Origin of the sequence: Fibrella rubiginis (assembly GCF_017353185.1) — a bacterium.
GTDB lineage: Bacteria > Bacteroidota > Bacteroidia > Cytophagales > Spirosomataceae > Fibrella > Fibrella rubiginis.
The window spans coordinates 1-57671 of record NZ_JAFMYV010000003.1 but is presented as its reverse complement, the minus strand read 5'-3'; the positions used below and the strand labels follow the sequence as shown (position 1 = coordinate 57671).

At 53.0% G+C, this 57671-nt stretch carries 53 protein-coding genes (1 of these 53 running past the window's edge); 29 read left to right on the top strand and 24 right to left on the bottom strand.

The window, feature by feature from the left end; all coding sequences use genetic code 11:
- Nucleotides 1-1098, bottom strand: the 5' end (the start) of a protein-coding gene (locus tag J2I47_RS07090; protein WP_207363877.1) for a TonB-dependent receptor. Its footprint begins 1323 nt before the window's first position; the window shows 1098 of its 2421 coding nt (coding positions 1-1098); it begins with the start codon at nucleotides 1096-1098; its stop codon lies beyond the left edge, outside the window.
- A 125-nt stretch (nucleotides 1099-1223) separates the two neighbouring features.
- Nucleotides 1224-2336, bottom strand: a complete 1113-nt coding sequence (gene recF / locus J2I47_RS07085; protein WP_207363876.1) for a DNA replication/repair protein RecF — start codon at nucleotides 2334-2336, stop codon at nucleotides 1224-1226.
- A gap of 216 nt (nucleotides 2337-2552) precedes the next feature.
- Between recF and pdhA the strand changes: the two genes are divergently transcribed.
- The 7 genes from pdhA (at nucleotide 2553) to serS (ending at nucleotide 8490) form a co-directional block, all read left to right on the top strand.
- On the top strand, nucleotides 2553-3620 hold the full coding sequence (gene pdhA / locus J2I47_RS07080) for a pyruvate dehydrogenase (acetyl-transferring) E1 component subunit alpha (RefSeq protein ID WP_207363875.1): 1068 nt from the start codon (nucleotides 2553-2555) through the stop codon (nucleotides 3618-3620).
- A 45-nt stretch (nucleotides 3621-3665) separates the two neighbouring features.
- The gene (locus J2I47_RS07075) at nucleotides 3666-4358 is read left to right on the top strand and encodes a tetratricopeptide repeat protein (RefSeq protein WP_207363874.1); all 693 of its coding nucleotides are present in this window, start codon (nucleotides 3666-3668) and stop codon (nucleotides 4356-4358) included.
- A 171-nt stretch (nucleotides 4359-4529) separates the two neighbouring features.
- Nucleotides 4530-5051: a 6,7-dimethyl-8-ribityllumazine synthase gene (gene ribH, locus J2I47_RS07070; protein ID WP_207363873.1), complete on the top strand. Its 522-nt coding sequence runs from the start codon at nucleotides 4530-4532 to the stop codon at nucleotides 5049-5051.
- 107 nt (nucleotides 5052-5158) lie between these two features.
- Nucleotides 5159-6493: an aspartate kinase gene (locus J2I47_RS07065; protein WP_207363872.1), complete on the top strand. Its 1335-nt coding sequence runs from the start codon at nucleotides 5159-5161 to the stop codon at nucleotides 6491-6493.
- Nucleotides 6494-6503: 10 nt separating this feature from the next.
- On the top strand, nucleotides 6504-6812 hold the full coding sequence (locus tag J2I47_RS07060; protein WP_207363871.1) for a nucleotidyltransferase domain-containing protein: 309 nt from the start codon (nucleotides 6504-6506) through the stop codon (nucleotides 6810-6812).
- On the top strand, nucleotides 6803-7201 hold the full coding sequence (locus tag J2I47_RS07055; protein ID WP_207363870.1) for a HEPN domain-containing protein: 399 nt from the start codon (nucleotides 6803-6805) through the stop codon (nucleotides 7199-7201). Before J2I47_RS07060 ends, J2I47_RS07055 begins: the two co-directional genes overlap by 10 nt.
- A complete protein-coding gene (serS, locus tag J2I47_RS07050) occupies nucleotides 7201-8490 on the top strand; it encodes a serine--tRNA ligase (protein ID WP_207363869.1) in 1290 nt (429 codons plus the stop codon). Before J2I47_RS07055 ends, serS begins: the two co-directional genes overlap by 1 nt.
- 93 nt (nucleotides 8491-8583) lie before the next feature.
- Here serS and J2I47_RS07045 read toward each other — a convergent pair whose 3' ends face one another.
- Nucleotides 8584-8835 (bottom strand): hypothetical protein, encoded by a 252-nt coding sequence (locus tag J2I47_RS07045; protein WP_207363868.1) that lies wholly within the window; start codon nucleotides 8833-8835, stop codon nucleotides 8584-8586.
- 174 nt (nucleotides 8836-9009) lie between these two features.
- Nucleotides 9010-10290 (bottom strand): DUF349 domain-containing protein, encoded by a 1281-nt coding sequence (locus J2I47_RS07040; RefSeq protein ID WP_207363867.1) that lies wholly within the window; start codon nucleotides 10288-10290, stop codon nucleotides 9010-9012.
- A gap of 68 nt (nucleotides 10291-10358) precedes the next feature.
- Here J2I47_RS07040 and ettA point away from each other — a divergent pair, with 68 nt between their 5' ends.
- Together ettA and J2I47_RS07030 are read left to right on the top strand one after the other, a co-directional pair.
- Nucleotides 10359-12026 (top strand): energy-dependent translational throttle protein EttA, encoded by a 1668-nt coding sequence (gene ettA / locus J2I47_RS07035; protein WP_207363866.1) that lies wholly within the window; start codon nucleotides 10359-10361, stop codon nucleotides 12024-12026.
- Nucleotides 12027-12388: 362 nt separating this feature from the next.
- The gene (locus J2I47_RS07030; RefSeq protein ID WP_207363865.1) at nucleotides 12389-12739 is read left to right on the top strand and encodes a helix-turn-helix domain-containing protein; all 351 of its coding nucleotides are present in this window, start codon (nucleotides 12389-12391) and stop codon (nucleotides 12737-12739) included.
- 60 nt (nucleotides 12740-12799) lie between these two features.
- Here J2I47_RS07030 and J2I47_RS07025 read toward each other — a convergent pair whose 3' ends face one another.
- The 6 genes from J2I47_RS07025 to lolA1 all read right to left on the bottom strand — a co-directional run bounded on the left by J2I47_RS07025 (nucleotide 12800) and on the right by lolA1 (nucleotide 19913).
- Nucleotides 12800-13183 (bottom strand): hypothetical protein, encoded by a 384-nt coding sequence (locus J2I47_RS07025; RefSeq protein ID WP_207363864.1) that lies wholly within the window; start codon nucleotides 13181-13183, stop codon nucleotides 12800-12802.
- A 5-nt stretch (nucleotides 13184-13188) separates the two neighbouring features.
- On the bottom strand, nucleotides 13189-13806 hold the full coding sequence (locus J2I47_RS07020) for a Uma2 family endonuclease (protein WP_207363863.1): 618 nt from the start codon (nucleotides 13804-13806) through the stop codon (nucleotides 13189-13191).
- Between the two features lie 125 nt (nucleotides 13807-13931).
- Nucleotides 13932-17762 (bottom strand): RICIN domain-containing protein, encoded by a 3831-nt coding sequence (locus J2I47_RS07015; protein WP_207363862.1) that lies wholly within the window; start codon nucleotides 17760-17762, stop codon nucleotides 13932-13934.
- A 192-nt stretch (nucleotides 17763-17954) separates the two neighbouring features.
- On the bottom strand, nucleotides 17955-18461 hold the full coding sequence (locus J2I47_RS07010; RefSeq protein ID WP_207363861.1) for a DUF5606 family protein: 507 nt from the start codon (nucleotides 18459-18461) through the stop codon (nucleotides 17955-17957).
- A gap of 52 nt (nucleotides 18462-18513) precedes the next feature.
- The gene (yihA, locus tag J2I47_RS07005; protein WP_207363860.1) at nucleotides 18514-19152 is read right to left on the bottom strand and encodes a ribosome biogenesis GTP-binding protein YihA/YsxC; all 639 of its coding nucleotides are present in this window, start codon (nucleotides 19150-19152) and stop codon (nucleotides 18514-18516) included.
- A 131-nt stretch (nucleotides 19153-19283) separates the two neighbouring features.
- Complete coding sequence (lolA1, locus tag J2I47_RS07000; RefSeq protein ID WP_207363859.1) at nucleotides 19284-19913, bottom strand: outer membrane lipoprotein periplasmic chaperone LolA1; 630 nt, start codon at nucleotides 19911-19913, stop codon at nucleotides 19284-19286.
- A 276-nt stretch (nucleotides 19914-20189) separates the two neighbouring features.
- Here lolA1 and J2I47_RS06995 point away from each other — a divergent pair, with 276 nt between their 5' ends.
- Complete coding sequence (locus tag J2I47_RS06995; RefSeq protein ID WP_207363858.1) at nucleotides 20190-20591, top strand: response regulator; 402 nt, start codon at nucleotides 20190-20192, stop codon at nucleotides 20589-20591.
- 69 nt (nucleotides 20592-20660) lie between these two features.
- Here J2I47_RS06995 and J2I47_RS06990 read toward each other — a convergent pair whose 3' ends face one another.
- On the bottom strand, nucleotides 20661-23234 hold the full coding sequence (locus tag J2I47_RS06990; RefSeq protein WP_207363857.1) for an FtsK/SpoIIIE family DNA translocase: 2574 nt from the start codon (nucleotides 23232-23234) through the stop codon (nucleotides 20661-20663).
- Between the two features lie 263 nt (nucleotides 23235-23497).
- Here J2I47_RS06990 and J2I47_RS06985 point away from each other — a divergent pair, with 263 nt between their 5' ends.
- The 8 genes from J2I47_RS06985 (at nucleotide 23498) to J2I47_RS06950 (ending at nucleotide 35161) form a co-directional block, all read left to right on the top strand.
- On the top strand, nucleotides 23498-26494 hold the full coding sequence (locus tag J2I47_RS06985; protein WP_207363856.1) for a SusC/RagA family TonB-linked outer membrane protein: 2997 nt from the start codon (nucleotides 23498-23500) through the stop codon (nucleotides 26492-26494).
- Nucleotides 26495-26510: 16 nt separating this feature from the next.
- Nucleotides 26511-27884, top strand: a complete 1374-nt coding sequence (locus J2I47_RS06980; RefSeq protein ID WP_207363855.1) for a RagB/SusD family nutrient uptake outer membrane protein — start codon at nucleotides 26511-26513, stop codon at nucleotides 27882-27884.
- Nucleotides 27885-28283: 399 nt separating this feature from the next.
- Entirely contained in the window at nucleotides 28284-29462 is a 1179-nt protein-coding gene (locus J2I47_RS06975) for a glycosyltransferase family 4 protein (protein WP_207363854.1), read from the top strand.
- Nucleotides 29459-30433, top strand: coding sequence for an NAD-dependent epimerase/dehydratase family protein (locus tag J2I47_RS06970; protein WP_207363853.1), 975 nt, complete (start codon nucleotides 29459-29461; stop codon nucleotides 30431-30433). Before J2I47_RS06975 ends, J2I47_RS06970 begins: the two co-directional genes overlap by 4 nt.
- 27 nt (nucleotides 30434-30460) lie before the next feature.
- Nucleotides 30461-31618, top strand: coding sequence for a LegC family aminotransferase (locus J2I47_RS06965; protein WP_207363852.1), 1158 nt, complete (start codon nucleotides 30461-30463; stop codon nucleotides 31616-31618).
- A 21-nt stretch (nucleotides 31619-31639) separates the two neighbouring features.
- A complete protein-coding gene (locus J2I47_RS06960) occupies nucleotides 31640-32380 on the top strand; it encodes a sugar phosphate nucleotidyltransferase (protein ID WP_207363851.1) in 741 nt (246 codons plus the stop codon).
- Between the two features lie 139 nt (nucleotides 32381-32519).
- A complete protein-coding gene (locus J2I47_RS06955) occupies nucleotides 32520-33578 on the top strand; it encodes a sialidase family protein (protein WP_229374377.1) in 1059 nt (352 codons plus the stop codon).
- Between the two features lie 32 nt (nucleotides 33579-33610).
- The gene (locus tag J2I47_RS06950; RefSeq protein ID WP_207363850.1) at nucleotides 33611-35161 is read left to right on the top strand and encodes a T9SS type B sorting domain-containing protein; all 1551 of its coding nucleotides are present in this window, start codon (nucleotides 33611-33613) and stop codon (nucleotides 35159-35161) included.
- A gap of 15 nt (nucleotides 35162-35176) precedes the next feature.
- On the opposite strand, the gene J2I47_RS06945 is transcribed toward J2I47_RS06950, so the two are convergent.
- From J2I47_RS06945 to J2I47_RS06935, 3 genes are all read right to left on the bottom strand, one after another.
- Nucleotides 35177-35587, bottom strand: a complete 411-nt coding sequence (locus J2I47_RS06945) for an HNH endonuclease (RefSeq protein ID WP_207363849.1) — start codon at nucleotides 35585-35587, stop codon at nucleotides 35177-35179.
- A gap of 316 nt (nucleotides 35588-35903) precedes the next feature.
- The gene (locus J2I47_RS06940) at nucleotides 35904-37676 is read right to left on the bottom strand and encodes an ABC transporter ATP-binding protein (RefSeq protein WP_207363848.1); all 1773 of its coding nucleotides are present in this window, start codon (nucleotides 37674-37676) and stop codon (nucleotides 35904-35906) included.
- Between the two features lie 179 nt (nucleotides 37677-37855).
- Nucleotides 37856-38428 carry a hypothetical protein gene (locus tag J2I47_RS06935; RefSeq protein WP_207363847.1) on the bottom strand — a complete coding sequence of 191 codons (573 nt, stop codon included), beginning with the start codon at nucleotides 38426-38428 and terminating at the stop codon, nucleotides 37856-37858.
- A 127-nt stretch (nucleotides 38429-38555) separates the two neighbouring features.
- On the opposite strand from J2I47_RS06935, the gene J2I47_RS06930 reads away from it, so the two are divergent.
- Complete coding sequence (locus J2I47_RS06930) at nucleotides 38556-38945, top strand: MerC domain-containing protein (protein WP_207363846.1); 390 nt, start codon at nucleotides 38556-38558, stop codon at nucleotides 38943-38945.
- Between the two features lie 35 nt (nucleotides 38946-38980).
- On the opposite strand, the gene J2I47_RS06925 is transcribed toward J2I47_RS06930, so the two are convergent.
- The 10 genes from J2I47_RS06925 to J2I47_RS06880 form a co-directional block, all read right to left on the bottom strand.
- Nucleotides 38981-39220: a CBU_0592 family membrane protein gene (locus J2I47_RS06925; protein ID WP_207363845.1), complete on the bottom strand. Its 240-nt coding sequence runs from the start codon at nucleotides 39218-39220 to the stop codon at nucleotides 38981-38983.
- Nucleotides 39221-39227: 7 nt separating this feature from the next.
- Complete coding sequence (locus J2I47_RS06920; RefSeq protein ID WP_207363844.1) at nucleotides 39228-40703, bottom strand: NADH-quinone oxidoreductase subunit N; 1476 nt, start codon at nucleotides 40701-40703, stop codon at nucleotides 39228-39230.
- A 150-nt stretch (nucleotides 40704-40853) separates the two neighbouring features.
- Entirely contained in the window at nucleotides 40854-41675 is an 822-nt protein-coding gene (locus tag J2I47_RS06915) for a TerC family protein (protein ID WP_207363843.1), read from the bottom strand.
- A 185-nt stretch (nucleotides 41676-41860) separates the two neighbouring features.
- Nucleotides 41861-42154, bottom strand: coding sequence for a 50S ribosomal protein L27 (gene rpmA, locus J2I47_RS06910; RefSeq protein WP_207363842.1), 294 nt, complete (start codon nucleotides 42152-42154; stop codon nucleotides 41861-41863).
- A gap of 14 nt (nucleotides 42155-42168) precedes the next feature.
- Nucleotides 42169-42486, bottom strand: coding sequence for a 50S ribosomal protein L21 (gene rplU, locus J2I47_RS06905; RefSeq protein WP_207338654.1), 318 nt, complete (start codon nucleotides 42484-42486; stop codon nucleotides 42169-42171).
- Between the two features lie 117 nt (nucleotides 42487-42603).
- Nucleotides 42604-44937: a PAS domain-containing sensor histidine kinase gene (locus J2I47_RS06900; protein WP_207363841.1), complete on the bottom strand. Its 2334-nt coding sequence runs from the start codon at nucleotides 44935-44937 to the stop codon at nucleotides 42604-42606.
- 103 nt (nucleotides 44938-45040) lie between these two features.
- Nucleotides 45041-45619 (bottom strand): biliverdin-producing heme oxygenase, encoded by a 579-nt coding sequence (locus tag J2I47_RS06895; RefSeq protein ID WP_207363840.1) that lies wholly within the window; start codon nucleotides 45617-45619, stop codon nucleotides 45041-45043.
- Entirely contained in the window at nucleotides 45616-46041 is a 426-nt protein-coding gene (locus tag J2I47_RS06890) for a response regulator (protein ID WP_207363839.1), read from the bottom strand. Before J2I47_RS06890 ends, J2I47_RS06895 begins: the two co-directional genes overlap by 4 nt.
- A gap of 77 nt (nucleotides 46042-46118) precedes the next feature.
- Nucleotides 46119-48404 (bottom strand): ATP-binding protein, encoded by a 2286-nt coding sequence (locus J2I47_RS06885; RefSeq protein ID WP_207363838.1) that lies wholly within the window; start codon nucleotides 48402-48404, stop codon nucleotides 46119-46121.
- 315 nt (nucleotides 48405-48719) lie between these two features.
- Nucleotides 48720-49157, bottom strand: coding sequence for a PaaI family thioesterase (locus J2I47_RS06880; RefSeq protein ID WP_207363837.1), 438 nt, complete (start codon nucleotides 49155-49157; stop codon nucleotides 48720-48722).
- Nucleotides 49158-49285: 128 nt separating this feature from the next.
- On the opposite strand from J2I47_RS06880, the gene J2I47_RS06875 reads away from it, so the two are divergent.
- From J2I47_RS06875 to J2I47_RS06830, 10 genes are all read left to right on the top strand, one after another.
- Complete coding sequence (locus J2I47_RS06875; RefSeq protein ID WP_207363836.1) at nucleotides 49286-50047, top strand: phosphosulfolactate synthase; 762 nt, start codon at nucleotides 49286-49288, stop codon at nucleotides 50045-50047.
- 120 nt (nucleotides 50048-50167) lie between these two features.
- On the top strand, nucleotides 50168-50818 hold the full coding sequence (locus J2I47_RS06870) for a DedA family protein (protein ID WP_207363835.1): 651 nt from the start codon (nucleotides 50168-50170) through the stop codon (nucleotides 50816-50818).
- Between the two features lie 140 nt (nucleotides 50819-50958).
- Entirely contained in the window at nucleotides 50959-51510 is a 552-nt protein-coding gene (locus J2I47_RS06865) for a YceD family protein (RefSeq protein WP_207363834.1), read from the top strand.
- A gap of 91 nt (nucleotides 51511-51601) precedes the next feature.
- A complete protein-coding gene (gene rpmF, locus J2I47_RS06860; protein ID WP_207363833.1) occupies nucleotides 51602-51796 on the top strand; it encodes a 50S ribosomal protein L32 in 195 nt (64 codons plus the stop codon).
- 231 nt (nucleotides 51797-52027) lie between these two features.
- Complete coding sequence (gene plsX, locus J2I47_RS06855; protein ID WP_207364287.1) at nucleotides 52028-52972, top strand: phosphate acyltransferase PlsX; 945 nt, start codon at nucleotides 52028-52030, stop codon at nucleotides 52970-52972.
- Between the two features lie 19 nt (nucleotides 52973-52991).
- Nucleotides 52992-53975 (top strand): beta-ketoacyl-ACP synthase III, encoded by a 984-nt coding sequence (locus J2I47_RS06850; RefSeq protein ID WP_207363832.1) that lies wholly within the window; start codon nucleotides 52992-52994, stop codon nucleotides 53973-53975.
- Nucleotides 53976-54103: 128 nt separating this feature from the next.
- Nucleotides 54104-54667 carry an elongation factor P gene (efp, locus tag J2I47_RS06845; protein WP_207338671.1) on the top strand — a complete coding sequence of 188 codons (564 nt, stop codon included), beginning with the start codon at nucleotides 54104-54106 and terminating at the stop codon, nucleotides 54665-54667.
- A 98-nt stretch (nucleotides 54668-54765) separates the two neighbouring features.
- Nucleotides 54766-55254: an acetyl-CoA carboxylase biotin carboxyl carrier protein gene (gene accB, locus J2I47_RS06840; protein ID WP_207363831.1), complete on the top strand. Its 489-nt coding sequence runs from the start codon at nucleotides 54766-54768 to the stop codon at nucleotides 55252-55254.
- A gap of 96 nt (nucleotides 55255-55350) precedes the next feature.
- The gene (gene accC / locus J2I47_RS06835; protein WP_207363830.1) at nucleotides 55351-56694 is read left to right on the top strand and encodes an acetyl-CoA carboxylase biotin carboxylase subunit; all 1344 of its coding nucleotides are present in this window, start codon (nucleotides 55351-55353) and stop codon (nucleotides 56692-56694) included.
- Nucleotides 56695-57004: 310 nt separating this feature from the next.
- The coding region (locus tag J2I47_RS06830; protein ID WP_207363829.1) for a hypothetical protein at nucleotides 57005-57671 on the top strand (667 nt) is incomplete at its 3' end.

Sequence of the window (57671 nt, the reverse complement as noted above, 5' to 3'; positions counted from 1 at the left end):
GTTCCAGGGGCTTTCGAGCCAGTTGCGTGCCCGGAACGACGCCCGGCTGTCGGTGGCAAACTGGGCGTCGGTAAAGCCGCCTGGCATATGGATTCGGTTTCGTAGTAACGAATACTCCAGCGCAACCGAGAGCCGGTCGTTGGCCTGGTAGCCCACCCGCCCGTAGGCCGACACCTGCCGGTAGTCGGAGTTTGGCCGCCACCCATTAATGGCTTTATACTGCCCAAAACCAACGTAGTTCCATTTGCCCGACTGGCCCCCCAATGAATAATAGGCGCTCACAAAGCCAAAGCTGCCACCTGTTAAACTGGCCGTTGATTCGAGGCGGGCGTTGGGGTTACCCTGCCGCAATACGTAATTGATGACGCCGCCAAATTGTGGCCCAAACTGCAATGATGAGGCCCCCCGCGTTACTTCAATGCGCTCCACGGCTTCAAGTGGCGGCAGGTAGTACGATTCTGGGTAACCGTAGAGGTCGGCAGTGATGTTGTAGCCGTTTTGGCGCGTGTTTGTTTCAATAGATTGGGATGGATTCAGCCCTCGAAAACCAATGCCATTGGTTGGAAAGCCACTGCCTTCGGTCTCTGAATAGTTGGCACCTGGCACCCGGCCCAATACCTGACGAGGGTTGTTTTGGGGGGTATTAGCGTCCAGTTTATCCAGCAGTAACACTTCCGTTTTTTTACCCGAATAAATTACGTTGTCGTTTATTTCGGCCAGATAACCCATACCCGTGATAGCCCGAACGCCCGTGACCACTACTTCACGTAAACTGGTGGTCTGTTCCGTCAGCACAACATCGAGTACTTGTTTTTGCCCGGCCACCACCGTAATGGGCAACGGCTGCTGAATAAAGCCAACTGCGCTCACTACCAGCGTGTAACTACCTGCCGGAGCTGTGAGGTGGTACGCGCCTGTAGCTGATGCTTTGGTGCCAATCGGTTGGCCAGAAAGAACAACGTTAGCCTCACCAATGGCTTGGCTGGTGGTTGAACGGATAGTACCCTCCAGGATACCACGTTCTGCTACCTGCGCAAATAAACCTGCAGGGATGAACAATCCGCTAATGAGCAGACAGAAGTAAGTAATGCCCTTCATTTATTTAGACTAATTATACAGACAAAGGTAAGCCGCGGATCAATAGACTTTTCCTTTATTTAGAAATAATCCAAATAATTGTTTAATGGCCAGGTTGGGCCGGATGGGTTGCTTCTTGGCCTTTGTTAAGGGGTAGGTTGCCCCATCTGGTAGTAGCGCACGTCGCCAGGCACGTTAGCGAGGAGTTGCTCGGTGCGTTCGGGGCGGGCGTCGGTGATGAAGAGCTGGCCAAACGAGCCTTCTGTAATGCGCTGAATGAGTTTGGCAATGCGTCCGTCGTCGAGCTTATCGAAAATATCGTCGAGCAGCAATATTGGTTTGGTTTGTTTGGCAGCCATCAGCTGATCGAACTGGCCCAGCCGAAGGGCGATCACAAACGTCTTTTGCTGCCCTTGCGAGCCAAATCGCTTCAGGGCCATACCATCAATCAGGAACTCGAAATCGTCGCGGTGAACGCCCATGGTGGTGCGCTGCATGGCAATGTCGCGGCTCCGGTTCTGCACGAAAAGGTCGTCGAACCCCATTTTGCTCACATCCGAGTCATACACGATGTTGATGGTCTCGCGGGCGTCGCTCAGGTAGGTATAGTGCGCCTGCACGTCGGGCAAAAACTCGGTCACAAACCGGCTTCTACGGTCGTGAATACGTTGCCCAATGTAGAGTAGCGGCTCATCGTACGTATCTAGTAAGTCGTGATCAACCGCCCGGCCATTGCGGTCAGAAAAAAGCTTGAGCAGGCTGTTGCGCTGCTTTAATACGTATTGATACTGAAGGTAGTCCTGCAGGTATTCGGGGTCAAGCTGCGACAGTACGGCATCCACAAACTGGCGGCGTTCTTCGCTGTGGCCGCGCACCAGATCGGTGTCATTGGGTATCATGAGCACCACCGGAAAACGGCCAATGTGCTCACTCAGGCGCTCGTAGGGCTTCTTATCGGCCAAAATTACTTTGCGCTGACCGCGTTGCAGGCTGATGGTGATCTGGGTTGTGCGGTCATGGTCGGTGTCGGGGCGGACAAAGATGCCATCCAGAATAAAGTAGTCTTCTTCGTGGGTAACGCTGAGGGCATCAAGGGTATGGAAGGCGCTTTTCGAGAGGGCCAGAAAGTAGATGGCGTCGAGCAAATTGGTCTTACCACTACCGTTTGGGCCCACCAACACGTTCACCTGCGGGCTGAAGGTAAAGAGGGCATCTTCGTAATTCTTAAAATTGGTAAGACTTAATTTTTCGAGGTACATAAAAGAAGGGAGGGAAGGGAGAACGGTGGAAAGGGAAGAAGGGAAGGCTAGCTAACTGTGTTTATGTTAACGGAACCATCCCTTTCCTCCATCCTCCTTTCTCCCTTTCCTCCTTTGTTCGTATTTTTGCAAGCATTTTGCCCCAGAAAGCAACAAAGATAGACCCACTTTGTTCTCCCTGCGAACGGGCAATTTACCTCTACTTCAGCATATAGAATGGCAACCGTCAAAGACAAGACTTCGGCCAATGGGGCCGCGAATAAAAGCAACGGCAAGGTCGCCGCGGCTCCGGCCAAAACGCAGCACCCCAAGGAGCGCTACATGTATTGGTACGAGTCGATGCAGCTTCAGCGCAAGTTTGAAGAAAAAGCAGGTCAACTATACGGACAACAGAAAATCAAAGGATTTTGTCATCTATACATCGGTCAGGAGGCCTGCTCATCAGGGTCCTATTCAGCCCTGACCAAAGACGATAAATGGATTACCGCCTACCGTGACCACGGTATCCCGCTGGCCCTGGGCAGCGACCCCAAAGCGGTTATGGCTGAGCTTTATGCCAAGCAAACGGGTTCGTCGAAAGGCAAAGGTGGGTCGATGCACATTTTCGACAAATCGGTGAATTTTATTGGCGGCCACGGCATCGTGGGTGCCCAGATTCCGATGGGGGCGGGCATTGCTTTCGCCGAGAAATACAACAAAACCGGTAACGTCTGTATCTGCTTTTTCGGCGACGGTGCCGTACGGCAGGGTGCTCTCCATGAAGCGTTTAATATGGCGATGCTGTGGAAGCTGCCCGTAATTTTTGTGGTCGAAAACAACGGCTACGCCATGGGTACGTCGGTAGCCCGCACCTCGAACGTAACTGAGCTGTATACCATTGGCGAATCGTACGATATGCCTTCCGAGCCGGTAGATGGCATGGATGTTGAAGCTGTGCATGAGGCTGTTAGCCGCGCCGCCGAACGGGCACGCGCCGGTGAGGGGCCAACCTTCCTCGAATTTCGCACGTACCGGTACCGGGGCCACTCGATGTCTGACCCGCAGAAATACCGTAGCAAAGACGAGGTGGAAGAGTACAAACAGCGCGACGCTATCGAGACCATTAAGCAGTATATTCTGAAGAATGGTCTGGCTACAGAAGCCGATCTGGCTGCTATTGATCAGAAGATTAAAGCCACTGTGGATGAGGCTGTAAAGTTTGCCGAAGAGTCGCCATATCCGCCCGCTGAAGAAGCCTTCAAGGACGTGTATATGCAGAAAGATTATCCGTTCCTGATGGAGTAAAAGAGGAGAATAATTCCTACTTTTGCGCCTTAAATTGCAACTTGTATGAGTAAGAAAAACTCGGGTCTGGAATACATTGAAGACCCTGATCTGCTGGCTAATAAACTGGAGCAGGCCGAAGACTTTGTAGAAAAGAACCGGAATATCCTCATCGGCGCTGCCGTTGCGGTGGTGGCTGTCATTGCCATTTTCTTTGGCTACCGTTATTACCAGAGTACTCGCAATGACGAAGCTCAGGCTAAGTTGTTCGCGCCCGTGATGAAGTTCGAGCAGGACTCGCTCAAGCTGGCGCTGAATGGTACCCGTCAGTCGCCTGGCTTGCTGGCCGTAGCTGATGAATATGGCTCGACCAAAGCCGGTAACCTGGCGCACCTTTATGCCGGTATTGCGCTGTTGAAAGATGGCAAATACGATCAGGCTATTGAGCAGTTGAAAGACTTCAGCTCATCGGATTTGTTGGTACAGGGTCGTGCCTATGCCCTTATCGGTGACGCCTACATGGAGAAAAAAAGCTACGGCGACGCGGCTGACTATTATAAGAAAGCGGCTGAGTACAAGCCAAATAAATTCTTTACGGCAGGTTACCTGATGAAGTTGGCTCTTGCCTACGAACAAGCCAAAGACAACAAGAATGCCATTGACGCCTACCAGCAGATTTTGGACAAATACCCCAACGCTGCCGAAGCGCCCAACGCGAAGAAATACAAATCCGTACTGGATGCCCAGGCCGGTGAGTAGTCGCAAACGCGTGTACATGCAAACACAGTGAAAGGGACGAAGCCGAATCGGGTTCGTCCCTTTTTAGTTGTTCAACGTTCAACGTCTAAAGTCCAAGGTTGCGCTAATTAGGTGCCAGCGTAATGGATACATAAACGTTGAACTTTGAACATTAAACATTGAACTCAATCTATGTCTTCTGCCGATAAGAATCTCAGTGTGTTCACCACCAACGAACTGCCCGAGGTGAGTGGGCGTCGGTTCGCCATTGTCGTGGCCGAATGGAACACCGACGTGACCGAGGCCCTGTTTCAGGGTGCCTATAACACGCTTTTGCAATACGGTGCTGTGGCCGAAAACATAATCCGCGGTAATGTGCCAGGTAGCTATGAGCTTACGCTGGCAGCGCAGTGGTACGCACAACGGCCTGATATCGACGCCGTTATCTGTATCGGCTGCGTCATTCAGGGCGAAACGAAACACAATGATTACATCAACCACGCTGTAGCGCAGGGCCTGACCAATGTCTCATTAAAGACTAACAAACCTGTGATTTTTGGTGTATTAACTCCCAACACCCAGCAACAGGCCCTCGACCGGGCGGGTGGCATTCATGGCAACAAAGGCGACGAAGCCGCCATCACGGCCATCAAGATGCTTGGGCTTCGCCAATTAGTGAATGAGCGACGGTCCGACGTCTCGGTGAGCGAATAGGTTGAGCTACCACATTGTCATTGCGTAGCCATTATGCTATTCGTTCACCGAGACGTCGGACCGTCGCTCATTCACTCAATCACTCATTCGCTAATTCACTCATTAAAATGTACGTCTGGAAATTTGGCGGAACCTCGGTTGGAAAGCCCGAGCGGATGCACTCAATTCGGAATCTGATCACGGCTGATACTAGCCGGAAAGTAGTTGTTTTGTCGGCGTTGTCGGGTACGACCAATGCGCTGCTGTCGTTTGGCGAATCGCTGAAAAACGGCGCTGACGACGAGGCGTTTGAGAAAATTGAACACCTCAAAGCGCATTACGACAATTTCGTGCGCGACCTCTATAAAACGTCGGATGGCCTAGCTGCCGGGCAGCGGATCGTAGAAAATGAGTTTTCGTTTATCCGATCACTGACGCGCATCAAACCGTTTACGCAGAAGCAAGAAAAGGAACTGGTGGCTGAAGGCGAACTGCTTAGTACACAGTTATTTACGGCGTATCTGGCCGAAGAAGGTGTGTCGTCGGTGTTGCTGCCCGCGCTGGAGTTTATGCGTATTGATGCCGATAATGAGCCGGAACTGGACAAGATCGAGCAGAACCTGCGTGAGATGTTGCCACCTCATGCCGACAGGCAAATCATTGTGACGCAGGGATTCATTTGCCGCAACCCCCGTGGTGAAGTAGACAACCTCAAGCGCGGCGGCTCCGACTACACGGCATCGTTGATTGGCGGGGCTATCCGGGCCGAGGAAATCCAGATCTGGACCGACATTGACGGGATGCACAACAACGATCCGCGTGTTGTGAAAAAGACGTTCCCCATCCGGGAACTGACCTTCAACGAAGCGGCGGAGCTAGCTTATTTCGGCGCGAAGATTCTGCACCCGTCGACCATCACGCCTGCTAAGCTGCGGGGTGTGCCCGTCCGGCTAAAAAACACGATGGACCCTGATGCGCCCGGTACACTGATAGCGGATAAAGTAACAGAGTCGACAGATAGCCAGGTATTTAAAGCGATTGCGGCCAAAGACGGTATCACGGCGTTGTACATCCACTCGACCCGAATGCTCAACGCCTATGGCTTTTTGCGCCGTATTTTTGAGATCTTCGAGCGGTTCAAAACCCCCATCGACCTGATCGCCACATCAGAAGTGTCGGTATCAGTGACGATAGACAACACGGATAACCTGGCGGCTATTCAGGCTGAGCTGGGTCAGTTTTGCGAGCTGGAAGAGCCTGACTATGACCAAACTATCGTTTGCATTGTGGGTAACTTCAGTTCCGATCATCCGGGCATTGCCCTGCGGGTGTTGGAGGCCATGAAAGGTATCCCGATCCGCATGATTTCGTACGGCGGCACCGAGCACAACATCTCATTGCTGATGCACGGCCGCTACAAAAATGAAGCCCTAAATGCTTTAAATGAAGGGTTGTTTTATTAGGAGAAATGCCATGACAGACGCCGAATTTCTACAAGCTGTGAAGCGGTCGGTCCAGGAGATCGACCCGCAGGCCGAGGTGTGGCTGTTCGGTTCCCGCGCCCGTGGCGACGCCCGCCCCGACTCGGACTGGGATTTCCTGATGTTGACTGATAAGCCTGTTAACCGGGCGTTTAAGCGTCAGGTACGTGATCAACTATTTTATGTTGGTCTTGATACGGGAGAAGTGATTAGTTCACTCGTTTACAACCGAGACAATTGGCAGGCGTTGGCGGTGACGCACCTGTATCAGAACATTCAACGCGAAGGCAAATGGGCATGAACCATAGCGTGGAAAGCACTATTGCCTACAGACTGAAGAAGTCTTGGGAAGACTGGGAAGCAGCTTGCATATTAGCCGATGCCAGAAGCTATTCGGCTGTTATGAACCGGCTCTACTATGCAGCTTTTCATGCTGTGTCGGCTCTACTTTTTCAGGGCGGTATCAAACACAAAGTGCATAACGGAGCAAAAGCGATGTTTGAGACGCATTTCGTGAAACTGGGCATTGTTTCAGTTGAGTGGGGCCGCTTCTACTCCATGCTTTTTACAGATCGCAACGAAAGCGACTATGAAGATTTTGTTGTTTTCGACGCTGAAGATGTATTACCCCTAATTCCAGAAACTGCTGAATTTATCCAGCTTGTCAGAAGCTTAATCGATAAATCATAATGCTACAAATACCCTTCATTCGCGACAATAAGGAACTGACGCTGGCTGGTCTTCGTAAACGACAGTTCGCTAACGCCGAGGATACTGTTGACCAATTGTTGTCCCTCGATCAGCAACGGCGTGACACTCAAAAAACACTCGACGATGGATTGGCCCGGCAAAATGCCATTGCCAAAGAGATTGGCCAGTTAATGAAAACTGGCCAAAAAGAGGCCGCTGAGGCCGCTAAGGCCGAAACTGCTACGTTGAAAGCGCAGTCGAAGACGTTGAATGATCAGTTGGTCAATCTGGAACAGCAGCTACAGGATATATTAGTTACCGTTCCCAACATTCCCCACAGCAGTGTTCCTGAAGGCCGTTCTGCCGATGATAACGAAGTAGTGCTGGAATGGGGCAACAAACCCACGCTCCACGCCGACGCGCAGCCACATTGGGAGTTGATCAAACGCTACGGTCCCGATGGTGGCCCCATGATCGATTTTGAGTTAGGCAACAAAATTTCGGGGGCGGGCTTTCCGGTTTACAAGGGTAAAGCCGCCCGGTTGCAGCGGGCCATGATCAATTTCTTTCTGGACGAAGCCATGGCGGCGGGCTACAGTGAGGTGCAACCACCCATCGTGATCAACGAGGCGTCGGGCTTTGGCACAGGGCAACTGCCCGACAAGGAAGGGCAGATGTACTACGCCCCCGCCGACGGTCTCTACCTGATTCCTACCGCTGAAGTACCTATCACCAATCTCTACCGCGACGTGCTGGCAAACGAGGCCGAACTGCCCATAAAGCATGTTGGCTATACGCCCTGTTTCCGGCGCGAAGCTGGCTCATGGGGTGCCCACGTGCGGGGCCTGAACCGGCTCCATCAGTTCGACAAAGTGGAGATCGTGCGGATAGAGCGTCCCGAAAACTCGTATGCAGCGTTGGAACAAATGAGCCAATACGTGCAGGGATTGCTGCAAAAACTAGAATTGCCCTACCGGGTACTTCGTCTCTGTGGTGGCGATATGGGCTTTACCTCGGCCCTGACGTATGACATGGAAGTGTGGTCGGCAGCGCAGGAACGGTGGCTGGAAGTGAGCTCGGTCAGTAACTTCGAGACCTATCAGGCCAACCGCCTGAAACTTCGCGCCAAACTCGACGGTAATAAGCCTACCCTGTTGCACACCCTCAACGGTTCGGCATTGGCACTCCCGCGCATTGTGGCCTCGATTCTGGAAAACAACCAGTCGCCGGAAGGTATACGTATCCCTGCCGTGCTGGTGCCATACTGCGGGTTTGATGTGATTTCGTAGGGGGTAGCGGTAATGTCTGACGGAGTGGGGCGCATAGCCCGTTGCTCCGTTTGTTCCAGCGTAAAAGACGGAGCGTTGCTCCGTCAGACCTTTTCAGCAATCACACGAATAATTGGTGTAGCCAGGATACAACGGCGAAAGCCGACCGGCAATGCTGATGACGCGGTCTAGCGGAATCTGTTGTCCATCGGCCAAAACCAGCGTTTCCGTGCCGTTTTGGGTGTTTAAGCTTACTACCAATGCATCGGTTTTAATAAACTCGTGGAGGTCGGTCAGGTATTCGAGCCGAACAAATTTGCGGGGTTCGATAGCCGCTTTAAAGTCGGTGATGTCTGCGGTTGTCATAGAAGGGAGAAGCAAGAAATAAGAGACAAGAAGTGAGAGGTAAGAAGCAAGATTGAGCAAACACAGTCTTGCATCTTGCTTCTTACCTCTCACTTCTTGTTTCTCATCAAACAAAAAGAGCCGGTCAACTAGTTGCATAGCTGACCGGCTCAACGGTAAGAAGTATACGCGGACTTAGTCGGCCGTTTCGAGGGCTTTCGTAAACTCGCGGAGGATCACTTCTTTCATGGCGATCTTCCGCTTCTGCGTATTGATTTTGTTTAGAATCTGCTTATCCTCAGGGATTTCGGGATCAAGGCCATCAGCGTCCTGCATGGCAAAGTGAAGGTCGTTTTTCTCCCGTTTTACCAGGTATTCCATCTCCCGAATTTTGGTCCGCAGTTGTTCTGACTGACTTTTTAGATCAAATGCCGGGTATTTGCGGTCAAGTACGCGACCCAGGTAGCTTAGTTCAAAAATCTTGTCGCAGGCGGCGCGGAACCGTTCATTAATCTGCTTATCCTGGAGCTTAAATGGTACTTTAATTTCTTTCCAGGCATTCAATAATTCTTTGGCGCGGTTGGCCGAATCGAAGATCGCTTTACCCTGTGCTTTGGCTAGTGATTCGGCTTCGTCGGCCATTTTCATCTGGGCTTCAATGCGGGGGTCAACCTTCTTTTCGTACACAATACCCTTCGACTCGTTATAGCGGTTGAAGACATATTGCACGGTGCGCTTGAATCGTTTGAAAAGTTTACCACCCTTCTTGATTGGTACCTCACCCACCGTTTTCCAGGTGTTGTTGAGCTTCCGAATCTCCTGGTATGATACCTCCAGATCGTTGCCACGGGCGGCGCGTTCCACCAGCCGGATGAGTTCATCATACTGGTCGAGGCGTTCCTGAATAACCTTGTTTTGCTCGTTAAAAAACTCCCGGCGGCGTTGGAAAAAACCGTCCAGCAGTTCCTGAAACTGCGTCTCTACTTCGGCTTCCACCGACTTGTCGACGGGGCCGGTCTTGATCCATTTCGTCTTGATTTCCTGGAGGGCCTCGGCGGTTGGTTTCCAGTCATCACTACCGGCAATGATCTCGGCTTCGCCAATCAGTGCCCGCTTAATTTCCAGATTTTTAAGCTGATTCGTATGAATCAAGCCTGACAAAACATCTTCGAGTTGATCGAGCCGGTCGAGTAACGGGGGGAAATTACCGATGGCGTCGAAGCTGAGTAGTTTCTTCCTGAGCTGCAGCAGTTTAGTGAGATACGAACCTTTGTTTTGGGCGTCTGTTACCTCTTCTTCCAACTGGGCAACCTTACTTTGAGCAATGATAAAGCGGTTCTTAAAGTAATCGAGTGCTTCCTGCTCGGTGCGTTTCACTTCGCCAATCTGGCGGTCTGGATAGTCGAGGTAGCCTTTCAAAAATACCTTTCCGTCTTTGACGTAACCGTATTCATCTACCAATGAAGCGTTTTCCATTTTTCCTTACTGAAGGGTCCTTTGGGGTGAATTAGCGATATTTGCCCCACCACAAACATAGCCAAAAAATGAGCCAGGAAACCATTATCTTTTCTATGGCGGGTGTGAGTAAAATTATTCCCCCCAACCGACAAATCCTAAAGAACATATACCTTTCCTTCTTTTACGGCGCCAAAATTGGGGTGCTGGGACTCAACGGTTCCGGCAAGTCTACGCTACTGAGAATCATCGCTGGGATTGATAAAAGTTACAACGGTGAGGTGGTATTTTCACCCGGTTATTCAGTCGGTATGCTTGAGCAGGAACCCCAGCTTGACCCCACCAAGACCGTTCGTGAGGTGGTGGAAGAAGGCGTACAGGAGGTGGTTGATCTGCTGAAAGAATTTGACCAGATCAACGAAGCCTTTGGCGATGCCGACGCCGATTTCGACAAGCTCATTGCCCGGCAGGCCGAGGTGCAGGAGAAACTCGACCATCACAATGCCTGGGAACTCGACACTCGTCTGGAGCGAGCCATGGATGCCCTGCGCACACCGCCATCCGACGCCCTGGTGGGTAACCTGTCGGGTGGTGAAAAACGCCGTGTGGCCTTGTGCCGACTGCTGTTGAAAGAGCCCGATGTGCTGCTACTCGACGAACCCACCAACCACCTCGACGCCGAGTCGGTGTTGTGGTTGGAAGAGCACCTGCGGCAGTATAAAGGCACGGTCATTGCCGTCACCCACGACCGCTACTTCCTCGACAATGTGGCGGGCTGGATTCTGGAGCTTGACCGCGGCGAGGGTATCCCGTGGAAAGGCAACTACAGTTCATGGCTCGATCAGAAACAACAACGACTGGCAAAGGAAGAGAAGACCGAATCGAAGCGGCAAAAGACCCTGCAACGCGAGCTGGAATGGGTACGCATGGCACCCAAAGCCCGGCAGGCCAAGTCAAAGGCCCGCCTCGGAGCCTATGAACGCCTGCTGGACGAAGACTCGAAACAGCGCGACGAGAAACTGGAAATTTTCATCCCTGCCGGGCCACGCTTAGGCTCGAAAGTAATTGAGGCACAAGATGTTGCCAAAGCATTTGGTGATAAGCTGCTGTTTGAACATCTCGATTTTAAACTGCCACAGGCGGGCATTGTGGGTATCATCGGCCCTAACGGCGCGGGCAAAACCACGCTCTTCAAGCTCATCACCCACGCCTATAAACCCGACGCCGGTACGTTCGATGTGGGCGAGACGGTGAAGGTGGCCTACGTGGATCAGGAGCACGACGGCCTCGACCCCAATAAGACCGTATACCAGACCATTGCCGACGGCAACGACTGGATTATGCTGGGGGGCAAGCAAGCCAACGCCCGCGCCTATTGCAGCCGGTTCAACTTTGCCGGGGCCGACCAGGAAAAGAAAATCGGAACGCTGTCGGGTGGGGAGCGCAACCGCGTGCATCTGGCCATGACGCTGAAAGAAGGGGCCAACCTACTGCTGATGGACGAGCCTACCAACGACCTGGACGTGAACACGTTACGGGCCCTGGAAGAGGGGCTGGAGAACTTCGCCGGTTGCGCCGTCATCATCAGCCACGACAGGTGGTTTCTGGACCGCGTCGCCACGCACATCCTCGCCTTCGAGGGCGACAGTCAGGTATATTGGTTCGAGGGCAACTTCTCCGACTACGAAGAAAACCGCCGCAAACGCCTCGGCACCGACGCCACCCCTAAGCGAATTCGGTACAAGAAGTTGGCGTAGAAGGGAATTAATGGCACCGACCGGTCACGTAATGATCAAATAAGCAGTTGTTGTTAGATCGTTACGTGACCGGTTGGTGCGAGGTTGCTACTCTATACCATTTGGTTGGGTAGCTGAGGCCCAGCGGGCCGCAACATCGGTAGAGAAGTGGCAGCATAAAGGACAACCAAGCCCCAGCGGGGCGCAACGTGCGGATACGCGGGTGACTATTTAACTAGCAAGTAAATGGTTTTTTTACATGACAGTGCGCGTATCCGCACGTTGCGCCCCGCTGGGGCTTGGTTGTCCTTTATGCTGCCACTTCTCTACCGATGTTGCGGCCCGCTGGGCCTCAGCTACCCACCATTGACTACGAATGTCCAATGACTATTAAGCCACTTAAATCAGAGTCTGATTACCAGGAAGCCTTAAAACGGATCGATCAATTAGTTGATTGTCTCGATAATACTGAACAGGCTGACGAACTGGATGTTATTTCCATTCTTGTAGAGAGCTATGAGAATGAACATTATCCCATTGCTCCCCCAGACCCAATTGATGCTATTCGTTTCAGAATGGAGCAAACAGGTATGTCGGAGAAAGAAATTGCAGCCTATCTAGGAGGTGAACAAAATGCGGATGCCATTCTGAATCATCGTCAGCCATTGACGCTTGAGATAATCAAGCGGCTATACCAACAATTACACATCCCTGCAGAAAGTTTGTTGGCTTAATAACGTATTCATTTTCAAAATTTTGTAACCGTTTTCATTTAGAATAAATGCTTGCTATTGCTACATAGGATTATCGTACAGTCCCGAAATTCGGGTTACTTCGCAAACAGCAACTATAGTATTTCCTTCCATGAAATAGCCTCGCGTTCCTGCTTTTATACGTTGTTTGTGAAGCGTACGAAATTTTGGGTTTAGAATATACATCATCGCTTTTCCAAGCGATGGAATAGGAGTATTAGGTTCTAGTAGTTCTCCAGTATTTATATTAATTATTTCTGGATAAATCATGTACAAACCTTCCCGGAAGTCGTCATACATGAAATTCCACCGTATACCTTGATAAGCTGCTATTTTACGACCACCTGCTTCGGCAGAATATAGCTGATAGGTTACTTCAAAATCAGGTGGCTGGCTAAAAATGGATTCATAAGGGGTATATTCCATATTTGTCACAAAATCACTCCCTTGCTCCTCAACAACTTACCTAGTTCAAAACCACAGCCGGGGAAGATTTCGACAGTATCGTTCCAGTCGGTTAGTATCCAACGTTCGTTGGGTTCGGCAATGAGCGTGCGCTGTGTTTTGGTTAATATCCAGATCACTTTTTCAACCCCAAAATCAAGCATCTTTTGCGTTTTATCGTAGACGTACTCTGTTTCGCTTACGTTATTGGGCAAGTCAATTTTAACGTCTATTTCAATGACCACTTTAGGCGGCACTGAAAAGTATTTATCGTCTAACGGAGTGGGTAAACTGGCCTGATCGAATACGGCAATATCGTTTGATAGATTGCTGCCTTTGCTGATGTGTAAACCTGGCTCGTTTGTAGCGATTAGAAAATCGTCGAAAGAAAGGTGCTTGTACAAGATATAGATCAATAGCGATACGATGGCTGATTGCAACGCACTGGCACCAGTAATGGCCTCTTTGGTTTTTCGGCGCGATATAACAGACCGATAGCCCCGGTAATAGTAGGGCCTTCCGTCAATTTCTTCATACATCAACGAGGCAGGTACCTTGCGCGATACCAGCGTAGTACGCGTTGGCGTTCGGGTCGTTATGCTCATGCCTGGCTGTTTGCTGTTGTCTGTTGGTATAGGTCAAGATAACGCAAACGACATGAAAACGGCCACTGGCATCTGTCAGTGGCCGTTTGCTGTTTAGCGGAGCGTTGCTCCGCCGAACATTGCCTTTACCGCTGAATCAGCAGCCGGGTGGTGGCGGCGGGCTGACCGGCGGGGGTAATGCTGATGAGGTATAACCCGTTGGCCAACGTACCTGTGTTTAGCTGATAGGGGGTATCAGTGGGGGCATCAACCAGGGTTTGGCCCAGTGACCTGCCCGCCAGATCGGTGAGACCAATGGTGGTGGGTTGGCCCTTGGCGGCTTTCAGGTCGATCTGTACGAAGTCCTGAGCGGGGTTAGGCCACAGCTGGAACACGGGGACGGCACTGGTTTCGGTGAACGATGCCAGTCGGCCACCAGTGGGGCAACCCACGGTGGTCAGCGTCCATTGCTGGCTTGTGGCGGTGCTCGACGACGTGGCCTGCACAATGTCGCCGCCCTCGGTAGTGTTGGCCCCTTTCACCGCGATGGCCATGCCCGAATTGCGGTTTGTGAAGGTGAAAAAACCAGCCGCATTGCGCTGAACGACCCACTGCTGAAAACTACCACCCCAATACGTCCACTGTTGCAGGGGACTTTGGTCGGCAGTGGAGGCATTGGGTACGTCGATGCCTTTGCCTGTGTGCAATACCGTAATGCGGTAATAGACAGGATCGGTGGGCTGGATTCTCCATTGCTGCCAAAGCTGGTTTGTGTTCGCATACTGTCGAATTAAGGCGCCATCGTTGGGTTGACCCGTGGTGACGCCCAGCACCTTGCCGCTGCTCCGCGACTGAATGACGTAACAGGCGGCAGGGTCTATTTGCGTAACCACCGTCGACGACACTATCGTCGATGATACCACGCAGGTAGCTGGTTCAATGCGCCATTGCTGCGCCTGTGTGGCGTTGGCGGTGGATTGATCAATGACGCCCCCTTCGGTTTGGTTACTGCCCTGCACGTTGAGCAGCTTGCCCGAATGCCGCGCCATAAGCTGGTAGTAGCCCTCGGCATCGCGGCGAATGGTCCACTGTTGCTGATAGGCGCCTGCGTAGGCCCACTGCTGTATGGGCGCGCCATCGGAAGTTAACCCCCATTGTACATCCAGCACCTTGTTGCTGTGGGTGGCAATAACCTGATAATAGCCGTCGGAGGTGGGGGTGAACTTCCACTGCTGCCATGCCTGATTGGCGTCGGTGCGCTGCCGAACGGTGCCGCCGTCGGTCAGGTTGCCCGCCTCTACACCCAGTACCTTTCCACTTACCCGCGCCGTGAGGCGGTAGCAGGTGTTGGGCGTAATCACCACCGATGCCGACGTAGGGGCAGTAGCGGGCGTTGCGCTAACCTCTACACCCCCGGTCCAGGCGCTGCCCCGGCGGGTGTAAACCCGGAAATAATAGCGCGTGCCAGGCGTCAGACTCGTCACCACAAGCGAGGTGGATAAACCTTGGTAGACTACCTTACCGCCAAAGAAATCCGCCCCAGCACCTGTAAAGCTGGGATCGGCGGGATAAACAAGATCGGTGGGTCGGTCTGTGAAGCCCGACCCGGCCTTGGCCGCCACCAGCACGTTGTCGAACGTAACAGCGGGATTAACCCAGTTCAAACGCACAGCGTTGGCCAGTGTAGTGGCTGTCAGACCCGTAATGGCCAGTTTGGGTGAATTGCAGTCGGGGTATATTTTCACCGAATCCTGCGCAGTCAGACCACCGGCATCCGTCACTTTGAGCGTAATGAAATAGTAATACGTTTCGCCATCGCAACCCACCGGCGAGATGGTTACGACGGGCGTAATACCAACGCCGCTCATGACGGGTTCGCGGTGTTCGTGGTTATTGTGACGAAGGATCACCTGCCACTCAGAGACCAATGTAGTTGGCACTTCATCGGTTGTGTTAGCCGTGAGGGTATAACCGGTTGCCTTATCCAGCGGATAGAGGGCGTTGGCCACCGGGCTGGTAATTTTGGCCGTGGGAGCCAGGTTGTTCAGTGATACCCGTAGTGTCGTGGTTGATGCCAGCCCTTTGTTGTCGGTCACTTTTAGCTGGACGGTGTAGCTAAGAATAAGCCCCTGACCCAGCTTACCCGGTCTTGCCTCAAACACATGAACGGGGTTGGCCGTGGTGCCAAAGGTGCTGCCATCGCCAAAGTCCCACTCGTAGGTGAGCGGGTCGCCGTCGGGGTCGGTAGAAGCGCTACCCGTGAACGTGACGCTCAGCGGCGATGTACCCGTGAGCGAGGTGGCTGTAGCTATGGCCACAGGAGGACGATTGGCAGCATAGGCGATTTTCATGATCTCGCCGGTGTTGATATTCACGTAGTACAGCGCCCCATCGAGGGGGTTCATTTCTACGTCGACAATGCCTTTTCCCGTGTCATTGGGTAAAAAATCGCGCACGGTGCTTACCGTGCCGTTGGCGTTGAGCGTGGCCGCCCTGATCCAGTTAGCCCCGTAATCGGCAAAGAAATAGGTATTCTGCCAGGCCGTGGGGTATACCGTGCCGTTGTAATAAGCTCCTGCCGTCGCGGCATTACCCCGAAACGGAGCACCCACCGTGCCGGTGGTGGCTGTCTGGCTAATGGTGGTTGCTGTGGCCAGAGCACCGCTAAAAGTAGGCGAACGGGCAATGTCCTGCGTGTGGCTCCAGTCTAGCGCGGGGCGGCTGTGAACATAACGCCGTTGCAGGCCGGGCAAAGGCAGGTTGCTACAGGGATTAGTTACGGCCACCGTGATCGAGTTGGGATTAGTGGCCTGTTTCAGCAAATCGGCGAACATCAGGTAGGGCTTGGGGCAGGTGCCGGTGGTCCCCGTCGAAGCCGGGTTGGGTTCGTCCTTGTTCTCCAGGGTCAGCGCGGCAGTGGCATAGCCCGAATGTTCGGTGAGCCCTTCATAGATGGGCCAGCCCGCGTTTTCGCCCGCCCGCTGTACAATCTGCATGTCTTCCCAGGTGCCCCAGCCTACGTCGCCAATGAGCAATGTGCCGGGGTTGCCGTCGGTAGCAACGGTGCTGCCGGTGCCGGGTTGAAGGGTCATCCGATACGGGTTGCGCAGCCCCAGGGTCCACACCCGCGATTGGGGCGAACGGGGTTTGGTGGCGTCGTAGAAGGGGTTGCTGGGTAGGCCGTCGCCGGTGGTGGGGTCCATGCGTAACACCTTGCCACAGTGTGAATTCAGCAACTGCGCCCGAAATGCCCCCACATTTTCATTGGGGCGAATGATACCGTCATTCAGGGCGGTTTGAAAATAGGTGTCGGGTGAACTGCCCGTGTCCATGACGTTGTAGCTGGCATTGTCGCCGGTGGAGAGCAGTAGTGTGCCGTCGCGGCCAAACACCAGTGTGCCCCCCGCGTGCGATTCATGCAATAGCGGCACGCCAGTAGACGGAGTCTCACCTAAAAGTACTTTCCGGCTGGTGGCATCGGTAGTTAGCAACCCGTTGACAGTGACTAGCTTGTAGCGGGTGACGCGGCTGATGGTAGCGTTGAAGTACTCGTCTTTGGTGGCCGAGTAGGCCGCCGTGCCGGCGTTCATCAGGTGATGCCGGTCTACCATGTAGTAAAGGTAAACCAGCCCGTTCTGGGTGTAGTTGGGGTCGAGGCAGAGGCTGAGCAGGCCGAAGTCGCGCCAGTTGCCAACCTCTTCGCTGATGTCGAGGGCGGGCGCGGTTTGCTGAATGTACTGCGTTCCGTTCCAGGCTGATACATACACCCGCCCGGCTTTGTCCCAGACAAATTGGCGCTGCCCGTCGGGGGTAAACAAAATGCCCATAGGCGCGATATACGCCTCCTGTGTTTTAATATTGAAAAAGCCAGTGGGTAATGACTGAGCGTGGAGAGAGTTAGTTAATAACCAACTAAGTAGTGTGAATAGAATGCCTTGCCAGCGATGGATGCGCTGGCTGAATGAGGAGGTAAACATGTTGTCAAATCGTCTATGGGTTATGTAGTATGCGGTGCTGACCAGAAACGCATCTATTTATTTTGCTTTAACCGGTCCCTTTCTTGACGTGTAGGTTAGTAGCGGTCACAAAACCCAATAGCCCGTAAATGCCACAGCCCCGTCAGATTCATTCTGACGGGGCTGTGACCTGTTTGGCGACGTGTTTATTGCTTATTCGGCAGCTTTCTCTTCGGTTGACGTTGCCGCTACAGGGGCTTCGTCGGTGCTGGTTGCTTCCGGGGTTTCTTCGGTAGCAGGTTCAGCCACGGTAAAGACTTCCGGGGCAAAAGCGCGCAGGATACCATACCAGCTAATGAGCTTGCGAATGTCGGTGTCGCGCACACGCTCACGATCATAGTCGGGCAGGACCTGACTCATGAAATCGGCAAGTTCCGAACCGTCGGCTTTCGAGGTCACGGGCAGGGTGTCGCCGAACGTATTGGCAACGGCCATAAACACCTCGCCGAGGGGTACCGACTGGTCAGACGAGGCGGCATCGGGGCGGTCAACGTACATCGAAATGTCGTTTAGCACCGACACGCGGGCCTGCGGACCCATCATGGTTTTGGTTTTTTTAGCGTCGATGGTCTCAACGATAACGCCTGAACGGCCCGGTTTCAGAATCCGGTACAGGCCGGGGTAGCCAGAGACATTGGCTATTGTTTTTAATGCTTCCATACGTGGGGCAAAGGTACAACCTGGGAGGTGGAAATGACAGTGAAGCCGTGCGTTAGCCCCTGCGGGTTACGCTGGGAACATAAGCCTGATTCAATTCATCAATGTAATTCAGCACGTCATCACGGCCTTCGCCTGATACCGCCGAGGTAATAAAATACAGCGGAAATGTGTCGAAGATTTCCGACATCGCCAGGCGATAGGCATCCAGTGCCATTTGCCGTCCGCCCGATTTCAGCTTCTCGGTTTTGGTGAAGATCATGGCAAAGGGCAGTTCCTGCTCACCCAGCCGGGTCATGAAATCGAGGTCGATCTGCTGCGGCGGAATCCGCATGTCGATCAGCACGAAAATGCATTGAATATTAGTCCGGGTGGTGAGGTAGCCCGAAATGATGCTGGCAAACTGCTCACGGATGGTTTTGGGCACTTTGGCGAAACCGAAACCGGGCAAATCGACCAGATACCAGGGTTTCTCGAGCTTGGTATTGGCGTTGATGCTGAAGTGGTTGATGAGTTGGGTCTTACCCGGTTTGCCCGACGTTTTGGCCAGGTCATTCTTTTGCACCAACCGATTGATCAGCGATGACTTCCCCACGTTGGAACGGCCAATAAACGCGTATTCGGGCCGGTCGGGTTTGGGGCATTTGGCAGGATCGGTATTGCTGATAACGAACTCAGCCGAGTGAATTTTCATGAGGCAAAGATAATTAGTGAATGAGTGATTGAGCGAATGAGTGAATAGTTTGGAGCGCTTCGCGCGTGCAAAAGCATATGCGCGAAGCGCTCCAAACTATTCACTCATTCGCTCAATCACTCATTCACTAACTACCTCAGGTCCACAACTTCCACGCCGGGGTATTTGCTTTTGTCGAAGACGAAATAGCTGTCGGGCAGGGCAGGGTTGGGCGTGAATTTGCTGATTGAATAGATCGTCTTTTTGCCGTTTTTATCCGTAATCTGCCAGCTACGGGCCAGTTTATCGCCTTTGTCGACGCTGATCTGCAGGTTGGCAATCTGGGCGTTTTTCTTGTCGGGTTTCAGTTCAATGACGTCTACCGTCCGTCCGCCAATTTTCTGTTCGCGGAGGTAGTTGTAGGTGAACCCTTTCTTGTAAATCGAATAGATCTTGGTGGGGTTGAAATCACCGGTTGCGCTGGCATCGTAGTCCTGCACGTTCACCTCGTTCGACTCTTTTACGTAAGTCGACATCACCGTGCCGTCAGTAAATACCTCCTGTCCGGCCGTCTTGAGCCGGAACATGCGGCCTTTCACGGCAATATCGCCAGTGTATGTTTCGCGGCCACTGATGTAGCTGAACGCTGCCTGATAGCTCGTCAGTGCTTTATACTTGGCACTCATGGCGTCGAGAATAGCCTCTGCCCGTTTGTCTTTCTGGGCCAGCGTCGATCCCATTGTGCCGAGCACCAACAGGACCATACATATTACTTGTTTCATCGGAACGGATTCAATGCCCACTAACTATGGGCTGGCAAACCGCCAAAATTGGCGAATCGATCTCTTCTTAGACGATTTTTACCACTGGAAAGTTTAAAATCTACTTTACACCAGTTGAATCAGCAGAGCAGGGAAAATTTACTATCATATGATGCCTCTTATGCAACCATGACTGCTCAATTTGGCTCACTGGCATATTGGTTAGCAAGTAATTTCAGGCCTTTTTAGTAACTTAGCTGATGTGTAACTAAGTACCGTAACAACAAATAGTCCCGCATGTCGCAGCATAACATCTTTCTGGTCGATGACGATGAAGACGATATTTATCTGGCCCGGCTTACCTTTAATGAGCACTTTGCCGACTGGAAATTGACGAGTTTCAACGACGGTCAGGAACTCATAGACTACCTGTCGGAAAATACCACGCAGCCATTACCCGAGTTGATTATTCTGGATCTTAACATGCCCCGCCTCACTGGTTTTGAGGCATTGACCGTATTAAAACAGCATGCCCACTGGCGCCGGATTCCCGTGGCTATCCTGACCACGTCGAGCAACGCCGAAGATCGCGCCCTGAGTGAAGAACTCGGTGCCTGCGCTTTCATCACAAAGCCCGCCACTATTGAGCAGCTTGCCCTTGTCATTGCTGATGGGAAAGCTATTTGCCAGGCGGAATAAATGTACAATGCATAATGAACAATGTACAATGAGCTGACGCAGGAGTATGACGCGTCAGCTCATTGTACATTAATTCAGGTTTTTCAGCATCTCTTCCAGATGCCCCAGGTCATGCACCAGCACGTCGCGGGCTTTGCTGCCTTCGAAGGGGCCAACGATGCCCGCTTTTTCAAGTTGATCAATGAGTCGGCCGGCGCGGTTGTAGCCGAGCTTTAACCGTCTCTGAATCAGTGAAGTGCTTCCCTGCTGATGCGTAACGATCAGCCGGGCTGCTTCGTCAAACATGGCGTCGCGGTTAGCCAGGTCCACATCTTTTTCTTCCATGCTGCTGTTGCCTGCGTCGTCGCCGTAGAACTCGGGGAGCGGATAGGCCTCGTCGTAGCCGCGTTGGGCACCCACAAACGCGCAGATATCTTCAATCTCGTTGGTATCTACAAACGGGCACTGCAGCCGGATGATATCAGAATTCGACGACAACAGCATGTCGCCCATGCCCACCAGCTGCTCGGCCCCGCCCGCGTCGAGGATGGTGCGCGAATCAATTTTCGAGGTCACTTTAAACGACAGTCGAGCCGGGAAGTTAGCTTTGATCAGGCCCGTGATCACGTTGACCGAGGGCCGTTGCGTGGCCACCACCAGGTGAATGCCAATGGCCCGCGCCAACTGCGCCAACCGGGCAATGGGCTGTTCCACTTCCTTGCCCGCCGTCATCATCAGGTCGGCCAGTTCGTCAATGATCAGCACAATGTAGGGCAGATAGGTGTGGCCTTTTTCGGGGTTCAGCCGACGGTTCACAAACTTGGTATTGTACTCTTTGATGTTCCGCACCTCAGCATCTTTCAGCAGATTATAGCGGTTGTCCATCTCGATACAAAGCGAGTTCAGCGTGTTCACCACCTTCTTGGTATCGGTGATGATGGCTTCTTCGGCGTCGGGTAGTTTGGCCAGGAAGTGCCGCTCTATTTTGTTGAACAAGGTTAGTTCCACCTTTTTGGGGTCGACCAGAACGAACTTAAGCTGAGCCGGGTGTTTCTTATACAGCAGGCTGGTTAGCAGCACGTTAAGGCCCACCGATTTGCCCTGTCCCGTGGCCCCGGCCATAAGCAGGTGGGGCATCTTGGCCAGATCGACAACCAGCACCTCGTTGGCAATGGTTTTGCCTAAAACCACCGGCAAATCCATGTTGGCCTTCTGGAATTTCTCCGACGCAATCATCGACCGCATCGATACCATCTCGCGGTTTTTGTTGGGCACCTCAATACCAATGGTGCCTTTGCCGGGCATGGGCGCAATAATCCGGATGCCCAACGCGGCCAGGTTCAGGGCAATATCGTCTTCGAGGCTCTTGATCTTCGAGATACGTACCCCGTCGGCGGGCACAATCTCGTAGAGGGTTACGGTCGGGCCAATGGTGGCGTGAATGCGCTGAATGCCAATATTAAACTTGCCCAGCGTGTCGACAATTCGGTCCTTGTTGGCTTCCAGTTCATCGGCAGATACCTGTGCCTTGGTGTTTTCGGGGTAGTTGGTGAGCAGGTCGACGGTAGGAATCTGATAGTAGGGTAAATCGAGGGTAGGGTCATAGAGGCCGTGTTGCGCAACCAGATCACCCTCCGCAAACATGTCGGGCTCAAACGGTGGCGTCACAACGGAGAGGGGTTCGGTGTCGGTGAGTTCCAGGCCCTCGGTGATGGTCATGACCAGATCACCACGACCACTGACGGGCTGCGCAGGAGGCTCAACCGGATCGGTAAGGGTCAACGGGAGGGTACTGCCATTGCGGTTGGGCATCGTATCGACCAGCAGGCTGGCACTTGTGGCGACTGGCTCGGGATGCAGCTCGGTGTTTTCGGCAACGGAATCGCTAACAGGCTCATCGTATAGGTCACGTTCATCCCCATACGTATTGTGGGTAGCCTGGCTGTTTGGGGCTTCTGCATTCGGATTCCCTGCGTCAGGGGGTAGCTGAGTGAAGCGCCTGAGCAGCGACAGGCTGGTGATGTTGAAGAAGAAAACAGCAAATGCAAAGCCCAGAAAGCTGATCAGTACAATGCTGCCGAAGCCCAGCAGGCCGTAGAGCAGGCGGTTCATTTCGTAGCCGATGCCACCGCACCACATGCTCCCTGCACTGACCGAGTTGGTAGCCATAACTACGTAGCCCAGCACCAAACTAACCCAAACGGCCAAAAACAGGGCCACCTGCGTGGTGCGGGCCAGTGGCAGTGGCTCGCGGCCCGACGTGAGCTTGAACCCCGCCAGAAACACAATTACGGGCAACCCCAGCGCCCCAATGCCAAACCAGCGAAACAGAAAAACGTGGGCTACGTGGGCGCCAAGCAACCCTACCCAGTTTTGTACGTCTTTACCCGCTTCCTTCACCGATTCGTCTGTGCCAATGAGGCTTTGGTCGGCGGGGCCGGTAAAGAGGTAGGAGACAAACGCTACCATCAGCCCTACCGCCAGCAGCATCAGCAGCACACCCATGGTGAGGTTGGTGCGCTGATCGGTCCGTACCCGGTCAAACGGTAACGTCCAGGCGCGGACTGGTGCACCCTTCTCCCGCCGACCAGCTCGCTTTGACGGAGTAGCCTGATCAGATCGGGGCGTATTCTGACGAACGGAAGCAGCAGTAGGTTGAGACATGGGTGGGTAAAGGTTGGAGCTGTTTGTAAAAATAACGCCGCCAGCTAGGATAGCCGTTGTCCGTTAAGGAAAAAAATTGGGGAAATAGGCAAGAGACAAATCGCTTTCCTTTGGATCTTACGTATAGGTATGCAATTCCCGTAGGCTGGCTCAATTCGTACTATTCCGTAGAAACCTATGAAAATTAGGAGTTCGACCGGTTAACATGGCTTTAATACGTATGTTTACTTTTCACTTACTCCATTTTTAAAACAGTCAATTGCATGAAAAACCTCCTACTGTTTTTACTATTCTGCGTAACCCTTTTGGTTACGCCAGCCCTAGCACAGGAACGGCGGGTAACTGGTCGGGTGACCTCGGCCGATGACAACGCCGGTATTCCGGGGGCGACTATTCAGGTGAAAGGCACCACACGCGGTGCGCAGACCGATGCCAGCGGCAACTACTCTGTTCTGATTCCGCCGCAGGGTAATGTATTGGTAATCAGTTATGTTGGCCTGGCAACGCAGGAAATCATTATTGGCAACCAGTCAGAGATTAACGTGGCGCTAGCCAACGACAGCCGTTCGCTGAACGAGGTAGTTGTAACGGGTTACGGCACCCAGCAACGACGCGACGTGACCGGATCGAGTGCATCAATCAAAGCTGCCGAGATCAGCAACCTGCCCGTGCAGACGTTCGAGCAGGCGTTGCAAGGTCGTGCGCCGGGGGTGCAGGTTACGCAGAGCAGCGGCAAGCTGGGCGCAGGTCTCCAGATCCGGGTGCGGGGTGCGGCTTCCATTTCGGCGGGCAATGAGCCGCTTTATGTCATCGACGGTATTCCCATCACGTCGCAGGACGTGGGTACTACCACTACCGAGCCGTATAGTCCGCTGGCCGACATTGACCCCAACGATATTGAGAGCATCGACATTTTGAAAGACGCTTCAGCATCGGCGATCTACGGGTCGAGGGCATCGAACGGGGTGGTGCTGGTGACCACCAAAAAAGGGAAGGCAGGGCGCACCAACGTCAACATTGGCTACTATACGGGTTTCAGCGACCCAACGCGTTTACGGAAATTCTTGAACCGGGATCAGTACATCGAACTGTTTTCGGAGGCGGCCACTAATTCGAACATTGATCCCGATGATCCTAACGACGGGTTTCCGGGGGCGGGTCTGGATCGTAAATCAACCGCCAACGAAGACTGGTCGCGGGCTGCTTTTCAGAGAGGCACCATCAACCAACTGAATTTCAACGTCAACGGCGGTAACGACAAGACGCAGTTTTACCTCAGTGGCTCGACCAACAAGCAGATTGGTATTATTAAAGCCAATGATTTTCAGCGGAACAACCTGCTGCTGAACCTGAACCACATCGCCAGCGACCGACTAAGCTTCGGTGCCAAGTTTTCTATCGCCCGGACTATTAATAACAAAACGCCTGATGACAATGACTTTGCGAACCCCGTGCAGCTTAACGCCATTCCGCCTATCCAGTTCATCATTGACCCCGCCACGGGTGAGCTAAACAACCGGACGCTGTACTACAATGCCCTGATTGAAGTGACCGACGCCACCAACCGGGCTATCAGTTACCGGTCGTTTGGTAACCTAAACGGCACGCTCCGGCTTGCTAAGGGCCTGAATTTCCGGTCTGAGTTTGGCTACGACCTGCTCAACCAGCAGGAGGAAATTTACCGCACCCGCCGCACCGAAAGCGGCGCACCCACGGGGTTTGGCTACCAGAATCAGATTCGCAGCATCAACTGGACCACCAACAACACGGTCAGCTACCTCAATACCTTCGGCGACCACGCCATTGATGCCCTGGCAGGGATCACCTACCAGGAGCAGAACATTCAGGATGCCAGCGCGTCGGGTCGGGGTTTTCCGAATGATCAATTCAAGAAGCTAGCCAGTGCTGCCCGCATTGTGGGGGGCAGTTCGAGCGAAACAGGTTTTAGCCTGTTTTCCTACATTGCCCGGTTCAACTATCGGTTTCGGGAGCGGTATCTGCTGAGTTTGTCGGGCCGGGTCGACGGGTCGAGCCGGTTTGGAGCCAGCAACCGTTACGGGGTTTTCCCGGCGGTGTCGGCGGGGTGGCTCATCCACGAAGAGAATTTTCTGAAAGGGAATCAAACGCTCAGCCTGTTGAAACTGCGGGCCAGCTATGGCCTCACGGGCAATTCGGAGATTGGTAATTTCTCGTCGCGGGGCCTCTACAGCGCCGTTTTCTACGCCGACCAGGCCGGTATTCGCCCCAGTCAGTTGCCCAACCCAAACCTTGGCTGGGAGACTTCAGCTCAGGTAGACATCGGCTTGGAATTTGGCATTCTGCGCAACCGACTCAACGGCCAGATCGACGTATACAGCAAAGACACGCGTGATCTGCTGCTGAACCGGCCGCTGCCAGGCGTGAACGGTTTTACCACCATTGCCCAGAACGTGGGTAGCCTGCGCAACCGGGGTATCGAGTTCAGCTTCACGTCGCAAAACCTAGTGAAAGCCTTCCGCTGGTCGACAAACTTCAACATCTCGCTCAACCGCAATACGGTAACGAAACTGAACGGCCAGCCTATCGAACCAGGTTCACGTTTTCTGGGTCGGGTAGCCGTGGGCGAACCACTGGGTTATTTCTACGGCAAAAAATTCCTGGGGGCTGACCCACAAACCGGCGACGCCATTTATGAAGGTGCCGACGGCAAACCCACCAATGATTACGCCGCCGCGATTTCGACGAAAGTGGGTGATCCTAATCCCAAATTCATTGGGGGCGTTACGAACACATTGTCCTACAAAGGTGTTGAACTGAGCTTCTTTTTCCAGGGCGTTTTTGGCAACAGCCTGTACAATGTGGCCGGCTTCTACCAGTCGGTAAGTGCTGACTACTTTGATAACCAAACGCTTGACCAGTTGAACCGTTGGCAAAAGCCTGGCGACATTACGCAGGTGCCGCAGGTACGCCTCTACGGGGCTAATGGCAGTCAGCCCTCGTCGCGCTGGGTGCAGGACGGGTCGTTTGTGCGTTTGAAAACCGTGTCGCTGGGGTATTCTATCCCGGCTTCGCTGCTGAAAAAAGTGTACTTGCAAACGGCACGCGTATATGCCACGGGCTTGAACCTGCTTACGTTTACGAAGTACACGGGCTATGACCCCGAAGTGAATACGCAGTATGCGTCGGTGAGCAACCAGGCTGCCAACGTGACGTTGGGACACGATTTCTACACGCCACCGCAGCAGCGTACCATCACGTTCGGTATCAACATTGGTTTCTAAAAAGCCCCTCAGCATCATGAAAAAACAACTAATTCTTAGCCTGACAGCCCTGCTCATCAGCCTGTCGGCCTGTGATAATAGCCTGAATATTCAGCCGCGGCAAAGCATCGACGCGGCCACGGCCCTGTCTAACGACCAAGACGTTACGTCGGCCATCATAGGTGCCTACGGTCAACTGGGGAATGGTGCCCTATACGGCACCAATTTGCTGCTGATACCTGATATCTACGCGCCCGACAACTACGTGATCTGGCGGGGTACGTTTGCTTCGTATCGCGAACTGGCCCTGAAAACCCAGACCAACGCCAACGCCGAAGCGCAGCGTACCTGGCTAACGGCCTACGCCGCCATTAACACGGTGAATAACGCGCTGGCGTCGCTGAGCGTGGTAAAGGACGCCACTACGCGCAGTTCGCTGGAAGGTGAGGCCCGGTTTATCCGGGGTATTTTGTTCTTCGAACTGGTACGACTATACGCCCTCCCCTGGGCTACCGGTACGCAAAATCAGCAACCAGGCATTCCGCTGGTACTAACGCCAAGCACCACCGCCGAACAGGCTTCGGCTCAGGTAGCCCGCGCCACGGTAGCCGATACGTACAAGCAAATCGTAGATGACCTCACCAAGGCTGTAGCCCTGTTACCTACCGACAATTCGACCCGGGCCGACAAGTATACGGCACAGGCTTTTTTAGCGCGGGTGTATTTGCAACAGGAAAACTACGCGGGTGCACTGGCTGCTGCCAATGCCATCATCAGTTCGGGCGTGTATCGGCTCAACTCGTCGGTGACGGCTGCGTTCCGGAACCGGAATACGCAGGAAAGTATCTTCGAGATTCAGCAGAACGACCAGAACAATGCCGGTACGGCCAACGACGGCCTGACTACGTTTTACGCCAGCATTCCTACTGACGCTGCTCCGCTGGGCCGTGGTGATGTGCAGGTGAGCAACACGTTTGTGAGCACATTTGCCCCCACCGATGCCCGCCGTAATGAACTGCTCTACATTGGCTACAAGGGTGGTAATCGCTACTACACAGGCAAATACACCAACTTCGGTGATAACATACCCATCGTGCGGCTGGCCGAAATGTACCTGATCCGGGCTGAGGCCAACACGCGCCTTAACTCGGTGGTGGGCGACACCCCCGGCAATGATATCAGCCTGATTCGGGCGCGGGCGGGCGTTGGTGCCATTGCCGCCCCCACACTGGCGCAGATCTTGCAGGAACGCCGCTTCGAGCTTGCCTTTGAGGGCCATCGCCTCCACGACCTCAAGCGGTTCCGCCAAAGCCTGGGCACCCTGGCCTGGAATTCGCCCCGTCTGGTGCTGCCCATCCCTAAGCGTGAAGTTGACGTGAACCCTGCGCTGGTACAAAACGAGGGGTACTAGTCAATTCAAGGCCTATAGTGCAAAAGCGGTCTGCCGGCAGGAGGTCAACCTCCCGCCGGCAGACCGCTTTTGCATTTACGGGATATGACCGCCGGTTGAAAACTGATGGCTGTCCAGGGGTTTGCCCCCGTAAACATACCCTGGTTAGAAATACACCCCCTTGCCGCTGCTCTTATGTCGCCAAACACATTGCCGCCGCCTATTTATTAAGCGTAAGCATACGTAGCTAATCGGCTTTGAATCAGGTACTTGATTTATAGTTATTCTTTACCACTTCCATAGACTTTGTTTTGCATCTTTTTGGGGAAAAACTATATTTACTCACTTCTCAATTTCAGGTTTAATCATATTGACATATAGCTATAATCCTATTGACCAGCTTGCCTGCCCCTGTGTGTTATGCGTGTGCTAGCCATTCACAACGTATTATGGAGCCACTACAAAGCCGCCGTATACCGGCGACTTTATACGCATGCGCAAACTAGTCAGGATTTCACCTTCCATGTCCTGCAGATAGCATCGACCGAACCCGGCCGCACCGAACTGGGCGAAGTTGATCTAAGTCAGCATCAATACAGTTTCGACCTGCTCTTTAACACCAGCAGCGATAACATACGCCTGGTAGACCGCACCCGCACCCTGCTCCGGCATGTGCGGCGGTACCGGCCCGACCTGATTTTGCTCAACGGTTATTATGATCCTGCCAGTTGGGTTGTGCTGGCCTATGCTCGCCTGAAAGGTATTGCGGTGTTGTCGGAGGTGGAGACAACCGCCGTGAGTCGCCGCCGGGTGTGGTGGAAAGAACTCATTAAACCAATCTACGTCAGTCAGTGCGCCGGTTTTCTGTGCCTGGGTAGTGCCGCCCGCAGCTATGTGCTTCAGCTTGGGGCTCCTGCCCAAAAAGTGCTCACTATCCGAAACATCGGCGTCGACAATGAAGCGCTCGATAAGCTGTATCGGCAGGCACTGCCCAGCCGCGAGGCGGCCAAGGCACACCTGCAATTGCCCCGCTACAACTTCATTTTTGCGGGCCGGTTTGCGCCGGAAAAAAACCTGTTGTTGCTGATTCAAGCCTTTGCCGAGTTAAAACGTACCAGCCCGGATGCTGCGGAGTGGGGGCTGATTTTGAGCGGGAACGGCAGTCAGAGGGCTGATTTAGAGACTTTTGTTCGTGCCAATACTGTGCCGGACGTGCGGATGCTGCCCCCCTGCGACTGGCACGAAGTACCGGGCCGATATACCCTGGCCGACGTGATGGTGCTGCCCAGCCTGTTCGAACCCTTCGGCTTTGCCGTTAACGAAGCCATGATCTACGGTATGCCCATGCTGGTGTCGCAACGCTGCGGCAGTGTGCCCGACCTGCTGCGGGACGGCGTAAACGGCTACACGTTTGATCCCGAAAACAGGGCCGATCTGGTGGCCAAAATGCGTCTGATGATCCAGGCCAAAGACCAGTTTGCGGCCATGGGCGAGGTGTCCAGGCAACTCATCACCTACTTCTCGCCCGAGGCGGTGCACCGTGATTTGGTAGCCAGCATCAACCGCTTCAACCATCGTATAAAACAACCCGCACCATGATCAACAACGTGTTAGTAACCGGCGGCGCTGGCTATATCGGTTCGCAACTGGTTCGTATTCTTCTGGACGAAGGTTATCATGTGTCTGTTATCGACAACCTGAAGTTTGGGGGAGAGGCCCTGATGGCGCTGACGGCCCACCCGCGGTTTACGTTTCATAAAGGCGATTTGCGGGTCTCTGCCGACGTGGAACGGGCCGTAGCGGGGGTTGATGCCATCTGTCACCTGGCGGCTATCGTGGGCGACCCGGCATGCCGACTATATCCCGAAGAAGCTACCGAAGTGAACTGCACGGCTTCGGAACAACTGTTTGAAACGGCCGAAAGAATGGGTGTCCAGCGGTTTGTTTTTGCCTCAACCTGTAGCAATTATGGCAAAATGGACGATGCATCGGCCTACGTTGTGGAAGAGTCAGCGCTGGCTCCGGTGTCGCATTATGCCGAAACGAAGGTAGCCTTTGAAAACTACCTTATGCGCCGGAGGGCCTCGCCCGTGGTATTTACCATCCTGCGATTCGCTACGGTCTATGGCATCTCGCCCCGCATACGTTTCGACCTGACCGCCAACGAGTTCACCCGCGACGTGACCGTTGGCAAGGAACTAACCATTTTTGGTGAACAGTTCTGGCGGCCCTACTGCCACGTCTACGATCTGGCCAATGCCATGGCGCTGACCTTGAAATCAGACAAAAATCTGGTGCAGCATGAAGTATTCAACGTGGGGAGTACGGCCGAGAATTACACGAAAAAGATGCTCGTGGGTGAAATTGGTCAGGTGGTGCCGACGCTGAAAGTGCAGTATATCCACAAAGACGAAGACCCCCGTGACTACCGCGTCAACTGCGACAAAATCAGTCAGAAGCTTGGTTTTGCCATCACCCGAACCCTGCCGGAAGGTATTCGTGAGGTGCATCGGCTGGTGCGCAGCGGTCTTATTACAGACTCGTATTCAGCGCGTTACCGCAATATATAGTGTCCACCCTTAACCCGCCTTCAGCTCTTGATTCCTCTCTGCGTACCCAACCTGATCGGCAACGAATGGGCCTACATCAAGGATTGTCTCGACACCAACTGGGTATCGGCTACGGGACAGTATGTGAACCGGTTCGAGAAAGCCCTAGCCGACTACACCGGTGCCCGCTATGCCGTAGCGGTGAGCAGTGGCACCACGGCCCTGCACATCAGCCTTCTTGTGGCGGGTGTTCAACCCGGCGACTTTGTTATTGTGCCTAACCTGACGTTTGTGGCTACGGCCAATGTGGTGACCTACATGGGCGCACGGCCCCTGTTGCTCGACATTGACCCCGACACCTACCTGCCCGATCTCGACCTGCTTGAAGACTTTCTGGAAACCCAGACGCGGCTGCTCAACGGTGTATCGGTTCACACAAAAACGGGTTGTCCGGTGCGCGCGCTGATGCCCGTGCACACGTTGGGCAATATGGTTCAGATGGAGCGCATGCTGGCGCTCTGCGACCGGTTTGGGCTGACGTTGATTGAAGACACGGCCGAGGCGCTGGGCTCATTTTACAAAGGGCAACATGCCGGTACGTTTGGGCGAATGGGGTGCCTGAGCTTCAATGGCAACAAAATCATCACGACCGGTAGCGGGGGCATTATCCTGACCAATAATGAAGCCGACGCCCGCCGCGCCAAGCACCTGACCATGCAGGCCAAGGCCTCGGCGGTGGAGTACCTACACGACGAAGTAGGCTATAACTACCGGCTGGTAAACCTGCTGGCGGCCATGGGGCTAGCGCAGATGGAATCACTACCCGACTTTGTTCGGCGCAAGCAGGCGATCAACCAATACTACCTCGACGCTTTTGCCGGTATAGAAGGCATCCGGTGTCAGCGCATCACCGACGGCGTTTCGTCAAACTACTGGCACGTGGTGATCTGCGTTTCACGCCGCGATGAACTGCTGACGTACCTGGCCGAAAATAACGTAGAAAGTCGTCCGCTCTGGATTCCTATGAACCGGTTGCCCGCTTTCCGGCAGGACCGGTATATCAGCCGCCACGACCATACCGGTCGTATTGCTCAGGAAGGGATCATGCTTCCTTGTTCAACCTCCATCAGCGACGCAGATCTGGAAACTGTCAGTAGCCTTGTCTGCTCGTTTTGTACTCAATTGACACCCGTACACGCTCGATAATATGTTGACCAATAGGCCTTTATGGAAAATGCCCTTCTACCCATCAGTGCGGTCATTGCGGCAGGCGGACGAGGATCCCGGCTCGCTCCCCTGACAGACTTCCTACCCAAACCACTGCTCCACGTAGGCGGGCGGCCTATACTGGACTGGCTGATCGACCACCTAATCCAGCAGGGTATCGACGACATCACCCTTACGGTAGGCTACCGGGCCGACCAGATTATGAACCACGTAGGCCAAGGGCTGGAACGGGGCCTGTGTTTTCGGTATATATGCGAAGACAAACCCATGGGCGACGTTGGTGTGCTGGGCACTACAACGGATTGGCAACATGACTACATCCTGTTGATCAACGCCGATCTGTTCACCAACGTCAATATCCAGACCCTATACCAGGAACTGGTGCTGCACGATGCCGATATGGTGCTGGCTACCTTTCAGTATTCGGTACGCATTCCGTGGGGTATTCTAGACGTGATTGGCAACGAGGTGCATTATATCCGGGAAAAGCCAGAACTGCTGTTTCAGGCCAATGCGGGCATTTATCTGTTCAAACGTGCCTTGTTATCGCTGATACCTGCCAATGAACCCTTCAATGCCTGGTCGCTGGTATCGAGAACCATACAGGCTGGTTTCAAAACGATTTCGATACCCATAGACGGCTACTGGTACGACATTGGCAACGTGGCAGAATACAAACGGGTAAATGCGTTGGTAGCCAGTCAGGAGCACCTGGCCGAACAACTACACCTGGCATCGTAGCCAGGTGACGGGCAGTGCGTAGGCCGGCTTTTTCAGACATCGTCATGTAGATCCATATAAGCCATTTCGTTTACAGGATATAGTCAGGCGTTTGTGCTTTGTCAGGTACTGCTTACGTTACCTAACGCACTCATTGGCTATGCTTCCTGTTCGTTTGCTGTACACCAGCTTGGTACTTGCTGTGTTTGTGATTTCCGGGCATCGGTTTCTCAACGAAGGGCGCACACTGGCACCGGGTCATCTGCCCGTTGTTATCGCCGACGAGCGTGGGGGTATTCATCTCACGTTTGGTAACGACAGCACCATCTTTTATGCCTTCTCTGCCGATGGTGGCCAAACGTTTACGGCCCCTGCGGTGGCTGGCGTGCTGCCTAATCTGGTAGCCGGGGCTACCCGTGGGCCGCAAATTGCCGTAACAGACCGTTACCTGCTGATTACGGCCGTCGATAAAGCGGGTAATGTATTCGCCTGCCGCCGAAATCGGGCCACCGGACAATGGTCACCGCTCCGCCCAATCAACGACGTGCCAGAAGTAGCCAAAGAAGGTTTTCAGGACGTGGTAGGAACAGCGGATGGTGCGTTCCACGCTGTATGGCTTGATCTGCGGGGCAACCAGAAAAACAAGCTTGTTGGTGCTACCTCAACCGATGGCGGACAGACGTGGTCGGCCAACCGGATCATTTACCAGTCGCCCAGTGGCTCGGTTTGCGAGTGCTGCCGGCTATCGATGGCGGCCTCGGGCAACAACATCTACGTCATGTTCCGAAACTGGCTAAACGGCTCACGGGACTTGTACCTCGCCCACTCGGCCGATGCCGGGAAAACTTACACAACCCCGCAAAAGCTGGGCAACGGCACCTGGAAACTGGCCGCCTGCCCCATGGACGGAGGCGGCTTGGCACTTACCAAAACGGGTAAACCCATTACGGTATGGCGGCGCGAAGGCACGGTCTACCAGGCCTCGCCGGGCGAGGCAGAACAGGCCATTTCGGCGGGTAAGAACGGTAGCATAGCCAGCAGTGTCGGTCGACCGGTATTGGCCTGGGAAACGGCTGGAACGATCTACGTGAAACAACCCGACAAGCCAGCCGTAGTGCTGGGCACCGGACAACTACCGCGCCTAGCCGTAGCAGGTCAGACGGCCGTGGTTGTTTGGGAAAACAAAGGTCAGGTTCAGTCAGCCACGCTGGCTATGTAGTCACTGGCAGCGGGATGTAGGCTCTGATAGAGATGCGACAAAACCTGGGTATCGACACCTGGTCCAGACATTCTTTCTGGATACTCTGCTGGCTCGTGCTGGCAGTAGCCGGTACCGCTACGGGGCAGTCGCTGATACCCAACGGTGGCTTTGAAACATACCGTAACTGCCCGCGGCAAGATAACCTGCTGGAAGAAGCGGTACCCTGGTATAACCCAAACCGGGCCACGCCCGACTTCTACAACGGGTGTTTCCCAACGGATCAGATCGAGTTGCCGCCGCATTCCGGTGCTGGTTTGGCCCGGCTGTTTCTGGACAAAGGCTGGGCCGAATACCTGGCTACACCCCTGACCAAACCCCTCGAAGCGGGCAAATGCTATTACTTCGAGATGTACATCAGCACCCGAACGCCTAACCAGTATGTGCCGCAAACGATAGGTGCTTGTTTTTCAAGTCAGCCCATTACGTCGCTGGCCAAAGACCTGTTGCCCGTTCGTCCACAACTGCTTGACTCACAAGCTAAAACGATCACAGGTCCTTATAAATGGGACAAAATTAGCGGTACCATCAAAGCCGTCGGCGGCGAACAGTTTGTGACTATTGGCAGCTTCAATACACTACCGGTTTTTCTGGGTTTCTACTACGTCTTTATCGATGATGTGGCACTGCTGCCTGTGGACCTTAATTTGGGTAATGACACTACGCTATGCGGTCGGAAAAGTACATACCTGCTCAAAGCCACTACGCCCGGTGCTATAGACTATAAATGGAGCGACGGCAGCACATCGCCAACGTATCTGGTGAAAAAACCCGGCAAATATTGGGTCACAGTAACCACACCCTGCAATACTCTGAGCGATACCATCACGGTTGATTATGCCCTCGATTTCACGCTCGGGGCCGATACTACCCTGTGCAATGGTCAGTCGCTTGTGCTAATGGGGCCAACCAACGCGCCTACTTACCGCTGGCAGGATGGCTCCGGTCAGCCTACTTTTCAGGTTGGGCAACCGGGTGAGTATAGCCTGCAAATAAGGCAGGCCGGATGCGTCGCCGCCGATACGATTCGGGTTAATTTCATCAAACGGCCTCAGCTTGAACTGGGTGCCAACAAAGAACTCTGCGGGGCCGAGGTCTACACCCTCAGGCCTGCCGTGGCCGAAGGCACTTTCGCCTGGCAGGATGCTTTCCCCCAAACCGAGCGCACCGTCAGTCACTCCGGCACTTACCGCGCCACCGTACGCAACGCCTGCGCTACCGTACAGGATTCTGTGGCAATAGACTACGGTGAGTGTGGCTGCATCGTGTACGCACCCGACATTTTTACGCCCAATCACGATGGTCAGAACGACGTTTTCCAGCCCATTGCCTGCGGCGATATTGCAGTGCAATCATTGTCCATTTTCAACCGGTGGGGTGAGTTGATCTTCCACACGGAGACGGCTCCTTTTGAGTGGAACGGAATGTGTAAAGGGGCCGTTTGCCAGCCCGGCGTCTATGCCTGGCATATAGATTATACGTTACAGCAACGCGAAAAAACGAGCCAGAAACAAATGCAGGGGCGGCTTGTGGTGGCTTATTGATGAGGTAATGGAATTTTACGGATATAGGCCTAAGTCGATCAGTTGTTGACGAAAAATAAGGCGGTCTATGTCATTGAATTTAAATAGTTTAACAGTAGCCCTGCCTATATCAGTCTTGCCATGAATGGTCCCGTTGTCAAGCTCGAAATGATCATCCCAGCGATCTTTTCTTGGATTATAGAAACGAATAAGCGACTCCCCATCATCGCTGAATGTGCCAATGTCAGAACCCTTGTAATAATTGCAATCAGGACAACAATAAGCAAGATTTATTAGGTCGTTTGTGCCCTCGTGTTTAAGGCTTTTTATATGTTCGATATGAAACTTGTAAAGTGATACTCGCTCTGCCACCAAGCAATATTCACATTGTGCATTTGCCCGTAGCGAAACCTTTCTCCTAACTGCAAGCGGAATAGACCGACTCACGCCCGAAGCATTTTTATAGCCCTTGCTTTCGCCAGGCCTACGATACGGTTGAGTATCAGGTATTGCTCAATTTCGGCTCTCTCCTCAGACGACAGAGTTGCTTCCCTCTGTTTATCTAGCAAAAAATCGAGTCGTTTCTGGTGCGTTGGGGACGGTTTGAAATTCACCACCTTTTGGGGGTCCATGCCAGCGATGAACGTTGATACTTCGTCGAATACAGATGTTGGCCTGTTCATTTTTGTTGCCGTTGGCTTTCCACAAATCTACTTTCTTTGGCGCGTTACCACAAAGCTCCCTGATGCCTCTTAAACGAAACCTACGCTAAAGCCATTTCCTTCTTTTCACCGATTTGCTGCCGCCACATAGCGTAGTAGAGGCCTTTGTGGGCGAGGAGTTCGGCATGGGCACCCTGCTCAACAACGTGGCCTTTTTCCAGTACAAAAATGCGGTCGGCGTGGAGGATGGTGCTGAGGCGGTGGGCAATCAGGATGGTGATGCGGTTCTGCGATGCCGACAGTTGCCGCACGGTGTTGGTAATCTCTTCCTCAGTCAGTGAATCCAGCGCCGACGTAGCCTCGTCGAAGACAAGCAGGGCGGGTTGGCGCAGCAGGGCACGGGCAATGCTCAGGCGCTGCTTTTCACCCCCCGATACCTTCACGCCGCCTTCGCCAATGACCGTATCCAGTCCTTGTGGCGCGCGAGCCAATAAGCCATCAGCCGCGGCCTGATGCAGCGCCCGCAGGCAGTCGGCGTCGGTGGCGTTGGGTGCCACGAAGAGCAGGTTTTCGCGGATGGAACCGGCAAAAAGCTGCGTATCCTGCGTCACAAAGCCGATTTGCTCGCGCAGTTCGTCCAGATCAACGTCGGTACCAGGAATGCCATTATACAGAATCTGGCCTGTTTTTGGCTGGTAAAGGCCCACCAGCAACTTCACCAGCGTGGTCTTACCCGACCCCGACGGCCCCACAAACGCGATGGTTTCGCCCGTTTTCACGTCAAACGAAATGCCCGCCAGGGCAGGCGTGTTGGCCGACAGGTGTTTGAAGTGGACATCCTCGAATGCCAGGTTTTCGATGCGCCCCACCGCCTGCGGATGCGCTGGTTTCTCGTCGCGGGGGGTGTCGAGAATACGCCGGAAGTTGGCCAGCGACGCCTCCGTTTCGCGGTATACGTTGATGATGTTACCCAGTTCCTGCAACGGCCCGAAAATGGCGAATGAGTAAATGAACAAGGAGAAGAACTCGCCCACGGTGATCTTGCCCTGCACCACCAAAAACAGCATCAGCAGCATGATGGCGTTGCGCAGCAAATTCACAAACGTGCCCTGAATGAACGACAGCGAGCGTATGTAGCGCACCTTCTTTAACTCCAGTTTCAGAATCTTACTGGTGGTACCATTGAGGCGTTCGGTCTCCTGTTGGGCCAGACCCAGGCTTTTTACCAGTTCAATGTTGCGCAGACTTTCGGTGGTTGATCCGGCCAGGGCGGTGGTTTCAGCCACGATGTTCTTCTGTACCACCTTGATCTTTTTGCTCAGCAATGAGCTCACAAAGCCCAGTAGCGGGATGGTCAGAAAATAGGCCGGGGCAATGGGCCAGTAGACTGTGCTGGCGTACCACATCACAAAGACAATGCCCACGATAGACGTAAACAGCACGTTGACAAACGACTGAATCAGCTTCTCGACATCGGTACGCACTTTCTGCAAAATCCCCAGCGTCTCGCCCGAACGCTGGTCTTCAAACACCTGGTAGGGGAGTTCCAGCGAATGCTGCAGGCCGTCGGAATACATCTTCGCGCCAAGCCGCTGCGTGATCACGTTGACGTAATAATCCTGGAAGTTTTTGGCAATGCGGCTTACCATAGCCACGCCCAGCGCCTGCAAAATGAGCAGACCTGACCCTTTTTGAAGAAATCCCCAGAAGTTGATGTCGCGCCAGGTACCGCCGGGCTTCACCACGTACTGGTCAATTATTTTGCGGAAAATGTAGGGGTCGAGGAGGGAGAAAACCTGATTGATAGTCGCTAGCACAAGCGCCAGGATCAGCAGGCCCCAGTAGCGGCTGAGGTAAGAGTACAGTAGTTTCATGAGCAGCGACGGCGTGTTATCGAATGCCAACCGAACCGGATGGCGCCAACTTTATAAACTCCATATCGCCAAAAAAGGTGGCAATGAAAAGAGTGGTGAGTGATAAGTGGTAAACGATGAGTGGTGAGTAAAGAAGCCAGTGCCAACCTACGCACTCATCATTCATCGTTCACCACTATTTATTTTATCGTCAGCCCAAAGTTCAGGTTCACATCGTCGGAGCCGGGGGTAGGGCTACCATCTTTCACAGCCGTGCCGTTGATGGGCGGCTGGTGACGGAGGCGTACGTTGAACGTGCCCGTACCCGCCGTGCCGGTGCGTATGGTACCAGTGATCCCCACAGGTAGGTTTCGGCTGTCTTTGTCGCCATAGGTATAGGTGAGGAGCGCGGCCGGGGTGGTTGCGTACACAAGCAGGTGCTCATCCTTTTTTGAATTGACCTCGTCCGTGACCGATACGGTTGGCGTTTTGCTTTCGTCGAGCAGATCGACAGTCAGGCTGTAGCTGGTGTTAGCGGTCAGGGTGATGGTATCGAACTTGGTAGGGGCTGCCCCGCCGTCGCCGTCTTTGTCCTGGTACGTGGCTGTTTGGGTGTTGGCCGTGCCTGCCTGAGTAAACCGCAACGTGACGGTGGTAATCAGTTCGTTTTCATTAGCTGGCAAAGGGTCTGTCCCTTTTTTGCAGCCATTGAGTGCGAACAGGAAACTAATGCCAACAATCCAGCCAAGCCGCAGCCCGTTTTGAGTACGCATAATAAAGATGTCTTCGTTTGAATAACAAACATACAAATATGCAACGTTGTTGCAACTATTTTTGCAACCTTATTGCAACTACGGCAGTTATGATCGTAGTTTTGTGAAGAGGCAATCAAGAGCGACTATGAAGACGGACTTCATCGACAAGAAGGCAGATTACATTGGCATAACCGGTTCGGTGCTGTGCATTATTCACTGCATGGCTGCTCCGGTAATGGTGATGACTTCGGGCTTTTTGCGCAACGATGACACCCTGCGTACCGGCTTCCTGGGTCTCGACTGCGTGTTTATTGCCATTAACATTTTGGCCGTTTATTTCGCTACACGCCACCACACATCAACCACAATCCGTGCGGCCCTATGGGGTTTTCTTAGTGCCTTTGCGCTGGCCCTTTTGCTGGAAAACACCAGCCACGTCTTTGAGTACGTCGCCTACGTGGCCTCTGCCGGACTGGTCATTACGCACCTCATCAACCTCCGCCTGCACCGTCTCCAGCATTCGAATGGAGTGTAAGGTCCAGGGTGCCGGGCAACTCTGAACCTTGGACATCAAGCCGTTTTTCGGCTTAGTGAAAAGACTGCAATCAGCACCCAAACCACGTTAACAAGCGCCGATGGGTACGCGCCGTGGTAGTAAGTGTTGACCACAAAAAACAGTCCACCCACCAGATTCGCCCAGATGTAGCGCGGGTCTTTGGCGTCCAGCTTACCCTGCATGTTCAGAAAATAAGCACCCACAATGAGGGCAGAGGCTATCCAGCCCAGGGTTTCAATTGTGTAATGAAGCATGAGAGGTTTATAAATCGGCAATCAGCCGCAACAGCCAGTCGGGCTTTAGAAACAGCAGTACTACCGGTGGCACCGTAATAGCCAATGCTACCCACTGGCCCGCCGTAAGCCGTATTGGTTGCAAAACAGCACCAGCTGGGACCGGGCGGAAAATGAGCAGAAACGGAATGCGCAGATAATAGAACAGCGACACCACCACGTTGGCCAGTCCAATGCCGTAGAGCCAGATCAGCCACGGGTTGCCGGTTGTCTGATACGCCTCGAACAGGGCCGAAAAAGACAGCAGCTTGGCCGTAAACCCCACCGTAGGCGGCAGCCCGGTTAAGGCCAGCATGACCACTGTGAGGCATACGCCCAGCAGGGGGGCCGCCGAAAAACGTCCCGCAAAATCAGCGATGCGTAGTGAGCCGTTCGGAGCCAGCGCGTCGATCAGGAAAAATGCCGCCAGGGTAATGAACAGGTACGTGGCGACATAAAACGTAGCCGCCTCAAAACCCGACTCATTCAGCGCCACCACACCCACCAGCAAAAAGCCCGCCTGCGCAATGGTCGAATAGGCCAGTAGCCGTTTGGCATCGGTCTGCCTTAGCGCCGAGAGATTACCCAGCAGAATTCCTGCCAGTGCCACTACGGCCAACGGCGTTTGCATTTCCGCCGACGGCCCCGCCGACAGTAACCGCATCAGCACCAGTAGAGCCGCCGCTTTAGGACCGATAGAAAAAAACGCGGCCACGGGTATGGGCGCGGCTTCGTAAGCGTCGGGTGTCCAGATATGAAATGGTACCGCCGAGAGTTTAAACAGCACCCCAGCCAGGGTTAGCAAACCCGCTACCAGTGCCACGGGGCCACCCTGCGCCAGTAGCCCGGCAAAGCCATCAGACGTGACGTCGAGCGTGCCGGTCAGACCATACAGCAGCGACATGCCATAGAGCATAATGGCTGAACTGACGGCCCCGAAAAGCAGGTATTTCAGCCCGCCTTCGGCTGCTTTCCGGTCGGCCACAAGGCCCGTGAGCAGGTACGACGCAATGGAAACCAGTTCAATGCTCAGGTAGATGACCAGCAGGTTTACGGCCATCGTAAGCAGGTACAGCCCCAACACCATGCCCACCAGCAGCACATACCATTCGGTGGGTAGTGGTCGCCTGGGAGCTAGCGAGGCACTCGTTCCGGTAGCCCAAAGCAGCACAGCAATAGCCCCCAGCGTAACGATGGCTTTAAACAGCAGGGCCTGCCTGTCCAGAAAGAACATGTTCATAAACAGGCTGCCACGCTCTGTTTCAGCAATGGCCAGCCCACCGGCTGCCAGCAGCCCGGCCACCGCGATGCCTGTTAACCAGCGTCGCGCAGTGGCTACGTCGGTTTGGCGCAACAGGATCAGTTCCGCCACCAGCAAACCGCAAAACAGCATGCCCAGCCATAGCTCGGCACCCACGCCGCCCAGACTGTCCAGTATGTTTTGTAATTGTTCGGTGAGCGACATGGCTGGATTTACGACGTACGAGCGGTCCGCCGCTGCGGGGCGAATGACGATTTATAGCCGACGTGGGTGGACCAATAGTAAGGCTACGTCTACAACAGCCCCAAATCGTCATTCGTCCCGCAGCGGCGGACCGCTCGTACGTTGTAAATTTTAAATAATTCCTTCCTTCTCCGCCTGGTCTTCATAACCACGCATATGGATGGGCTTCTGATTTTTGCGCAGTTTCATGTTCAGCACTTCGACCAGCAGCGAAAACGCAATGGCGAAATAAAGATAGCCCTTTGGTACTGTGCCCACGGGCGAGTTGAACAAGACCACTTCCGACAGGTGGGCGCCTTCGGCAATGAGCATAAACCCGATCATGATCAGAAACGACAGGCCCAACATCTGGATACTGGGGTGCTCATTGACGAACCGGCCTACGGGACCGGCAAAGAACATCATGATGAGAACAGACAAGATCACAGCTATGATCATCACGGTCACGTTTTGGGTCAAGCCCACGGCGGTCAGGATCGAGTCGATAGAGAATACGACGTTGATAATGGCGATTTGGGCCACCACACCGCCTACGCTGTTTTTAGGAGCCCCTTTCTGCTCGGGCATGACATCGTCGCCGTGGGGGTCGCCTTCCAGTTTATGGTGAATTTCGGAGGTGGCTTTGTAGAGCAAAAACAGCCCGCCAACGAGTAAAATAATGCTTTGGCCTGTGGGCGCCGCCACCAGCCAGCCCGTGTCGATATGGGTAAAGGGTTTGCTGAGCGAGATCAGGATGGAAATACCAAACAGCAGCACCACCCGAAAAATCATGGCCAGCAGCAAGCCAATGTTCCGGGCTTTGGGCTGGTCGGCGCGGGGGAGTTTATTGGCGGCAATGGAAATGAAAATGATATTGTCTATTCCCAGAACGATTTCCAGGAACGTAAGGGTCAGCAGGCTGATAATGGCCTCGGCTGTGAAGAGTTGATCCATGAGTGCGTGGTAACGAAAGCCCAAAATTACCCCGCTGACCTCTTCGGAACAAACAGGCTACAGTAATGAGTGGCCCGGTCCATGAATGGGGCTTGGGCGGGATGAGCACTAAAAAACCGCCTGCTGATGAGAACAGGCGGTTTTTAATAACTTGACGGCCACTGGCACCGGGCCAGCGTTTGTGGTTAAGCGACTACCTCAGCCACCGGAGCCGCAACGGCTACCTCGGCAGGAATCACGTTCACCAGCGACCGGTCGTCACGACCTTTGCTGAAGTGTACGGTACCTTCGACTAAGGCGAACAGGGTGTGGTCACGACCCAGACCCACGTTTTTGCCGGGGTGGTGTTTCGTGCCGCGCTGCCGCACAATGATGTTGCCGGCAATCACTTTCTGACCGCCAAACAATTTTACGCCTAAGCGTTTGCTGATACTATCCCGGCCGTTCCTCGAACTACCGACGCCTTTCTTGTGTGCCATCTTTTTGAGGAGTATTAAACGGTAATGTCGTTGATTTGAACTTTGGTCAGGTACTGACGGTGACCATTCTTCTTCTTGTAGCCCTTGCGGCGCTTCTTTTTGAAGACGATGACCTTTTCACCTTTCAGGTGTTCGACGATAGTGGCCGAAACCGCTGCGCCTGCCACGAGGGGTGCGCCTACGGTAATCGTGCCTTCGTTGTCAACCAGGAGAACCTTCACCTGGTCGGAGGCAAGTGCAGCGTCCACGTCACCTCCCAAACGATGGGTATAGATGAAGCGGCCCTTCTCGATCTTAAACTGCTGCCCTGCGATCTCTACGATTGCGTACATGATTGTGTGTATAACTTGAAAATGAGGGTGCAAAGGTAATAAAAAAGTTTGCAGTTTTCAGTTTACAGTTTTCAGTGTTCCGGCAGGTCGCTGAAAACTGTAAACTGAAAACGTTTACTACACCGGCAGATACACCCGGAACGTGGCGCCATCGTTGATCTGGCTGGTGGCCGAAATGGCTCCACCATGGTGCTCTACTACTTTTTTGCAGATAGCCAATCCTACCCCTGACCCCGCAAAGTTGCCCTTACCGTGTAGCCGCTGGAATACCTGAAAGATACGATCAAGGTATTTTTCGTCGAAACCAATACCATTGTCGGCAACGCTGATTTCATAGTAAGCTTCGGGTTTGGAGTTAGCGTTGGCGACTTGTAGCAGGCTGGCAAGCACTACGTCGTTGGGCAGTTGCGCCACGGCCATTTGTTGGCTCGTGATACTGATCTGAGGCGGCGAACCAGGCTTATGAAACTTAATGGCATTGCCAATCAGATTCTGAAACAACTGCTGAAGTAGCAGATGATCGCCCTGCACGGTGGGGAGAGCGTCATAGCTAACGTTCGCCTTTGTTTCTTTGATGGATACATAGAGGTCCTCTACCACCTGACCAACTAGGTTGGTGAGCGAAACAGGCTTGAAAGGCTCGTGGTGAGTGCCAATGCGCGAATAGGCCAGCAAGTCTTTGATTAACATTGACATCCGCCCGGCCGCCAGTTGCATTCGGCGGATCATGTCCTGCCCGTCAGCGGGGAGGGCTGCGCTAAATTCATTGGCAAGGATGTCGCCGAACGACTGGATTTTCCGAAGTGGCTCCTGCAAATCATGACTGGCTACGTAGGCAAACTGTTGCAGGTTATCGTTGCTGCGGAGTAACTCAACGTTCTGCTGTTCAAGTAGTTGCTGAGCTATTTTCAGGTCTGTGATGTCTGCGTAGGTATACAAAACGCCGTCACCCTGCCGTACATAGCCCCCATCAAACCAACCGCTAATCCCGTGCGCGTTGTAGTTGAAAAGGCGCCGTTCAGGTTCACCCGTTTCCAGCACCCGCTTCAGGGTAGCATAGTGACCGTTTTTAACGCTGGCAGGATAGTCTCTGACGATTAATTTATCAATCAACTGTGTTTCTGTAAGCCCCGTTATAACTTCATTGGCGGGGTTGGATAACACGTGGCTGAAGTCGACCACCCGCCCTTGCGCGTCACGAATAGCTTTGTACAAAACAATACCCGTGGGCGAGTTGTCGACCACCGTTCGCAGCAGCCCTGCCTGTTCCTGAAGGGCTACCTCGGCTTTTTTCTGCACCGTCTTGTCCTGCACCGTCAGCACAATGCCGTCGGCGCGTTTCACCACCGACAGATCGTACCAGCCCTCACCCAGGCCATAGTCAAAGGAAACCTCAGTGCGCATGGGCTGCCCTGTTTCAACCACCTGTACATACTGGTTGAACAAACCGTTGGTGAGTGTAATGGGAAAATAAGTAAGCATGGTGTTGCCAATGACTTGCTCATCGGTGCGCTTAACCCGCTGCCGGTTGGCCTCGTTTTGCAGGATGTACCGAAAATCAATAATGGCACCGTCCGCATTGCGAATAGCGTCGAAGGCGACAATGGCATTTTGCGACCCATCCAGTACCGAGCGTAGCAATTCGGCCTGATGATGGTATTCCAGTTGTGCCCGCTTGGTGTCGGTGATATCAATAACGGCCACAATGAGCCGATCACCCTGCGCCGCCAGCGACAGCCGATACCAGCCGGGCCTGTTGTTGATGTTGTAGGGCATTTCGAAGGCCTGGGTAATGCCCAGTTCAACGCCGGTGATGGCCCGACTCATAAAACCAGATTCGTTAACAGCTGGGAATAAGCGCGTTACCAGCTTGCCAACTACTTCGTGCGCCTGCATGTGCACGATCTTTTCCAGTATAGGGTTGATAAGCACAAAACGAAAGTCGGCCAGGGCACCATTGGCATGCCGGACGGTGTCGAGTATGGCCATGCCTACGGGCGTACTACCCATAAGCCCCTGTAATAGATCGGCTTGTTGCTCAATAGTCTGTTCAGCGGTTTTCTGGGCCGTAATGTTGTCATACGATACCACTACGCTGTCTTCCATGCGCACCGTCGACACATCGTACCACTCTTTCTGGGTACGAACGGGATGCATGAACGAAAACTCGAACCGGTCCGACTGGCCAGTATCAATAACCCTGCATAGCCGTCGATAAAGATCGGTGCGCACCAGTTCCGGAAAGCTTGTGCTAAAAAGCTTACCCACTACCTCTACGGCCGAGCGACCCAGGTCCCGCTCGGCAACCGCGTTCAGAATTGTTATCCGAAAGTCGGTCAAAAGGCCATTGGCTTCCCGCACAGCCTGATACACGACCACCCCGTTCTGAGATGCGTTCAGGACGCTTTGCAATATAAAAACGGGCGACTGGTTCAACGAATTGGCTGTCATGAGGCAAAGAGGCTAGAGACGGAAAGATAGACTCGCTACTTTATCGTGGGTAGAGAAAGAGCGGCTGAGCAGGCAGGATAAACACGAGGTTTTCGTTGCTACCCTAGGCGCTGTACGCTTCGCTAATTTTACTGAAACTGTTGAACGCCTGCACAGCACCCTGCACCACGGCATCTTCGTGGTTGGTAGCGCGGGTAGTGAGGTAAGCACCGAAAGCCTTCCAGTAGGGGCCAGTCTGGTCGCCGTAGCCGGTGTAGAACCGGGTTGGGGCATGAAGCAGCGCGGGCGTACGAGCCAGAGCTTTAGCAATAAACCGACCACCTAGCATAGATCCTTCAGCTACGTAGAGTGCTCCCAGAAGTTGGTAGCCTGTCCAGTTGGCAAACAGCGTAGAATCGGGGATAGAGCGTGGCTGATTAAGTTGCTGTAGATCAGCTAGTAGCCAGCCTGTCTTTTGTCGTGTCTGCCAATCGAACCCAGTAAAAAACGATGCCTGTTTTTCAATCGCCTGTTCCAGCGAACTGTGGAAAACAGCCTGAACCTGGAGTAGCTGCGTGTATTCAGCCAATGATAGCGTAGCTGCCATCAGCTTATCGGTATAGAGTAGTTGCTCCGTATACGAATGGTGGCTGGCGGTTTCCTGTTTCAGCCGCGGCATAATGCCAATGTCGGTGGCTATCATGGCTTGTAGTGGTTTTGGGTGAGCCAGAATTCAATAGCCCGCCGAATCATGTCACTTACTTCGTGGTAGCTACCCGGCTTGATGAGGTAGGCGTTGGCACCCAGGTCAAAGGCCCGGCGCATGTCTTTGGGGCTATCAGATGTGCTGTAAACAACCATTGGCATGTAGCGGGTACGGTTGTTGGCTCTTACCTGCTGAATGACATCGAAACCACTTTGCCCAGGCAGGTTCAGATCAACCAGCACCAGCCTGGGCATAGGCAATGACTGGCCCTGGTGAGTGCCCTGTTGAAGCAGGTAGTCGATAGCCTCCGTGCCACTCATGATGATTTTGTAGGTAGGAGGGGTAGGTAACCGACTGATGACCCGCTTAAAAATATCCGCTTCATCAATATTATCTTCAATGTAAAGAATGTCGAGCATAGTACTTTCTACGGTAGCGTTAAGGAAAGCTTAACGTATTTATCGCTACAATGGTTATGGGTTTATTTCGTAACCAATCAGAGCGAACTGGCAGGCTGATTGGTTTTTGGAAAAGAGACAAAAAATGTGGTAGCGTACATGGGCGAACTGTCAAACCATACCTTGCCCCGGTGACGGCTCATGATGCGCTTCACAATAGCTAACCCAACGCCGTAGCCCTCATAGGTTACCGCTGAGTCGAGCCGTTGAAAAAGCTCGAACACTTTGCCCGCCTGCTTCATATCAATTCCGATGCCATTGTCGGTGATGGCATAGATTACCTCCTGTTCGGTTTCGCTCCCCTGTACCTGAATGCGGGCTTTAGGAGTCAGCCTTGAATACTTCACAGCGTTGGAGAGTAAATTACTAAATACCTGCGTCACCATCGTTTGGTCGCCCAGCAGGGGGGGGGTGTTGCCAATCTGGATGGTTAGATCGCGGCCGTTTTCACCCGCCAGTAGTTCCTCGCGCAGTTGGGTGAGCATAGGCTTCACCGCGAGTGACTCCATGCTCAGTTCGGTTCGGCTCATCCGTGAGTAGTGCATCACATTCCGAATCAGCATGGCCATTCGGTCCGATGCCTTCGTGATCTTGTCGAAGGTGGCGCGGGCTTCCTGCGGCATTGTTTCGCCATAATCTTCGAGGTAAATTTCTGTGTAGCTTTTGATAGATGACAGGGGGGTGCGCAGATCGTGCGAGATGGTATAGCTGAATGCTTCCAGTTCTTCATAAGCCAGTCGAAGCTGCTCGTTGAGGGCACGAATCTGGTTAGCTTTCTGGGAAATCAACTGCAGCATGTCTTCGCGCAGTTTTAGTGCTGTTGCTACTTCTACCTGCCGCCAGGGTTCAGATCGGTTCCGCACCAGTTGTTCCCATTTGTCGAAGCTTTTGCGCGGACTGAGCCGGGCGGTGCCGTCTTCACCGAGCACAACGGGTTTTTCAGGATTACCGCCCCAATACTGCGTTTGCTTTTGCTCTGGCTTAAACCAAATCAGGTACTCGTTCATTTCGCGCGAAAGCACCAGTACGAGCGCACCCGCTGCCTGTTCGCGGTAAAGTTCGGCGGGGGCGTAGAGGTTGGGCAGTTGGTCGGTCTGAAAAACGGCATCAGTCGACACCATTTTGAGCCACTCGATCAAAGCCTGAATGTCGCTGTCGGCGGGGGTATGGCCAAGCGTGTATAACTTATTTTCGAAGAGCAGGGCTGCGCCAGTGGCCGTGTTCAATTCCAGGGCGGTCAGGGGGTGCTTGGTCAGTCCCTGCACAATATCCCAGTCGGCCAGCATCTGATGATACAGTTGCTGCTCGCGCTGGTTCAGCATGTGAGAAAACTGCTCGTCTTCGTCGTCTTTCCTGATCTCCAGCGCCGTTGAGAGCAGCTGACTGATGAGCTTTACCGAAGCCCGCTTGGGGTAATCGATCATCCGCGGCCCAGCATAGTGGTGGCAGGAAATCAGGCCCCATAGTTCGCCCCGGTACAGGAGCGATATGTTGAGTGTGGCGCGTACACCCATGTTTTGCAGGTATTCGATATGCAGCGGCGACACCGCCCGCAACCCCGCGTGGGTGAGATCGAGCGGGCGACCCTGATCGGCGTATTGAACAGGGTAGATGGGTACTCTGGGCGCATCGACATCAACCAGCAGCCGCACAAGGTTGGTTTTGTAGAGTTCACGGGCCTGCCGGGGAATGTCGGAGGCGGGGTAGTGCATGTTCAGAAACGGCTCCAGAAACGGTTCACAGGCTTCGGCAATAATTTCACCATGCCAGTCCTCGCCAAACCGATAGATCATCACACGGTCATAGCCGGTGAGTTCTTTTACTTTCTGCGCCGTTTTGTGCAGGAGGTCCGTCAGCGATGAACTGCGCTGAATGTCTGTCATCGTTTGCGCCAGCAACGCCTGTATGGGCATGGTTTTATTCAGCAGCGGAGCCGTTGTCTGTAGGGGCAGATTGATGAGATCGGCAGTGGGTTCCAGTTCCAGAATGAGTGCTCCGTCATGCTGATGAATAACCAGATACCAGCTTTGATCTCCCAGCGGTAACAAATAGGGGTTGAACGCTTCCGGGTTGTTTTGCCGTAAAGCCACCGTTAGCAGGTCCACTAATTCCGTGCCTGCGGTTTCGTGCAGACGAATGCCCGACAGGTTCTGCCCAATGAGCGTATTGGTGGGCAGGCCGGTTAGTGCCTGACAATTCTCGCTGGCCTGCCAGATGACAAACGTGGCTGGATCAATGGCTAACAGGTAGCCGTGTGATTGTATGAAACCGGGCCATTGAATAGGTTCCCGGTCACAGTTAGTTAAGTCGACGGTGGGTTGCATGTGCGTGAGGACAAATTGATATATCTGCGGAAGGTGTTCTCCCAAATCAATAGCACTACTTATTAAGTAACTGACTTATAATAAGTAATAAGCACCAATTTTTTATAAAGTAAATATAGTGCTTAAATACTAAGCGTAATTTGTTTTATCTCGACTGAATAAACAAAAAGCTTCTTTTTACTGACTTAATGGTAAGTCTTTCAATTGGTAGATAATGCCACAACGCTACCGGCTCGATTACCTTACAGGCTTACCAGTAAGGTCTGTTGTAGTACACTCAGCATTAGTTAGCTGCTCGCCGTGCTGAGTTGCCAATTACAGTTTCACGCCTGTTTGAATGAGGTTGGTGCTGCACTTGGCAATGAGTTTGCCCGCAGCGTTAGTGATGCGGCCTTCAACGTGCACAATATTCCGCCCCGCCCGTACCACTACGGCTTCGGCGGTGAGGGTTTCGCCGAGGCGGGCGGCACTCAGGAAATCGACAGTCAGGTTAACTGACGTGTATCCATAGTCACGACCCAGGGCAAAAACCGTGAGGCCGCAGAGGTCATCCAGAATAGCCGAAGCCGTGCCGCCATGTAGCACCTGCATGGGGTTCACCATATCATCGCGCACCACATAGCTGGCCACCATGCGCCCTTCTTCTACCACGCGCAGTACGCCCCCCAGCCACCGCCCCACCCCCGATGGGCTGCTGGTCATGGGTTGGCCAATAAAGGCGCGAAAAGCATCGAGGCGGGCGTTGGTTTCCATAGTCCGAAATAGTATTTAACTAAGTTCAAGGGCCCAAATTAGGGCGTATTACGGTATTTATTTGTGAGGTAGTCGTAAGTGTTGCTACTTTTGAGCGATTTTTGACAACACAGGTACTGCTTGCTTCAATGAATTATACACTATCCCAAATTCCCGACCGTACCGCCAAGCCGCGCCAAAGTGGCCTTACAATGGTTATGGACAAAGGCCTCAGCCTGCGCGAGGTCGAAGATACGCTCTCGGTATCGGCTGATTACATCGACATTGTGAAACTGGGTTGGGCCACGTCGTTTGTGACGCCCAACCTACAGCAAAAGCTGGACGCATACCGCGCAGGGGGGATTCCCGTTTATTTTGGCGGTACGCTGTTCGAGGCGTTCGTGGTCCGTAATCAGTTTGAAGACTACCGCAAACTCCTCGACAAATACAAGCTTGAATACGCCGAAGTGTCAGACGGATCGCTGGAGATGGACCCCGACCAGAAGTGCGAATACATCCGTACACTGGCTCAGCAGGTAACGGTGCTATCAGAGGTAGGTTCGAAAGACGAAGCCAAGATCATTCCGCCTTACAAATGGATCAAGCTGATGAAGCAGGAACTGGAAGCCGGTGCTTGGAAAGTCATTGGTGAGGCCCGCGAAGGGGGTACGGTAGGCCTGTTCCGATCAAGCGGCGAGGTTCGTCAGGGACTGGTTGAAGAGATTCTGACGCAGGTTCCCTCAGAAAACATTATCTGGGAGGCACCTCAGAAGGAGCAGCAGGTGTGGTTTGTGAAACTGCTGGGTGCCAACGTCAACGTCGGCAATATTGCCCCCCACGAAATTATTCCCCTTGAAACCATCCGCCTTGGCTTGCGGGGCGACACGTTCAGTCATTTTTTAGATAAATAAATGTAGTAGTCTGGAAAGTGGCAGGGAGGCGTACGGTTAGTCTGGAAAGTCGTTGAAACAATAAGAAAGGCTTTCCAGACTAACCGTACGCCTCCCTGCCACTTTCCAGACTCAAATGCTATGGAACTCATCAAATCCCTTCTCGATTTTCTGCTCCACCTCGACAAATTTCTCGACGCGTGGGCCAATCAATACGGTATACTGTTATATGCCATCCTGTTCCTGATCATTTTTACAGAGACGGGACTAATTGTAATGCCGCTGCTACCTGGCGACTCGCTGCTGTTTGCTGCCGGTGCACTGGCTGCCCGCGACACCAACAATTTGCAGGTCGGCATCATCATTCCTCTTCTGATCGGGGCGGCGCTGTTGGGCGACAACGTCAACTATTTTGTGGGCACCAAGCTGGGTGCGCAGATTAAAGCCCGGGAACGGATTCTTTTCTTCAAACGGGAATACATCTACGAAACCGAAAAGTTCTATGCCAAGCACGGTGGTAAAACGGTGATTCTGGCCCGGTTCATTCCTATTGTTCGCACTATTGCGCCGTTTGTGGCCGGGGCGGGCAGTATGCACTACGGTACCTACATCAAAAACTGTATCCTGGGGGCTATTCTGTGGGTAACGAGCATTACGCTGCTGGGCTACTTCTTCGGTAACCTCGAAATTGTACAAAAGAACTTCGAGATCGTCGTCTTCGGCATTGTGGGCCTCTCATTGATGCCCATCGTTGTTCAGTATGCGAAGCAGAAGCTAATGAAGTCAGCGTAGGAAGGAGTTCAAGGTTTAACGTCCAACGTCTAAAGTTGCTTCGCGCTTGGAAGAACTACGCGCGAAGCAACTTTAGACGTTGGACGTTAAACCTTGAACTCTTTTTCTTATCTTTGCGCCCTTGTTAGCAAACGACTGAGGTGAACGAACTGCGGCCATACGACATCAACATCATTGGTTTGGAAGAAAAACGGTATGAATTCGATTTTCAGTCGGATGATGCGTTCTTCAAAGCCCTTGATCAACAGTTGATTACGAAAGGAAATGTGAAAACTCACCTGATTCTTGACAAGTCGGAGACGATGATTCGGCTCGACTTTCAGATTCAGGGGGTAGTGGAGCAAACCTGCGACCGTAGCCTTGACCTGTATGACGAAAACGTAGATACCCGCCGCACGTTGTACCTCAAGTTTGGTGACCGGAATGAAGAACTGACCGATGAGATTGAGCTGATTGAGCGCAACACGGCCACGATTCATATTGCCCGTTACATCTTCGATTTCATTGTGCTGGCGCTGCCTATGAAACGGCTTCATCCCCGTTTCCGTACAGAAGAAGCTGATGATGACGAAGAGGCCCCTGGCAAACTAATTTATTCGTCGGGAGAGGCAACCGAAACTGACGATACAGGTGAAGAAAAACCCGTAGTGGACCCACGTTGGGATGCCCTGCGAAAACTGAGCAATAACTAATTGGAGTTTTCAGTTTAGAATTTTCAGTTTAGAGTTAGCTGAACTGAAGCGGAAACTGAAAACTGTAAAACTGCAAACTGTAAACTGAATTATGGCACACCCCAAACGCCGCCACTCGACCGCCCGCCGCGACAAACGCCGGACCCACTATAAAGCCACTGCTGTAACGCTGGCTACTGACGCTACCACCGGTGAAGTGCATGAGCGCCACCACGCCCACGTGTTCGAGGGCAACTTGTATTACCGCGGTAAAGTGGTAGTAGAAGGGTACAGGTCAGTTGCTTAACTGCCCTTTGGCGTACCTGCGCTAACCCAGTAGGGTCGTTGTCTGCCTGGTGCTTTAAGGCATTGTGATAAACGAGTATTTCGCCGACATCTGTTTTAGATGAACGCGGAATACTTTTTTATTGCCCCCTACCTGCTAATTTTGCGCCACTGTGGGCCTACACAAAACCACGACGTGCCCGTTTTGACCACCTCAACTGGTTGGGCTACGCTCGATTACCCGATCCATTCAATGAAGATTGCCGTTGATGCCATGGGTGGCGATTTTGCACCTGAAGCGATTGTTGAGGGCATTGCCCGAACTGTCAAAGCGGGATTGCCTGACGGTGTCACCCTTGTTTTAATTGGTCAAGAATCGGTCATTAATACGCTTCTGACTCAGTTTGGTGTTACCAGCGGAGGAGAGGTTGAGGTGATACACGCCGACGAGGTGATCGATATGGGCGAACACCCCACCAGAGCTTTGTCGCAAAAGCCTAATTCCAGTATTGCGGTTGGCTTTGCTCAGTTGAAAGCAGGGCAGATCGATGCGTTTTGCAGCGCAGGTAATACTGGTGCCATGCACGTAGGTGCTCTTTTTAGCATCAAAGCCATTCCGGGAGTAATACGGCCAGGTATTGCTGGTTTTGTGCCGCAGCTGAATGGCGGTACCGCCGTAATGCTCGATATTGGTGCCAACGCTGACTGCAAACCCGAAGTGCTGGCCCAATTTGGTGAACTCGGATCCATCTACGCCCGGCAGACTCTGGGTATCGAATCGCCCCGGGTGGCCTTACTCAATATTGGTGAAGAAGAACAAAAAGGCTCGGTCGTGGCACAGGCGGCCCATCAACTGCTGAAAGAAAATAAACGGCTGAACTTCGTCGGTAATATAGAAGGTAAAGATCTGTTCATGAATCGTGCCGACGTGATCGTGGCCGACGGATTCACGGGCAATACCCTCTTTAAGCTTGGTGAGTCGTTTTACGAGGTGACTAAACAGCTTGGTTTGCATCATCCGTTCATAGACCGCACCAACTACGAATCTATTGGCGGTAGCCCGATTGTTGGCGTAAATGGCAACGTCATCATCGCCCACGGCATTTCGTCGCCCACTGCTATTCAAAACATGATTAGCTTAGCCATTCGGCAGGTGCGCGCCAGTGTTCCCGCCCATATTGAGCAGGCACTTACCTAGGCCCTCCGTAAACTACCCTATGATGAAAGCAGCAATTACTGGCGTGCATGGCTACGTTCCCGATTATGTTCTTACCAATGCTGAATTGGAACGGATGGTCGATACAAACGACGAATGGATTACGTCGCGAACGGGTATCAAAGAGCGTCATATTCTGAAAGGCGAAGGCAAAGGCAGTTCGCATATGGGAGCTGAAGCCGTGCGAGGGCTGCTGGCCAAAACCAACAACGCGCCCGAAGAGATTGACCTGCTCATTTGTGCCACCGTTACCCCCGACTATGTCTTTCCGGCCACGGCCAATCTCATCTGCGACATGGTGGGTATTCGTAACGTAGGTAGCTTCGACATTCAGGCGGCCTGTTCGGGCTTTTTGTATGCGCTCACAGTGGGTACTCAATTTATTGAGAGTGGCAAGTACAAAAAAGTGATCGTGGTGGGTGCCGATAAGATGTCGGCCATTACTGATTATACCGATCGCACCACTTGCGTCCTCTTCGGCGATGGCGCCGGGGCTGTGTTGCTCGAAGCCGCCGAAGAAGGATTTGGCATTATCGATTCCATCATCCGCTCTGATGGAGTAGGGCAGTACCATTTGTTTCAAAAGGCAGGCGGCAGTAGATATCCGCCCAGCCACGAAACCGTTGAGAAACGGTGGCACTATGTGTATCAGGACGGTCCGTCGGTTTTTAAATTTGCAGTGAAAAACATGGCCGACGTGTCGGCGGAGATCATGCAACGAAATGGCCTTGAGGGTGATAACGTGGCGTGGTTGGTGCCGCATCAGGCAAATAAACGCATCATCGACGCCACCGCCAACCGCATGGGCATCGGTTCGGATAAGGTGATGCTTAACATTCACAAATACGGCAACACCACAGCGGCCACCATCCCGCTCTGCCTGTTCGACTACGAATCGCAGCTCAAAAAGGGCGATAACCTGGTCCTGGCAGCCTTCGGCGGTGGTTTTACCTGGGGTGCTGTTTATGTGAGGTGGGCCTACTGATTTACGATGTACGAATTACGATTTACGATTTACAATTTTGTGAGTCGTGCCACATGAGTGGCTTTGATTGTAGTTCGTAGGCCGTAAATCAAATCGTAATTCGTAATTTGTAAATCGTACATCATTACATGGCAACGACCGCAGATATTAGAAACGGCTTAGTAATCAACCACAACTACGACCTGTTTCAAATAGTTGAATTTCAGCATGTTAAGCCCGGGAAAGGGGCCGCTTTCGTGCGTACCAAGCTCAAGAGCCTAACCACCGGACGGGTGATTGATAATACGTTCAACTCAGGAGCTACTATTATTCCGGTTCGGGTAGAACGCCGCAAGTTTCAGTACCTCTACAAGGATGAAGCGGGCTACAATTTTATGGACCAGGAAACCTTCGACCAGATCAATATCAGCGAGAAAATTCTGGATCAGGCCGACTTGATGCGTGAAGGGCAGGAAGTGGAAGTGCTGATTAATGCCGAAAATGACACGCCACTGGTTTGCGAACTGCCCGTTTCGGTCGAGCTTGAAGTAACCTACGCCGAACCTGGCCTTAAAGGAGACACATCGAGTGGGGCCAAGAAGCGTGTTGAAGTAGAGTCAGGCGCCATGATCAACGTGCCTTTGTTTATTAACCAGGGTGACAAAATTCGCGTTGACACCCGCACGCGGGAATACCAGGAACGAGTAAAATAATGATGAATGATGAGTGATGAGTGGTGAATGGATAGCACGAAAATGCTCTTGTGTAAGCCATTCATCGTTCATCGTTCATCATTCATCGTTCAAAAGATATGAGCACCCAGGAAATACAAGAACTGATCGATTTTATCTCAAAATCGGGCCTCGACGAGGTGAAAATTGAGACAAGTGAGCTGAAAATCAACGTGAAGCGCACGGCCACACCTGCTATGTATGCGGCACCAGCACCGATCCAGGCTGCTCCGGCCCCCGCCGCTGCGTTGCCTGCCGCTGCACCAGCTGCCTCCACACCCGCCGCCCCCGTTGCAAGCCCCGCCGCGCCTGCCGCCCCGGCTGCTAACCAGATCACTATTAAGTCGCCTATGATTGGTACATTCTACCGGTCGGCCAATCCTGAATCGCCGTTGTTTGTTGAAGTAGGCGACGAGATCAAGCCGGGTAAAGTAGTGTGCATCATTGAAGCCATGAAGCTTTTCAACGAAATCGAATCGGAAGTGTCGGGCCGTATCGTGAAGGTACTCGTCGAAAACGCTACTCCCGTCGAGTACGATCAGCCGTTGTTTATTCTCGAAGAAATTTAAAAAGAGTCGTAAGTCGATTGTCGGCTGGCGCGACAGCAATACTTGTGCCGCACCGGCGGACCGGTCAGTCGACTATCGACTTACGACTTTCTTCCTATGTTCAAGAAAATCCTGATCGCCAACCGGGGCGAGATCGCGTTGCGGATCATTCGTACGTGCCGCGAGATGGGCATCCGTACCGTGGCCGTCTACTCAACCGCCGACCGCGATAGCTTGCACGTTCGCTTCGCCGACGAAGCCGTGTGCATTGGTCCACCACCCAGTCGCCAGTCGTACCTCAGTATTCCAAGCATTATCTCTGCCGCCGAAGTAACGGGGGCCGATGCCATTCATCCCGGCTACGGTTTTTTGTCGGAAAACGCCGAATTCTCGCAAATATGCGCTGACTACGGCATCAAGTTTATTGGTGCTACTGCCGAACAGATCAACATGATGGGTGATAAGGCGACGGCCAAAGCCACCATGCGCGAGGCAGGAGTACCTGTAATTCCAGGTTCCGACGGTCTGTTAGACTCTATCGAGCAAGGGCAGCAACTGGCTGCGGAGATGGGATATCCGGTCATCATTAAGGCCACGGCCGGCGGTGGTGGTCGTGGTATGCGTGTGATCAAGGCAGAAAATGAATTTGAAAAAGCCTGGAATGACGCCCGCACCGAGTCGAGCGCTGCTTTTGGTAACGACGGTTTGTACCTCGAAAAATTTGTGGAAGAGCCCCGTCACATCGAAATTCAGATTGTAGGCGATCAGTACGGTAAAGTGTGCCATCTGTCAGAGCGTGACTGCTCCATTCAACGGCGGCACCAGAAGTTGCTGGAAGAGACACCCTCGCCCATCATGACGCCTGAACTGCGCGAGGCCATGGGCGCAGCGGCCATTAAAGGGGCTCAGTCCATTGGCTATGAAGGCGCCGGTACGGTAGAGTTTCTGGTAGACAAACACGGGAAGTTCTATTTCATGGAAATGAACACCCGAATTCAGGTTGAGCACCCGATTACGGAGGAAGTGACGGATTTCGACCTCATCAAAGAGCAAATTAAAGTGGCCGCGGGCGTGGCTATTTCGGGCCGTAACTACACACCAAAGCTGTATGCACTCGAATGCCGGATCAACGCCGAAGACCCCGCCAATGGGTTTCGTCCGTCGCCGGGAAAAATCACGAATCTGCATTTTCCAGGTGGTCACGGCATTCGAATCGACAGCCATGTGTATAGCGGCTACGTTATTCCACCCAATTACGACTCAATGATTGCCAAGCTGATTGTGAGTGGCCAATCGCGGGAAGAAGTGCTGACGCGTATGAAGCGGGCCTTGCAGGAGTTTGTGATAGAGGGAGTTAAAACAACTATTCCGTTTCACATCAAGCTCATGGACGACCCCGGTTTCAAATCCGGTCAGTTTACAACCGCCTTTCTGGAGGGCTTCGATTTTAGCTCATTATAAGGTCAGCCACAGTTTGCTGAAGTGAAGGCAACAAAAAAAGCCGCTCCAATTACGGAGTGGCTTTTTTTGTTGCCTTTTTGTGGTCTATATCTGCACCAAACGGGCAGCAGGAATAAAAACACTTAATTTAAAAAATAACAGAGAAGTAGGGTATATATACTTAAAAAATGGGGTTTAAGGATAGTTGCATGAACGTATAGAAGTATGGGTAATACTCAGCCGAATTTTCAGACTATTTATTTAATGCCTGGCTTTTAAACTTAGGCATTCTTTTTGTGAAGGATAAGCTTTATCCAACTGCTTACCTACCATGAACGAAAGCTACTTTTATGTAGCCAGCCTCTTAAAAAGGCTGGTGAGTTGTCTGCTATGCGCTATTTTATTTCTCTCTACAGCATATGCCGACAATGGCCCTGGCTTTGGTCCCATAAAGCCCGTTAGACCATCGTCTTCTGCCAGAAAATTACATAATAGATATAAACCTTTTTCCCCGGATCCGCTCCTGTTTAGATTGGTTAGCAATGTGTCTAACCCCAGAGTTGGACAGGAGATAGAACTTCAGCTTAGTGTGCAATTTGTTACTGTTGCCAGCGGATCAATGTTCTTCTCTCCTGGTTCAAATGCATATAGTCTAAAGGTAATTATACCTACTAATTTTAGCGTGACAGGTGGCGATAATATTGATTATGTGCAAAATGAATTAAGCGACGATAAGCCCAATGCAACATATACAATTCGCGGTCACTTTACCAGTCAAATTCACCGGGCTTACTTCGCTGTATTACGGGGCGCAAAAGATGCCAACAATGCAAGCCTGTTTGAGCTAAGGCATGAACTGTACTTATCAGCTACTGCTGCTGATGCACAAGCCCGTCTTGGCGGCACCTCGTGCCCGGGCACGGGCAGCCTGAGCTACGAGCGCTGGAACAACATCGCCGGCACAAGCATTGCTGAGCTGCTGAGCAAGACCAACAACC

Coding starts and splice junctions, on each gene's coding strand:
- accB (WP_207363831.1), top strand. CDS start 54,766: ATGAGCACCCAGGAAATACAAGAACTGATCGATTTTATCTCAAAATCG.
- J2I47_RS06995 (WP_207363858.1), top strand. CDS start 20,190: ATGTCGCAGCATAACATCTTTCTGGTCGATGACGATGAAGACGATATT.
- J2I47_RS06985 (WP_207363856.1), top strand. CDS start 23,498: ATGAAAAACCTCCTACTGTTTTTACTATTCTGCGTAACCCTTTTGGTT.
- rplU (WP_207338654.1), bottom strand. CDS start 42,486: ATGTACGCAATCGTAGAGATCGCAGGGCAGCAGTTTAAGATCGAGAAG.
- serS (WP_207363869.1), top strand. CDS start 7,201: ATGCTACAAATACCCTTCATTCGCGACAATAAGGAACTGACGCTGGCT.
- ribH (WP_207363873.1), top strand. CDS start 4,530: ATGTCTTCTGCCGATAAGAATCTCAGTGTGTTCACCACCAACGAACTG.
- J2I47_RS07075 (WP_207363874.1), top strand. CDS start 3,666: ATGAGTAAGAAAAACTCGGGTCTGGAATACATTGAAGACCCTGATCTG.
- lolA1 (WP_207363859.1), bottom strand. CDS start 19,913: ATGAAACAAGTAATATGTATGGTCCTGTTGGTGCTCGGCACAATGGGA.
- J2I47_RS06920 (WP_207363844.1), bottom strand. CDS start 40,703: ATGTCGCTCACCGAACAATTACAAAACATACTGGACAGTCTGGGCGGC.
- plsX (WP_207364287.1), top strand. CDS start 52,028: ATGAAGATTGCCGTTGATGCCATGGGTGGCGATTTTGCACCTGAAGCG.
- J2I47_RS06990 (WP_207363857.1), bottom strand. CDS start 23,234: ATGTCTCAACCTACTGCTGCTTCCGTTCGTCAGAATACGCCCCGATCT.
- J2I47_RS06890 (WP_207363839.1), bottom strand. CDS start 46,041: ATGCTCGACATTCTTTACATTGAAGATAATATTGATGAAGCGGATATT.
- yihA (WP_207363860.1), bottom strand. CDS start 19,152: ATGAAAATTCACTCGGCTGAGTTCGTTATCAGCAATACCGATCCTGCC.
- J2I47_RS06980 (WP_207363855.1), top strand. CDS start 26,511: ATGAAAAAACAACTAATTCTTAGCCTGACAGCCCTGCTCATCAGCCTG.
- J2I47_RS06885 (WP_207363838.1), bottom strand. CDS start 48,404: ATGCAACCCACCGTCGACTTAACTAACTGTGACCGGGAACCTATTCAA.
- J2I47_RS07045 (WP_207363868.1), bottom strand. CDS start 8,835: ATGACAACCGCAGACATCACCGACTTTAAAGCGGCTATCGAACCCCGC.
- J2I47_RS06930 (WP_207363846.1), top strand. CDS start 38,556: ATGAAGACGGACTTCATCGACAAGAAGGCAGATTACATTGGCATAACC.
- J2I47_RS07020 (WP_207363863.1), bottom strand. CDS start 13,806: ATGAGCATAACGACCCGAACGCCAACGCGTACTACGCTGGTATCGCGC.
- J2I47_RS07015 (WP_207363862.1), bottom strand. CDS start 17,762: ATGTTTACCTCCTCATTCAGCCAGCGCATCCATCGCTGGCAAGGCATT.
- J2I47_RS06900 (WP_207363841.1), bottom strand. CDS start 44,937: ATGACAGCCAATTCGTTGAACCAGTCGCCCGTTTTTATATTGCAAAGC.
- J2I47_RS07030 (WP_207363865.1), top strand. CDS start 12,389: ATGACTATTAAGCCACTTAAATCAGAGTCTGATTACCAGGAAGCCTTA.
- pdhA (WP_207363875.1), top strand. CDS start 2,553: ATGGCAACCGTCAAAGACAAGACTTCGGCCAATGGGGCCGCGAATAAA.
- J2I47_RS07055 (WP_207363870.1), top strand. CDS start 6,803: ATGGGCATGAACCATAGCGTGGAAAGCACTATTGCCTACAGACTGAAG.
- J2I47_RS06955 (WP_229374377.1), top strand. CDS start 32,520: ATGCTTCCTGTTCGTTTGCTGTACACCAGCTTGGTACTTGCTGTGTTT.
- J2I47_RS06850 (WP_207363832.1), top strand. CDS start 52,992: ATGATGAAAGCAGCAATTACTGGCGTGCATGGCTACGTTCCCGATTAT.
- J2I47_RS07065 (WP_207363872.1), top strand. CDS start 5,159: ATGTACGTCTGGAAATTTGGCGGAACCTCGGTTGGAAAGCCCGAGCGG.
- J2I47_RS07060 (WP_207363871.1), top strand. CDS start 6,504: ATGACAGACGCCGAATTTCTACAAGCTGTGAAGCGGTCGGTCCAGGAG.
- J2I47_RS06960 (WP_207363851.1), top strand. CDS start 31,640: ATGGAAAATGCCCTTCTACCCATCAGTGCGGTCATTGCGGCAGGCGGA.
- J2I47_RS07040 (WP_207363867.1), bottom strand. CDS start 10,290: ATGGAAAACGCTTCATTGGTAGATGAATACGGTTACGTCAAAGACGGA.
- J2I47_RS06915 (WP_207363843.1), bottom strand. CDS start 41,675: ATGGATCAACTCTTCACAGCCGAGGCCATTATCAGCCTGCTGACCCTT.
- J2I47_RS06940 (WP_207363848.1), bottom strand. CDS start 37,676: ATGAAACTACTGTACTCTTACCTCAGCCGCTACTGGGGCCTGCTGATC.
- J2I47_RS06870 (WP_207363835.1), top strand. CDS start 50,168: ATGGAACTCATCAAATCCCTTCTCGATTTTCTGCTCCACCTCGACAAA.
- rpmA (WP_207363842.1), bottom strand. CDS start 42,154: ATGGCACACAAGAAAGGCGTCGGTAGTTCGAGGAACGGCCGGGATAGT.
- J2I47_RS06975 (WP_207363854.1), top strand. CDS start 28,284: ATGCGTGTGCTAGCCATTCACAACGTATTATGGAGCCACTACAAAGCC.
- ettA (WP_207363866.1), top strand. CDS start 10,359: ATGAGCCAGGAAACCATTATCTTTTCTATGGCGGGTGTGAGTAAAATT.
- efp (WP_207338671.1), top strand. CDS start 54,104: ATGGCAACGACCGCAGATATTAGAAACGGCTTAGTAATCAACCACAAC.
- J2I47_RS06895 (WP_207363840.1), bottom strand. CDS start 45,619: ATGATAGCCACCGACATTGGCATTATGCCGCGGCTGAAACAGGAAACC.
- J2I47_RS06950 (WP_207363850.1), top strand. CDS start 33,611: ATGCGACAAAACCTGGGTATCGACACCTGGTCCAGACATTCTTTCTGG.
- rpmF (WP_207363833.1), top strand. CDS start 51,602: ATGGCACACCCCAAACGCCGCCACTCGACCGCCCGCCGCGACAAACGC.
- J2I47_RS07010 (WP_207363861.1), bottom strand. CDS start 18,461: ATGGAAGCATTAAAAACAATAGCCAATGTCTCTGGCTACCCCGGCCTG.
- accC (WP_207363830.1), top strand. CDS start 55,351: ATGTTCAAGAAAATCCTGATCGCCAACCGGGGCGAGATCGCGTTGCGG.
- recF (WP_207363876.1), bottom strand. CDS start 2,336: ATGTACCTCGAAAAATTAAGTCTTACCAATTTTAAGAATTACGAAGAT.
- J2I47_RS06935 (WP_207363847.1), bottom strand. CDS start 38,428: ATGCGTACTCAAAACGGGCTGCGGCTTGGCTGGATTGTTGGCATTAGT.
- J2I47_RS06970 (WP_207363853.1), top strand. CDS start 29,459: ATGATCAACAACGTGTTAGTAACCGGCGGCGCTGGCTATATCGGTTCG.
- J2I47_RS06925 (WP_207363845.1), bottom strand. CDS start 39,220: ATGCTTCATTACACAATTGAAACCCTGGGCTGGATAGCCTCTGCCCTC.
- J2I47_RS06880 (WP_207363837.1), bottom strand. CDS start 49,157: ATGGAAACCAACGCCCGCCTCGATGCTTTTCGCGCCTTTATTGGCCAA.
- J2I47_RS06875 (WP_207363836.1), top strand. CDS start 49,286: ATGAATTATACACTATCCCAAATTCCCGACCGTACCGCCAAGCCGCGC.
- J2I47_RS07025 (WP_207363864.1), bottom strand. CDS start 13,183: ATGGAATATACCCCTTATGAATCCATTTTTAGCCAGCCACCTGATTTT.